Below are 57,310 nucleotides of genomic sequence, written 5' to 3'. Positions count from 1 at the left end.
CAGCCCGACCAGCCCTGGTTCAGCATGCAGCCGAGCACGACGATGAGCACAACGATGGACACCATGCGGGCGCTTTTGCGGACCTTGGCCCGGTCGGCCTCGACGTCGCGGGCGTCAGCGGCCTGCTGGTGGATGGTGACAGCCAGGGCTTCGAGCGCGTCAGCGAGACCGGGACCCTTGTAGACGGCGTGGGACTGGAAGAGCAGCACCACGTGGTCGAAGACGCCGTCGGCCATCTCGTCGGCGAACAAGTCGAAGGCATCGTGTGTCTCCATGCCGGCGCGCAGCCGCTCGGACAGGCCGCGGACGTTCGCCGCGATCGGCGCGGGGGCGTTCTTCACCGAGGCACGGATCGTGGCCGGCAGGCCGATGCCCGCGGTGTGCACACCGGCGAGATGGTTGAGCCACTGCGCGAGGGCCTCGAGGCGTTCGATGCGCGCCTGCGCGGAGACTCCCGGGTTGAGGACGAACGGCAGGCCGAGGACGGCGGCCCCGGCGAGCAGACCGTGAACAGGCCAGCCCGTGTAGGCCCACACCCCGAAGGTGACGACGCCGGCGAGGGTGACCAAATAGCGCCAGCGGGCCTGCCACTTCTCCGGCAGCTCGGCCCGTGCGCGCCGGATACGGGCGGCGACCTGGCGGCGCGGCTTGAGCGGATTGGGCGTGCGGCCGCGGATCTCGCGCACCAGGGCGATGACAGCAACGACGGCGAGCATGGCGAACAGGACGGCAAACAGGGAGAGTTCGCGTATGTTCACGGTGCCTCTCCCATGCGTACCCGAAGGGTCGGGACCAGTGGCGTCATAAGGAGGGGCCCTTTCGCTGCAGGGGCCCGCCCCACGCGCCGAGCGGATTGTCGGTCAGCCAGGCGCGGTGGAAGCAAGGGCTGCCCTCGAGGTCGGGGAACCGGGACTTGTTCTCCAGCTCGTTGATGAAGGAGGGCATGTTCTTGAAGATGGCGCGTGGCTCCTGCCGGCCGGCGGGTCCGAAGATCTCGGTGGTGCTGGGGCGGCCACCTTCGCCGACGACGTCGTGGACCTCGTAGACGTGGCTGATGTAGCGGTGCTTGCGGCCGCCGTACTTCACGTCGTCCCAGTCGTAGGCGATGTAGACGACGACGTCGATGGATGCGGCGATGAGGTGGTGGGCTGCCTCGGTGGCCATGCCGGCCTCCGTGCACAGCTGCACCAGGCGGCTGATGATCGCGTGCGGGCGGCGCACGTGCATCGTGCACATCGATCCGGAGCCACCGGCCGACATGGCCTGCAGCATCGGCACGATCTCGGTGGAACGGACCTCACCAACGACAACCCGGGTGGCGTTGTACCTCAACGCGGTGGCGAACATGTCGGAGATCGTGATCTCGCCGGCCATCTTGTCGCCGAGGATCTCGCCGTTGCTCTGCCTCGCCTCGAACGCATAGGTGACGGGGCCGGGCCGGCCGGAGGCGGCCGGTTCGTCCAGGTACAGCTCGCGGTCGGACTCCAGGGTGACCAGGCGCTCATCCGCGGGGACTTCCCGGCCGAGCGCACGCAGCAGGGATGTCTTGCCTGCACCCATGTCACCGACCACGAGCAGGTTCATCCGGGCCTGGACGCAGGCCCGCAGGAAGTAGGTCAGGATCGGGTTGAGGGTGCCCCACTGGCGCAGCTCGTCCAGGCCGGTGTCGCGCAGGCGGTGCTTGCGGATGACGACGGAAGGGCGGCTGGTGAGCATGGAGGCGGTCACGCGGGAGCCGTCGGGCATGCGAAAGCCCACCATCGGGGTGGACTGGGTCAGGCCGCGTTCGCCGTGACCGGACAGGCGGGCCATCCGGTTGACCCACGCGATGAGCTCCTCATGGGAGTCGGCGACCCGCTCGATGGTGCGGCGCGGCCGGTCGAGGTACTCGACGTGCGCACGCAAGCCGTCGACCATGACGTCCTCCACGCCCTCCTCGTCCAGCAGGCTCTGCAGTCGGCCGCCGCGGTACATGGAGTTGAAGACCGCGGTGCCGATGGCTTGTTCCTGTGCCTCGGTGAGGGGCACGTTGGCCTGCGCATACTTGGCGGACCAGTCCGCGACCGCGGTGGTGGCCAGGGAGCGGGCGAGCGCCCGCCGGTCGGCTTCCTCCATAAGCCGCTGGGGATCCCGTGCGGTCAGCTGCTTGGAGACCTCGGCCTGCAGCGTCTCGATGACCTCCCAGTCCACCGGCAGCTCGCCGGGCAGTCCGGCCAGGCGGGGCACCGCGGCGGGGTCGGTCCGGGCCAGCGGGACGACAGGCGGCGTCACCGGCGACGCGGTGGGCACGGGCCGCGCCTCGAGAGCAGCGCGCTGGGTGAGATGTCCGGCCAGGAGGCCGGCGATGTCGTCGCGGCCCATGGCCAGCTGATGGCCGTTGACGCCCGGACGCTGATGGCTGTCAGCCATGCTTCACTCCCCCTTCGGGGTGCTGCCGATTCAGCCGCTGCAGGATCCCGGCCAGTTGGGAAGCGGCAGGGGAGTACTGCTGCTGGAGGTGGCGGCGCGACGCCGCGGCCTCGATCTGCTCGGTGGCGGTGCGGGCGTGGCGCAGCAGCGGGCTGCGGCCGTAGCCGCGAGGCGGGTGGCCGCCGACGGTGAGGTAGTGGGCGACGTCCGGGGCGTAGGGCAGGGCGGCGATCACCGGCGTCTGCAAGGATTCGCCGACCTGATGGGCCCGGAAGGGACCTTCTTCGATCAGCAGCAGGCCGAGCGCGTCGGCACCGGAACCTTGTTCGTGCAGTGCGGTGCGCAGCGGGGGGATGACGTGGCGGGCCAGGGCGAGGGACTGCTCGGTGCCCCGTACGACGAGCAGGACCAGGTCGGCCCGGTACAGCAGCGGGGCCGGGGTCAGGGTCGGGTGGAGATGTCCGGCCTCCAGCGCGAGCCGGCCTGCGTCGATGAAGACATCGTGGCCTGCTTGCTGTGCCATGACGTGCAGGACGTCAGCGAGAGCGGGCCAGGTGCGGGCGAGGGCCGCGGCCTGGGCAGGGTCGGTCAGCCCGGGCAGCAGCTTGCGGTGTCCGGGCTGGTCGAGGTGCCACAGGTGGGAGGCGAAGGCGTTGGCGAGGGCCTCGGGCCCGGTGCGCTCCGCGCGAGCAAGGTGGTAGAGGCCGAAGCCGGCGCTCACCTGGCCTCCGAGTAGCCCGGCCCGGATGGTGCCGCCGGCCGGGTCGCACTCGGCGAGCAGCGAGGCTCGTTTGGAAGCAAGGGTGAGAGTGAGCGCGGCGGCGGTGACGCCGCAGGACTTCGCGGAAACGAGTGCGGTGACGGGCATGGGCTAGTGGCTCCGAGGTTCCCGTACGAGCGCGATACGGCCCTGGGAGGCGAGGCTGGCCAGCGCGGCGCCGTCGTTCGTACCGACGGCAAGATTGACGACAACCGCGCCGGAGGCGTCCGGGCGGGACACCGACACCACCACCGCCGCGATCGACGAGGCACTGGGATCGTCCTTCGCCGTCGTGCTGCCCTGGGCAGGCGTGGTGACCGCGAGGACCTTGTCGCCGGGAAACAGGGTGCCAGCCGGTGCCTGACCACGCTTGACCAGGACGCCGACCTGCTGCATTTCGTCACCCAAGCCAGTGCCGGCAGTCAGCTGCGAGGCAAGCAGCAGCCCGCCCTGGCGCAGGTCGACGGCCGTCCGCTTCCCCACCACCGACGCCTTGTCGGACGCCGGCATCGGAGTCAGTGCCGCGTCGGCGGAGACCTCCGCGACGGTGACGTCCGCTGCTGTCAGGACCTGCCCGGCCGGGACATCGCGCGCGACGGCGAGCACCTTCGTACGTGAACTGGCGGAGTTGACGGCCCATGCCGCGCCCAGGGCACAGACCACCGCCAGCACGATGCACAACGCCGCCACCGACCAGCGGCGTTCCCGCTTGACGGGCGCCGTAGTGGTGATCGGCAGCTCAGCGCGGCCCGGACCATTCGGGCGCGGCACGGTCAGTGCAGCAGAATCCATGACGGACAGTGACCTTTCGGGTTTTCTCTCGTGTGCAGTGCGCTAGTTCAGTTCAGGACCTGCACTTCACGGACATCGACCGTGAAAGCGGACTGACGGGTCTGGGTGAACTCCCCGGTCTCGCCAGGGCCCGCGGTGACCGTCCAGTCGACGGTCCAGGTAGCCGTCGCCGTGCCGTGAAATTTGCCGCCCGCCTCGCTGGTCGAAGCCTTGTCGTACACGTGGCCGCAGTCTGGTGAAGGCGCCTTGCCCAGGGAGGCCTGGTACTTCGTGCCCGGCCCGTTGCACACCACGGCGTCAGTGCCGTCGCCCATATCCCAGCTGATTGAGGAAACCTTCGCGGTAGCGATCACGGTCACCCCGGCGAGTGAAGCCGATGCTGAGTTCGGGCCGTAGGTCGTGGGGCTCTGGTTGACCCACATCCACATCGGCATGCCAACGACGTAATGCGCTGCGGCCCGCGGGCTGGCGATACTGGGCCCCGTCAGTAGCATTTTGTCGACGGCCTCTCGCGCCAGTTGCTCCGGGTCGACGTTTGATTCCGGCTCACTAGCTGCCCAGAAGACTTGTGGCACGACCGGCGCGCCAGCAAGTCCACCGGCGACGTCGCTGATACACACCCGCATGTAGATCGCTCCATCACCGGGTTTGTGCCCTTGCCACACGGGAGCGCCAGCGGGTGGCTGCGGATCCAGGCGCTGCGCAACGCACTGCGGCGGTGCCGGTTTACTGCCTCCGTTGTCGGATCCCTTTGCAGGGGAGCTGCCTTGCTGATGAGAGCCGCCCGGCAAGCCTGGCTGCTGCCGGCACACGGTGACGTACCTACTTTCCGCATGGCACCGCCCACCGATGACAGGTGCGTCATCTGCCGACGCAGGCATGGTCGTTACCGCCCAGACCGCGACGTTGCCCAAGAAGACCGCCGGGAGAGATCGCCTTAGCATGTGCGGTCTCCCTCAGGTGTCACTTCCGTGATCATCCACCGCTTCCCCCACTTCTCCGCCTTGGACGTTGTGATGTAACGCAGAGGCTGATTCGAGGGGAACGGCTGCACCTGCCCGGACTTCCTGTTGACCGTCTTCCAAGTTGAGATGTCCAGACAGTCCTGCACGACTGCCTTAGGGATGGCGCCGGTGAGAGTCATCTGGGTGACCTGCGCCTGGTGCTTTGGAGCCCCGGTGGTCGCATTTCCGCCCTTCTTCATGACCAGAACATCGCCCATAGCCTCGCCAAGAGCCTTCTCTGTGGCGTACTTCTTCAGGTCCGTGCCCTGGACGTCTCCCCGCGCATACGCCTTGACCTGCTCGGCCCAAAAGGCGTCGTAGGTCTTGAGCACAGCCGCCTTCTCCGGCGCATCCGGGGCTGCCGAGGAGGTCGGGGCTGTGGGCGACGATGCCGACGCCGGGGTGTGCTCGGAGGCCTTGTTGCCGCCGTGGGAGGAACTGCAAGCAGTCAAGGCGAGCATGCTCAGCGAGACGGACACTGCAACGAGATTTCGGAAGCGAACAGTTGAATGAGGGATCCGGTGTGCGCGGCGGTTCACGTTGCCTCCACGTTCGGCGCGCCGTGGACGGGCGGCCGACGCGGGTGTGCCCGCTCAAAGACCCGCCCCTGAAACTGGTCGAGCTGCGCTGATGCGCTATGTGTAGTCATCAGGTTACGCATATGCCAGTCAACTTCCCAGCGTGATACTTGAGTTCACTCGTTCATCATGGGTCGTATCCGGTCACTTTCGGAACCGGATGTTGATTTGCAGGTCTGTGTCTTCGCTCGTCGCGCCAGCACATCTCGCGAGGTGTACGCCGGGTTGGGTGAGCGTCCTGTGGGCGGGCGGGAAATCTCTGCTTGTCGGGTTTTCGCCGATTGCGTGGTTCGAAGGCAACCGGCGTGCCGCCTTCGTCGGTGCGGCTGGGCGGCCAGGGCACGCTGTCGGGCCGGGGTGTGGAGCTGGCGAGGGTGTGGTGGTGGCCGAGGCAAGCGACGTGAACTGACTGGGGTAAAGGCGATCTTCTTGTCTTGTCTGGCCGTAGAGCCAAAGTGCGTCGCTGTCGAGGGCGGCGTGCCAGTGGGAGTGCACCGTGTTCGGGTCGGCGATGTTCGAAGTCGCCGCTGCCACAGGGCATGCGGGTGTCCGTGGAGTGCGAGAGACTTGGGCCCGGGTGGGTTGTTGGCCACGGGGGGACTGCTTCGGAAGTGCGAATTGCGTCGGCAGTTGGCGGCACGCTTCGTCCCTAATGGCCGGTTGTCGCAACGAAGTTGCAGGCCGAGGCTCCGCTGTGCAGAAGTAAGCCGTGTGTTCGCTTGAGTAAATTTCAAGAGGTTTGGGTGTAGTTGTAAGGCTGCGGCATCCGGCCACAGGGGCCGGGACGTCACAGTTCGGTCCAGGGACGGGGCTTGCCGCCGGCCAGCGGCTCCCACATGTCGTCGGTGGTGCCGTGTTCTTCGATGTCTTCGAGGACGGCCGCGCCCAGCGGTACTTCGCGGGCCAGGTCAGCCACGAGCGGATGGTGAGCGACCATGGCTTTGAGGTCGCTGATCCGGTTGTCCATCGCCTGCCGGCCAGCGCCAGTCAGCACGAAGAGGATCCGCGGGAATACCGGGTACCACCGCAGCCATCCGGGGCTGCCCGCCTGTCGGCGCCGCCCGACGGGCTGTGGCTCGTACGTCCACAGCCTGGCGTACTCGATCAGTTTCGCGGCCAGCCGCTCGGCCCCCATCGTGGCCCGGTCGACCTCGATGAACGCCCTCAGTTTCCGCCGCTGCTGGCCGTCGATGAGGGTGTAGTGCATGACCGCGTCGGCCACGACCCTCTCTCCGTCACCGATCGCGTGGAACACCTCCGGGGTCCAGTCCAGGTGACCATGCTCGTCGCCGCGCCGGCGGGCATCGGCGACGAACGCCAGGTGCGTCCGCAGGACGGTCAGGGTATGTGGGGTCTTCAGAGAGGCGGCCGTCACCGTGGTGATCGGATACGGCGGGCGGCCCCGCAGCGCGGGCCAGTCCCGCGTGAGTCGGGCGCCCTTCGGCGTGAGATACCAGACTCGGGTGCGGTGGGACTGGGGAAGCACGGCGAAGTCGACCAGGCGCTCGTCGAGCAGATCGTTCAGCCGCTCCGAGACCGACTGGCGGGAGCGGTCGGGCCGCAGCAGGACATGCAGCTGGCCGGTTGAGGCCATGCGGTGCTGAGCGAGCGTGGCCAGGAGCTGATGCGCGAGTGGTTCCACGGGGCTGGGCGTGAAGCCTGCCGTCGTGCGGTCCGTCGGCTGGGCAGTGGTCAGGTCCATTCGCTTTCCTTCGAGAGGTTGACAGCAGCGCCGGCAGGGGAGTGCGCGGCGAGGAAGGCGGCGACGCGGCCGAGCTGCTTTGCGGCGCGGTCGGTGAGCTGATCCAGCGGGACCGCCTGGGCGTTCGCCTGGGCGGCCCACTCCAGCGCGGGGACCTCCCGTGGGCGGGCCTGGGCGGCGAAGACGGTGTCGAGATGGGGCCCGCGCAGTAGGACGGGTCCGATGCGACGGCCGTGCACGTTCATGGAGACGTAGTGCTCGAAGCGGTCCATGGTGGCGACCCGGTCGGGGCTGGGGTCATCGCCCCATTCGGCCGTGATCGGAGCGATCGCGGACTTCGCCCCGGCGGTGGTGGCCAGCGTGGACGCGTTTTGCACCAGGGACAGCCGCACGGGCGTGGGAAGGCGGGACAGCAGCTGAGTCATGCCGTGGATGTGGCACCGGTACTTGCGTAGATCCTCGAACATCGACGCGATGGTCTCCGGTGCCGCACCGGTCAGGGTGATCAGCTCGTCGAAGTACGGGCGGAACGGCACCCGTATCTCTTCAGGGGTGTCGCGCCGGGAGCGGGCGGCCCGCAGCAGATCCCGGGCGAGCAGCGCGGTCAGGAGGCGGTCGGTGGGCCCGTTGCCGCCCGGGCACACCCACACGATCATGCGTGAGTCCATCGCCGCGCGGATGTTGTAGACGCCTTCCGGCTGGCCGAGAAAGGCACGGGTGACCGGATTGGCGGCTAGGCGGGCGATCGGGTTGAGGACGACGGCGAACGCGTCGGGCGGCAGGGTCGGAAACACCGACTGCCACCATGCGCGGGTCTCCTCGTCCAGCTGGCCCGCCACCGTGGCTAGTGCTGCCTTGCGGAAGCCGGCGTCGCTGATCAGAGCCCGGATGTGGAAGATGGTGGCTTGGTCCTCGGGCTGTCCGGCCTGGCAGGCTGCCTCGTTGACCGCGACCAGTACGGTGAGCGTGGCGGTGAGGATGGTCAGCGCACGCGGTGCGGTCGCGTCGTCCCAGGCCAGTGCGGAGGCGCAGGCGTCGGCGATCGCCTCGACGACCTCGTGCGCCGCCTGCCCGTGATGCATCCCGAGCGGATTCCACGAACTGATCCGCGGGTTGGGACCGAGCCCGTTGAGGTCGACCAGCGCGATCCTCGGCATCAGGTGGTCGTGGGCCAGGAACGGCAGCGCGCGCGGCCAGGAGTCGCGGTGCGGGTCGACGAAGATCAGCCCGCCCCCCGCATGTGCCCAGCCGATTGCCTGCGCCAGGGCGCGCTCCGTCTTGCCGCCGCCGGCCTTGCCGACGCCGACCTCGAACAGGGTCTCTTCGGTGTAAGTGGCGACCAGCCGCTCGCGGCCGTCCGGGCTCCGATAGATGCCCTGCAGCAGCAGCTCGGGATCGCCGAAGACGAAGGTTGGCAGGTCGCGGGCGAGTACCGGCAGACGGCAGTGCACGGTCGGGGGTTTGAGCAGGCCCGTCAGCTCCTCCAGCCTGAGCCAGTTCGCGCGGGGCGGCTGGCAGTGCCCCAGATTCCAGCGGCGCTCGAAACCGCGTCGGGTGGGCCAGTGGTCGGCGCCGATCCGCCACGGTCCCAGGCGCCAGCCACGCATGGCCCACCTTGAGCGGCCACCGAATACGTCCAGGGCGGCCTGCAGTTGGGCGAGTCGGGCTTGGGCACGGCCTGCGGTGTTCGATGCGCACATCACCAGCAATTGCACGCGTACCAGGTGGTCGTCTTCGGCGAGCTTGCCCAGCGCTTCGGCCGGCTCCACCCGCCGGGGCACCGGCGGCATCACCAGCCGCCGCCCGGCGCCGGATGCGGGCTTGTCCGTGAGTATCTGCTGCAGCTGCCAGGCGAGGGAGTCCTCGATGCCGGAGGCGTCCTGCCGCAGCCAGCGCGCGGCCCGCTGGGCTTCCCGGCGTTCCGACCGGCGTGCGGCGCCCATCAACTGCAGGCGGCGTGCCCGCAGTACCCATTTCGGGGCCCGCTGGATGTCGAGTCGGATCTCGGCGAGGTCGCCGAGCTCGGCGCGCAGGTCGGCTACGGCATCGACGAGCGGCTGCAGCGGGTCGGGGATGAGGGGCACCTCGCGCAGCGGAGAGATGAGCTTGCCGCGCAGGATGAACTCGGCGCGCACGGCGTGCGTCCGTGGCGCGTCGGCGATCGGCCGGCCCCGGTTGACCGTGACGTCCGGCCCGAACGGCGTGATGGACAGTAGCCGTTCACCGCCCGCTGGGCCCTCGATGCGGTAGCGCAGCGGCGCACTGCCGTCGGCGCGCAGCCGGATCTGCACCGTCTTCGCCCGGCGGGGTGCCCACCAGGGCATGGCGGTGGACGCGCGGGCGAGCTGGACGCCGCGCCGGAAGATCTCCTCCATGCTCGGGTCGAAGTGCCGGGTGGAGACGAGCTCCAGGGCCATCCGCTCGGCCGAAGCCCTGGCCGCGAGCCGGCGTACCACCCACTCGCCCATGCCCCAGCACACGGCGATGGCCAGTGCGGGCAGGTACCAGTGGGCGTAGAGCCAGTCGGCGGCGTCGACCAGGCCGGTGACCAGGCCGAGTACCTGCCCAGTAGCCGGGTGATCGGCCCGGTGAGTCAGGTACGGGGCTGCCAAGTCCACGTCACTGCTCCCTTCTTCGAGGTTGTTCGGGTGAAGTGCCAGTCGGTGATGCGGAGGTCGGTGAAGGTGCCACCGCGGTCCGTGCCGGCCCACACCAGATGGACCACCGCCGTGTCTTGGCGGCCGTCCCGGCGGGCGAGGGCGGCCTGGATCCGGAAGCGTGCGGTGGCGAACGCCGGCGCCACCGCCTGGTCCGAGGCGGGGAACACTTGGGGCCACTTCGCGCGGCCGATGCCGGTGGCGTCGGCGCGGAGCAGCGCGCGGCCGGCGGTGAGTAACTCCCGCTGGTCGGTTGCGGGAAGGTCGGCGGGCCACGCTGCCTCCAGGTTCCGCTGGATGGCCTGGTCGCCAGCCACGCCCTCGCCGTGCGGTGGCAGAGCGGGCTCAGGGACCGACGGCGTCGATGCGCCGGATGCGGCGGATTGCGGGGAGGGCGGAGTGGGGACGGTCGGCTGGCTGGCAGGAGTCGCCGCAGCCGCTGGCAGATTGGCTGCGTGTGCGGTTGACGCCGTCGCCGGGGCCGGCAGCTCGTGGCCGTGCGGCACGCCCAGCAGGGCGACGCCACCGACGACGGCGAGCAGGACGGTGATCAGCATCAGCAGGCGCGGTGAGCGTGGGGTTGTTGTCACAGCAGCCGTGCTCCCCCCGCATAGCCGGACATGGCGTTGACCGAGTCCATGCGCACGACGGTGCCCGGGCGGGCCGCGTTGATCATTTGGCCGCCGCCGGTGTAGATGCCGACGTGATAGATCGTGGAGTCGCGTTCGGGGGCGTAGGCGTAGAAGACGAGGTCGCCCGGCTTGAGGGCACCCGTGCCGAGGCTGGCGGGGATCCGCCGGCCATATCCGGCTTGCACGGCCGCGGTGCGAGGCAGGCTGATGCCAGCCTTGGCGTACGCGTAGGTGGTCAGCCCCGAGCAGTCGAAGCCCTTGATGCTGGCTCCGCTCTTGCCGCTGGGCGAGCAGCAGATCCCGTACGACGGGCCGTTCGCGGTGCCGCCGCCCCACGAGTAGGGCACGCCCCGCTGAGAGAGCGCGGCATCGATGACGGTGCGGACCTTACCGGAGACGTTCTTCAGCTCTGGGCCGTTGGCGGCCGCTGTGTACTGGTCGATCCACCCCAGCACGTTGGACAGGTACTCGTCGGAGTGGTTGTACTGCAGGATCGCGGCCTTCAGCTGCGATCGTTTCGTCAGGGCACGGCCGTTGCCGCAGAGATAGATCGCGGCGCCGAGGGCGGCGTCGTCGGCGTTGTGCGGGTCGGCGACATGATCGCCGTTGCCGTCCTTGCCGACGCTCTCCCAAGTTGAGGGCAGGAACTGGAAAGGGCCTACGGCCCGTTCACCGGTGGCGGTGCCGTCCCATTTGCCGCCGTCGGTGTCCGGGACGGCGGTGGTGTTGCCTCCGGCGCCGGAGCCGTTGAGGAGCACCCCGTAGATCTTCGGGCGGATGTCACCGTTGTCGGCGACGTTGTGGCCGATGGCGTGGTTGGACTCGACCTTGGCGATCCCGGCGAGGATCGGCCAGCGCATGCCCTGGCACTTCGGTACATACCTCCCGACCTGCTGAACAGCCTTCTTGTAGGCGGTCAGCATCCGGGCAGGGATGTCCGCGGCGCTGCCGCCCTCGGCGATTCCGCCATCGTCCTGTGCACCCGTCTTGAGCGCGACATACGCGCTGATCGCATTTCCTACCGGTGCGGCACAGCACACGGCGGCGAACATCAGCAGCGCGACCATGCATGCCCACCGCCTGATGCGGCGTCCCGGCGGCTTCACTCGTCCTCACCGTCCTCGTCCCGCCGCCGGGCCCGGTCCTGGCGCCGGCGTTCCGCGTCGGGCGCGGTCCGCCGCATCAACTCCTGCATCCGGGCCCGCGCCTCCTCACGCGCCTGGTTACGCGCGCTCCCACCCCCGGGCAGAACGGGCCCGCCGAGATCGCGCGCAGGCAGTGGCACAGGGTCGTCCCGCCGCGGGATCGGTTCCGGGGGCAGAGTGACCCCGTGATCGCCCGCCGACGGAGCGGGCCGCGCGGGAGCAGGGGCCGGACGCCCCGCAGGACGGCCAGAGGGCGCAGGCCGCGCCGGACGGGGGGACGGGGCTGCCGTGGGTGCGGCTGGCAGGCGACGGCTGGCGAACGGACCGGGCCCGCCGCTGTCGTCGGCATGCTCGCGCACGACACGGGCCACGTGGCGTCCCGTGTCCGACCAGGCCCGGGCGTCCTCTCGCCACGTGTTGCCCCACACCCGCACCTGCTGGCGCGCGTCCTGGGCATAGCGCGAGGCCCCCGCACGAGCCCGCCGTACGTTGGCCGGCAAGGCGGCGGTGGCCCCGTACGTGACTCGGCCGCCGCGGTGGAGGATGCGGTATCCGCGGAAGCGGACCAGCCGGTTGTGGGCGCGGGTGGACAGCAGGGTGCGGTCGGTGTTCTGGTCGTGCAGCACCTGGCCGGTGTTGCGGTCGACGACCTGCCCCTGCTCGTTGCGGTATCGGTCGGGAGGGCCCCCGGGCCGGCGCGGCCCCCCGCCCGGTGTCCCCGGCCCGCCGCCGGGTGCTCCGCCCTCGTGCGGGCCACCATCGGCGGTGAGCCTGCGCCACCTGGCCAGCTGCTCAGCGTCCGGGCGCCTGCCGATCAGCAGCCAGCCGGCCCCCCTCACACCCAGCCGCCCACCCAGCGCGCCCACGGCTGCCGCCGCAGTCACAGGTGCCAGACCCCGGCCAGCTTCGGCGGCCGCGTCGGTGAGCATCCGGCCCGTGTCGACCGGCATGCCCGCGCCGTCGACGAGCGAGGTGAGCGCACCGATCAGCCGCTGCCGTGTACCGAGCATCCCGAACCTGTTGCCGCCTGCGCCGGTGAAGGCGCGCAACCCCGCGCCATATCCGCCCAGGGCGGCGGGTGAGTTCATGGCGAGTGCGGCGCCGAGCTCGGAGGTGTCACCTAGCAGGTGGGTGCCGCCGACCTTGGCGTAGCGCATGCGCATGGCCATCCGCCGGCCGAAGGAGGAGATGGAGGTCAGCAGGCGACGGTGCCCGGCCGTGCCAGCGATGGCGAGGACATCGATCAGGAGGATCCGCTCCACCATCAGGTCGGGCCCGTTGGTGACCGTGGCGTCGATGGCGATCCCGAAGAACGGGATGAACGCGCAGATCCCGACCACGGCGAGCATGGCCACCCCCCACAGGGACAGCCACTTCCACACGCTCTGGCGTGCAGGGCCGGGCAGCATCCCGGCGACGAAGGTGACGCCGCCCGCGGCCGCGGCCGCCACGCACACACCCTGGGTGCCGAGCAGCACGATCGCACTGGAGAGCAGCATGCCGCAGATGAACAGCGCCGCGATGAGCAGCAAGGCGGCGCCGCCGACCCGCCACCAGGTCGGCTTCTGCGCGTACGCGGCACAGGACTTCCCGACCGGGCCGGCTTGCTTCATATCGTCGAGAAAGGCCGCGAACGCCTGGTCCTCGTCAGTGACGATCGCGTTCGACGAGTCCAGCAGGTCCCCGCCCGAGGTCAGGGACGGCAGCGTGGCCTTACGGGGAATGCCCTGGTCGGCTTCGCAGAACTCCTTAGCCGCGCCCTTGATCAAGCTGCAGGCATCCTTGGCCTTGTCATTCAACTGCTCGCAATGAGCCCGTGCCGGCGGCGCGAGCGAGTCACAGTCGCCCTTCGCAGCGCCACGCTGAGCGCTGTACCAGCCGGTGATCCATTTCAGGTGGACTGCGTAGGCCTTGGCATCGGACGGCTTGGACGGGTCGAGGATGCGCCCGTATTCCAGCAGCATGTACGGCTTGACGATCAGCGCGTTGGTGATCGAGTCCTGCAGAGGGCGAGCCACGTCCTCGGCGGTGACCGGTGCTTCGCTCTCCCGCTGTTCGCACTTGATCTCGGCGTTGCCGGCCATGCCGTCACAGGGGCTCTTGCTGCCGACCTTCCCGCCCCAGTGGTACGAGTTGACGGACTGCTGGGCCACCTCGGCGGCCACCTGCTGGCTCTGGCCGAGCGGACCGTCCTTGGCGAGCAGGTAGTCGGGACGGACGAACGCGGACGCCGCGAACGCCGCGATGAGCAGCGTCAGAAAGATCTCACCCAGACCACGGCCGACACGACCGCGCACAATCATGAAACAGGCGAAGAAGAACGCCCAGGCCAGCAGCAGACCCTTCAACCCCAGAGTGCCGACGACTATGTGGTTGTAGGCGTCGGCGACCTGCTGGGCCGGACGGGTCAGGATCTTCAGCAGCGGGAACCGCAAGGCCATCTCGATAGCCCACCCGGCCAGCCCGACCAGCAACCGGATCACCGTGAACAGCCCCGACAGCGCGAACGCAAGAGCCTGGGACTTGAAGGCGACGATGGACCCGCCCTCCGCGTCCAGCTCGTAGGAGTTGATCGGCACCCCCTCGGAGGAGGTGATGTTCAGCGGAGCGAGCAGGTCCCCCGTCTCGCTGTTGCTGCTCGCCGCGTACACCACCTGGGTGTTGACCAACAGGAACACCCCGCAGAACAGCACCACGAATCCGGCCGAGCGCAGGGTGCCGCGGTCTGGACGAAACATCGTCAGCCCCGCCTCCACCCAGCCACGCACCGGCGCCGCCACACCACGAGCGCGGCAACGCCAGCTGCAGCCGGCACCAGCCGCCAGGCAGCCCCCGCATGGTGGTGTCCTGAGACGGAGGCAGCCAAGCCGCGCTCGCAGTACGCCTTGGCCCGGCCCACGATGGGCGCGCATCGGTCGCGGTGATGGGCATGGGAGTCGGCGGCGAAGGCCTGCCCGGTGTGCGGCCACCATGCGTCGGGCACGCCGACCGACAAGGCCAGCACCAGCACGCCAGCGGCCACGGTGATCACGGCCAGGACGCTTGAAGCTGCGGCGATGCGCCGGGAGCGGTCCCAGGAGAAGGTCATCGGCTGTATTCCTTTGGACGGGCATCGACGGCCTCACCGGCGATGCGCGCAGACGTGGCATGCGAGCCTGCGCTCGTGCGTCCTTTCGGTGTCGTGGTGATGGACGAGGCGATACGCGCAAGACGGGGGACGACGGCCTTGACGCGGCCGGTGTTCTGCCGCGGGCAGGTCAGCAGGAACTCGCCCTCCCGGCCTTTCTGACCGACGGGGGACAGGCCGGTGGTCACCAGTCGCAGCAGTTCAGGGTCGTTCGGGTCGAGCCCGACGAACTCCAGACCGCGGCGGGCTTGCTCACGGTCAGCGGTGCGGGCGAGCGCGCGGTAGGCCATCAGGGCGCGGTCCGGGCCGAGTTCCAGGGCGTCGTGGGATGCGCCCAGCAGGCCGGCGCCGTGCTTGCGGCCGTCATGGAGGATTTCGTGGACCAGGGCGGTGCCTTCGGCGGAGGAGGTGAGCCAGTACAGCTCGTCCAGCACCATCGCGGTGAACCGCTCGGGATCCTCGAACGCGGTCTGCCGGGCGATCGCGGCAATCAGGTAGAGCACCGCCCGGCCGATCAGCGCTTCCAGGGGCTGCTGGTGCAGGACCTCGGGCTTGTCGAACGCGGCCTTCGGCGGCAGTTTCAAACCGGTCGTGGTGATCACGATCATGTCGGAGGTACTGGAGGCGTCCAGCCTGACCGGCGGCAGCGTCGGGTCGAAGACCATCGCCGCCAGGGAGTTGGTGGCGACGACGCGGATGAGGCCGGCGAGGGTGGCGGCCGCGTCCTGCCGCTTGCCCGCCTCGCTCTTGGATATCTCCCGGAGGACCTCAAGGACACGGTGCATGGACGGGGCGTCGCTGAGGGCGGCCTGCTCGACGGCGTGATGCAGGACCTCACCGCTGGTACTCATCGGGCCGATGCCGAGTTGCAGGGTGAGGTAGGACAGGGCGTAGTGGCGGCCTTCGGGACCGTCGAACATGCGCAGCGGGTCGATGGACACCTCGGCCTGGGCGGCGTCGATGATCTGAACGCGGCCCTTGGCCGCGGTGCGAGCGAAGGTGGCCCACTCCCGTACCGGCGTGCGGTCGATGCAGATCGCGCAGCCGCCGCGCGCCCACACCGCCTCGGCGATCAGCTTCTGCAGCACGCTCTTGCCCGCACCGAGATCCCCGACGATCCCCATCGAGGCAGACGCGTCGACCTTCGGTGCGTCCGCCACGTTGATCATGACGGGGCGGGTGGTGCCGCAGTCCAGGTCGATGCCGAGGAACATCCCGTTCGGGTCGCCGACCTCACAGGCGGTGAAGGCCCCGGACAGCGCCCAGTCCTCGCTGACCTGGTGCTGGGTGAACTCCCGCACCACGCCCGGGCGCACGGTACCGGGCAACCCCAGGGTGAACAGCGCCTCCTGCAGTCCGGCCGGGCGCACGGCGCGGTAGTCGGCACCTGCGAGCAGCGCGGCCAGGGCGCGAGCCCGCGCGTCGCAGACAGCGGCGGTCGGTCCCCACACCGTCAGCACGGTCACCGACTGCACCTCGACCTCCACGCTGGTGCGGGACAGACGGGCATCCAGCTCGCCCAGGTCGCGGGCGGCCTCAGTGAGGGAGGCAGGCATGCCGGTGGGGCGGGCGTCGTACTGGTCGGCCTGGTCGATGAGTTCGTTCTTCTTGCGGCGCACCTGGTCGCGGGCCTTCTCCGCAGGCACAAGGGTGAGGTCGACGGTGTAGTCGACGGGGAAGTCGAGCGTCTCCAGCTGGGCGAACAGGTCGGCGGCGTCCTGGCTGAGCGCGGGCGGGCACTCGGCCAGCGCCAGCTGCGCCTGGTAGCCCACCCCTGCGTCGCATTCGACCTGAAGCCAGCGCCGCGCGAGCGGTGAGCCGGTGTTCAGCCGCCACCAGGCCTTGCGTCCCGACCGCGTGATCTGGCCCGCACTCTTGAGTTCGTCGACGTCGTCGAGGCCGGGGCCGATGCCGCCTTCCTGCAGGCGGACCTGTCCGAGGTCGGCGTAGCTGGGGGAGCGCAGCACGCCGTCCCGGATGTGCCCGCCGTACAGGTCACTGGTCTCCGCCTCGGTCAGCAGCGGCTCGGCCAAGCCGCGGTGGAGGGCGTGCTGGATCATCCACACGATCTCCGCCGGGCGGGCCGGGCGGAAGGCGATCCCGCCGGCGAGTGCGGCCTCCACCCGGGAGGCCTGCTCGCGGTAGGCGCTCACCTCACGCCGTGCCACCGGTGTCGGGCGCATGCCCAGCATCGGCGCGATCTCGGCCCACGCCGCACCGAGTGAGACCGACACCTGCAGGCCGCCTGTGTCGGTCTGCAAAGGCACGGCCAGCCACAGGGTGCGGCGGTGCATCTCCTGGTCGTCCAGCAGCTCCAGGGTGGCCTCGACGTTCTCCACCCACGGGTGGCGGCCCACACCGGGTGCCTGCTCGGCCGGCTCGATGCCCTCGATCATTTTGAGGGCGATCTCACCCGGGTCGACCTGCGCGCACAGACCGAACAACCTCGGTGCCCCGGAAAGCGACCGCACCAGATGTGTGATCTTGGCGAGCTGTTCGTCGCGGACCGCGGCGGGCACGTAGGTGCCCTGGACGGTCTCCTCGCGCCGGCCTTGCGCGTCCGGGCCGGGATGAAGGCGGTAAACGGCCCACACGCTGCCCTGCGTCGACCACACCAGGTGCCCGGCGATGTGACGGATCGGAACCCTCACCGCGCACCTGCTTGCTGGGCGAGCGCGAGCAGCTGCTGCACACCCGACACCGGCCCCGCTGCCACCACGGGAGCAACCGGCTGTGTGCGGCGGGGTGCGGACGAGCGGTGTGTGGCCGGGCTCGGGTGCGGCGCCCGGGCGGGATGCCGCTGAACCTCAGGGGAGGGTGCTGCCTGCGCAGTGAGGCCGGGCGCGGGCGTGTCCTCGATGGTGAAGCCGCCGAGCAGCGGGCGGGGAGCGCGGTCGCGGGCGGCCCGCCCGCCGATCCGCCCTCCACGGGGCTGCCAGCCCAGCAGCACCCAGCCCAAAGCGGCCTGCAACGGCGCACGGCCACGGATCTTCGGCCGGCGCACCGCCCAGATGGCCAGCACCCACGCAACGATGGGCAGCGGGAACATCCACGACCACCAGCTGATGGTCTTGACCAGAAGGAAGCCGCCGCCGACGGCGAGGGCGATCTGCGCGGGGGTGTAGGGGCCCAGGGGGATCTTCCAGTCGGCGACCTTGCCCAGCACCCAGGGATGGCGGCGGGCGGCGGTGTAGAAGCGGCCCACCCGGCCGGCGGCTGCCGCGCTCACAGCCAGCCTCCGACGCCCCGGGAATGATCACGGGAGGCGGAGAGTTCGGACTGGACGATGCCGGGGACCGCGGGCGCGCCCTTGGCCGGGTTCTTCACCTCGTCCTCGAACATGTTCGCGAGGCTGTCGCGGGAGTTGTACAGCCCAAGCGCGATGATCATCAGCAGCAAGGCCCCGATCCCGGCCTTGAGGCTGAACTTCTGAACCATGATCACGACGACGAGGCAGATCAGACCCGCCTGCAGACCCTTGGTCGCCCAGTTCTTGAACATGTTGATCCACGAGTTGCCAAGGTCGTCCAGCTGCCCGGCGAGCATGAAGCTGTGCACCGTATTCACCGCGCACCACCTTCCCGGGAAGTCCCGGACTCCAGCGCCGCGACTTCCCACCGCCCCGAACGGGCCCTGAGCGTGAGCTCATACGCCAGCGGCCAGCGGCCTTCGGCGTCCCGGGCTTCCACCGAGGCGAGGACACGCACCTTCGTGCCGTCGGCCGGTACCTTCGCGGCGGCCGCGGCCTCCTCGACCGCTGACACCCGCTGGACGGTGACCGCCGTGTACGGGGCAGGGGAGACCCGCGCCAACGTCACACCGGGCGCGAGGTAGCGGTCGACCTCTCCGGCATCAGTCAGGTAGGCAGCGAGGAACTCCCCGACAGCGGAGGACAGATCCCCTTCCGGGACGCTCACGCCGTACGGCGACTTCGGCACCGAGACGCGGGCCGGACCCGCCACCACGCCGGGCGCACCGGTCACCGTGAACGAGGCGCCCGCGCCGTCGACGACCACCGGCACGGCGTAGTACCGCACCGCGCCGTCGGCGTACTGCGCAGCCACCGTCACCGACCACACACCGCCGTCGCGCTGCGCAGTGCGCACCGCCGTCACAGACTGCGGCGCCGGGTGCGCACCCAAAGCCGGGTCGGGCAGGTCGACGTCCGGCGCCATCGACTGCGCAAGCCGTGCCTGCGCACTCGTCTCGTCGCCGGCGCTGCTGCGCAACCAGGCGCTGAGGAACAGCTGCGCATAGCCGCCCGGCTCGGCAGCGGCCGCCGCAGTGCGCACGGCGGTGGGCTTGTTGGGGGTGGCCGCCTGGACCGTGGTCGGGGCGGAGGAAACGGCGATGCACAGGGCGACGGGGCCAGCCGCGATAGCGGTCAACACCGCTACACGCGACAGACGTACGCGGCGCCGCATCGCCTCCAGACGGGCGCCTGCCGCCATCGGAGCAGCAGCCTCGCTCGCCGAGTCCTGCTTGCCAGAGGACATGGTCAAACTCCCAGGTCAGAACCGAACGTTGCTGACCTTGAGAAAACCCGCCGACCCCGACCCGACCACCGACCACCAGACCCCGACCAAGGTCACGATGGAGACACGAAGTCCATGGTCGGGGCCATGGTCGGCCCGACCACCGACCCGACCATGGCCCCGGCCGCGCACCGCTGGGGGGCCATCTGCGTCCGCCGACGGCCCGGGCCAACGACCACCGGGCGACCGCGGTCCGCGCGGCCACCGACGCGCACGCCGAGGCGCAGACGGACGCCGCCCGGGAGATGGCCAGTGGCTGCGCACTGCCCCACCGCGGCCTGCGCAACGAGAAGCTCCGAAGGGCCGTGCCGAATCTGCGCAACGGCAACAACACAATCCGACTGCGCAGGATCCTCGACCGGTTGCTAGCCGCATTGCGCAAGGCCCGCCCACGGCTGCGCAGGCGGCGCACCCGCAAGCGCCGCACCGGATGCGCGTGGTCGTCCCGGCCATGACCCCGACCACGGCCGCTAGATGGCACCCGTTGCCGGATCGGGACCGATGGTCGGGGCTTGTGGCCGTCAGCCTGGTCGGGGCCGGCGGATGAGCTGACGGCATGGAACACACGCACGCCCGCGCACTCAGAACCGACGGCCGCCTCACGCCGGCTACCCCGGTGCGCTGCCACGGCCACCCCAAGCGGCCTGCCGCAGGGGCACGGCCGGTGAGCCGCTTCGGGGCGGGAGTCCGCCGCGGGGTGATGGCGGCGGATCAGTTCACCCAGATCGCCAACGGCCTGTTCCGGGACAGCCGGCTCTCCTACCGGGCCAAGGGGATCTTCGGGTACGTCAGCACGCACCGGGACGGCTGGCAGGTCACCGTCGCCCACCTCGTCTCCGTCGGCCCCGACCGTCGAGAGACGGTCCGTGCCGGCCTCAAGGAGCTGGAACGGTACGGCTACCTCATCCGCGAACGGCTGCGCCGCCCGAACGGGACACTCGGCGAAATCGTCTACTCGATCACCGACCACCCCGCCACCCTCGACGTCGCCCTCCTCGAAGCCACCTCCACCCCCACCATCGACGACGAACACGACGCCGGATTCGGGGCGGGGATCCGGCGCGGGGTGATGGCGGCGGATCAGTTCACCCAGATCGCCAACGGCCTGTTCCGGGACACTCGGCTCTCCTACCGGGCTAAAGGGATCTTCGGGTACGTCAGCACGCACCGGGACGGCTGGCAGGTCACCGTCGCCGAACTGGTCCGCCGAGGCCGCGAAGGCATCGACGCCGTCACCACAGGGCTCAAGCAGCTGGAGCGGCACGGCTTCCTCTACCGCACCCGCGAGCGGAACCCCAACGGCACGCTCGGCCCGGCGCTGTACTTCATCACCGACCTACCCACCCCGCAAAGCCCCAGGTCACAACCAAAGTCGGGTTTTCCAAGATTGGCTGAGCCTACGTTGGCTGATCCCGGCACTAAGAACACCAAGAGAAAGAAGACCAACAAGCAGAACACCAGACCCCTCCGTCCATGCCGCCGCGACACGACGCGCGCACCTGGACGGACGGACCAGCCGGACACGCCGACGTCCCCGCCGGCCGCGCCCGCGGCGGATGAAATGCACCCGGGGATCCGGCTGCTGCTCGAACTCGGGGCGGCTCGCCCCGAACTACTGCTGACCGGGCAGGCACTGACCGATCAAGGCCGCGTCGTGACCGTGATGCTGGAGGCCGGCTGGAGCCGTGAGCAACTGCGGCACGTCATCGCCGCCCGGCCCCTGCCCAATCCCGTGCGGACAACGGTCGGCGCGATCATCGCCGCCCGCCTACGCGCCGCCCAGGCCTACCCGCCGCCCGCCATCGCGGCCGACCACCACGACGCACCCGCGGTGTGGGACGCTGCGCCGCCGCAGCCGATGACCGGCTCCGCCGCCGCGCGCACGGTGAGCGAAGCCCTGACCCACCGCGCCCTCGCCGAATGCGCCGGCTGCGGCGTTCCCGGCACCGCCCCCGGCGAGGACCTGTGCCCGGCCTGCCTCGGCTGGCCGCAGTGCCGCACCTGTCCCGGCCCCACTCCCCGCCGTGCCCACCCCGACGGCGACGGCCGCTGCACGACGTGCGCCTCCGCCCTGACCGATCAACCGGAAGGAAACAGCCTGTGACCGACACGCGCCACACACCGCCACCGGCCGCGGCCGCGCACCATGAGGGCCCCTTCACCCGCGCCCCGGGGCGGTGGGAAAAGGAACGCTCCCGAGCCCAGCTCACCGGCCACGTCCGCGACCACACCTGCTCGGCGGCCTGCGAGCTGGGACTCCTCTACGAACGCACCCCATGGGGCTGGCTCGCCTGGACAGTCCCCGGCGACGGCAGCTCGCCCAAGACCCCCCACCAGATCGGGGTGCTCACCCCGGCCGCGACCCGCAAGCAGCGCCTGGCCCTGCGCTGGCTGACCCGGCACCCTGCCCGGCAGATCGCCCTGGGCACCGTTCCAGGATCCCTGCGGTTTTTCGCCGCTGCCGTCGCCCTCATCAGCCTGCTCATCGGGCTGTTCGCCGCTGGCCACGGGATCCCCGTCGACGTCGTGTTGCCAGCGATGCTCCTGGCCCCCCTGATCGCCGAGCACCTGCCCGACCGGCTGGACGCCCGGGCTCAGGAACACGTCCGCACCGTCGAAGGCGACGGTGCCTGCCGCTACCTGCAGCGCCTCGCAGCCCTGCACACCTCGCTCGTCCAGGCCGCTGCCGGCAGCGACCGCTACGAGCTGCGCCGCTCAGCCGAGATCGGCCAGCACCTGCTGTGGGATGCCGCCGACTTGCTTCAGACCCGCAACACCCGCGTCGCCTCCGCAGACCTCATCGCCCGCGAACAGCTCATGCTCCAACTCGCCCACCAGGCCGCCCAGATCCTCGAGTGCTCCGCCGCCGAGGACGGCACAGCCGAAGCGGACCAGCCCCGCGCCACCGGGCGACCGACGCGCCCGTACCCGCCGAACGTTCAGCCGACGGCGACCGCGGCACCGTACCCCACCCCCAGCACGTCACTCTCGAAAGGAAGCCTCCCTATGACTGAACCCGAGTCCAGCCCAGTTGTCCGCACCCCGGATGTCTATCTGCTCTTTGCACACGAGCCGTACTACCCCGGCCCCGGAGCCCAGGAGATCAACACCACCGTCGTCTCCGTCGACTCCCTGCTCCACCCGCAGGTGCGTCAGCCGGACGGCGCCCGGATCCACGACCGCCTCACCCAAGGACGGCAGCCGGGCGAGATCATTCCGCTGGCCACCCTCACCCACGAACTGCGCGGAGGCGCCGACTGGCCGGCCGTCGGCGACTGGGAGCGTGTCACCATCGACCTGGTGCGGCTCGTCCGCTCCGGAAACTGTGATGCCCTCAGCCTCGGGCTGCCCGAGATCGCGCGTGCCCTCGTCTGCACCGGCCCCCACAGCCACGTTCGCGCCTACGACGCTGCATCCGATGACCTCATTGACTACGGGCCCACCGAACGCGCCGCCGTGCTGGCCGAGATCGACGCGTTCCTCGGAGGCCTCGTGGCCGAACGGGATCTTTGGCCCGGCGACGGCCTGCTCACCCCACTCGCCCGAACCGGACAGGAGCCCAGGTGATGAAGAACATCGGGCCAAGCCGCCACGCCGAGAAGGGGAGTTCACATGCTGATCGGATTCGAAGGGCGGGCGGTGTGGGCCGATCTCCGGCGCCTCTTCCGCTCACTCGCACAGAGAACGCGTTGTCACAGGCGGTGGCTCCGCTGACCGCTGCCGCTCCTGGGGACCAGCACACCGTGATGGCCCGGCGACCGGCCTGATGGTCGGACTAGGTAACCGTTTCTGTCCGGTGACGACCCTCGCGCCGTCGCAGACAGGGTCTTGCGCCGTGCCTGGCACGCCCGGCCGGCCCAACTGGGCGGCGGAAAGGTCCTTTTGCCCTCCGGACACTGGGACAAGCTTGGACGCTGGCAGGCCGCTTCTGCGTGGACTGACCTGCAGCGTACGGTTCGGATCGCACTGCGCCGGGCCACCGAGTACGAGCTGGTCGGGCTGTTGTCCAGCAGCGTGGCTGGGGTGGACGAACCAACGACGGCCAGGACCAGTACACCCTGCCATTGTCACCGTCGAGGGCGTGTGCAGTATCTGCACACGAGGTGAGCCGCGTTGTACGACGCATTCCCTGCTGGGTAAGAGATGACCGAGGCCCGCGCGGTGAGTGCGGGCGGGGCCTCGGTCATGCGGTGGGGCAGGTCAGGCGATGGAGGCAATGAACGCCTTCCATGCCTCGGGCCGGACGGCAAGGGCGGGGCCGTTGGTCTGCTTGGAGTCGCACACGCCGACGGCGCTGGTCAGGTCGGCGACCTTGACGCAGTTGCCGCCGTTGTTGCTGTAGGACGACGTGAACCAGGCGCTCTCGGGGGCGAGGTCCAGGGCGCGCTTGTTGAGGGCCATGTCTCAGATCTCTCGTGATAGTTGGTGCAGGAACTTCGGCGTCTCCCCGACGGGGATCGCGCCATCCCGCAAGGCGTCGAACCTGCGGGCAAACCTCCAGACCTCAGTGTCCTTGTCCGTGAGGTTGGAAGCGCCATCGGCCATGTCCATCTGGACGACCGTGGGAACGGGATCTTCGAAATCCATCAACGTGAAGTTGAAGTGAGCCCGGTAGGCGGAGGTGTTCATGGGCAGAACCTGGAGCGTTACGTTGTCCAGGGCGGCCAGGGCGATCAGGCGCTCGATCTGCTTGAGCATGATCTCGCGGCTGCCGACGACCCGGCGAAGGGCGGCTTCGTCGAGGATGGCCCGGATCTCGACGGGGTTCTCCCGGGTGAGGATCTCCTGGCGTTCCATCCGGAGCGCGACGCCACGTTTCACGAACTCGGTGGTCTGCTCCTCCACGAGCTTGCCGGCTTCGAACAGCGCGCGAGCGTAGTCTTCGGTCTGGAACAGACCGAAGACAACGCCGGGCTCCCACGCCCTTATGGATTTGGCGCCATCCTCCAGGCCGATGTACATGGCCAGGCCCGACGGCATCGTGCGCGAGTAGGTGGACCACCAGCCGCGATTCAGACTGTCGCGGTGGATCTCAACCAGGAAGTCCACGTCTTCCTGGTCGGTGATCCCGTAGCGAGTCAGTAGGGCGACGAGATCGGCAGCGCGCCGAAACGCAGACGTCCCTCTCTCCACCCGGTACAGCTGCGACTCGGAGATGTCGGTGCCCTTGACCGCCTCCTTCAGAGACTTGAAGCCGGCCTTCTCGCGCAGGCGCTCCAGCTCCTTTCCGAGCTGCACGCGCCTGACTGTCGGTCCTGTAGGAGCCGCCACGTGCCCTCCTGCGTCCAGTCGACCCGATTCTGCCCCGAGCCCAAGACGCTCAGCCGAGAGTCCCCCGAACTCAACCGAGAGTTCGGCGGTTTGACGTGAGAGCCCGGCGCATCGGGGTGCGAGCCCCGAGTGTGTCACCTTCAGTCCTCCTTGCAAAGAGGAGAGCAGAGACGGTCGCATATGCCAGATCGAGTGAAAACTTCACTTCATCTTGCAGGCCAACTGTCGCATGCGTCAGCCTTGTTGAGACACGGAAACGGCTGATCCGACTGCAGGCCGTGACCGGGCCTGGGCGTGTCCTCTTGGTTCCGACGAGGCCGCCTGGTGTGCACCACTCCCCTGAGAGCGGGCCGCCGTCGTGCTGAATCCCTGAGACGGCGGCCCGCGTGCGCTCCCCTGACAGACCGGACGGAGACACCCCCATGTCACCGAGTACGGCACAGACCTCCTGGATGGACCACGACAACGAGGTAGAGGCGTGGATGCGCGGCCGCACAATGCGACCGGTCGCAAATCGAGGCCTGTACCTGAGGCGGAAACGCGAACGGAACAACGCTGTCGCCCTGGAGACCCCCGTCAAGCGGAAGCGACGCATCATCGCCTACGCGCGCACCGAGGCAGGCGGTCAGGTTGATCACACCATGGCCTTGGTGCAGCGCCTCATCGCGGAGCAGGGCTACGACGTCGTGCACGAGCTGACCGACGTCCACGCCCCGCGCACACCGCTCACGCGCCCCGGCTGGACGGAGGCCCGGCGACTCATCAGCACTGGATTCGCCGACGGTGTCGCGGTCTTGAACCGCGAGGCGGTCAGCGTCCGCGACGACGAGTACGAGGAGGAACTGGGCTGGCTCGGTGACCGCCCGGCGCTTCTGCTGCTCGTGATCCACGAGGCCGCTCCTTGAAGGAAGTTAGGCCGCTGGCTCGATGAGCGACAGATCGGATGGCGGCAGATCCTCGCGCAGGTTCTGTTCGTCGTCTCGGTCTCCGCCGCCGTCGTCTCCGCCCTGCTGTACGCCGAACCCCGTTGAGAGAGGAAGCACGATGACCGAGCTGCCCGACCGCAAACCGGGAGCGGTGTTGCGCGCCCTACAAGAGGCCCAGCCCGCTCCGTCCGGTGGCGTGAATTTGTTCGGCGTCCCGGCCGGTGAGGTGATGGCCTCCGACCCGTTCCGGCTTGCCTACCGCCGCCCGGTGGGCGGCGGTGCGAATGACCCGGAGCCGGCGGCATGAAGGCGCTGAATGTGGTGCACGAGCGGCAGACGCCGGAGTACTGGAACCAGCTCTACAAGGCCGGGTATCGGGTGAAGGAACCCGTGGCGTTCGAGCGGGAGATGTTCCGGAACTACGCGATGGTGAAGTCCGGGATGCTGGCGGTGGACGTCGGCTGCGGCCGGGGCCAGATGTCCGCGCACATGGCCAAGTGGGGGCTGATGGTCCTGGCCTACGACTTCAGCGACGTGGCGATCGAGGACGCACGCGCCAGCCACGAGGACTTCGGCGACCAGCTGTCCTTCGTCCGGCACGACTTCGACGCTGATGCGACCCCGCCCGAGCTGGTCCCCGGCACGGTGGACATCATCTCGTGCCGGCACAGCTTCGAGTTCCTGGACCGATCCCGGTTCATCACGGACGCGCGGCGCTGGCTCACGCGCTCGGGCGTACTGCAGATCACGACGCATCGGGCGAGGCAGATGCCGCCGTCGGCCGCGCACCAGGGCCTGCGCGACGACGAAATCGAGGGTCTGCACAAGGGCTGGCGGTACATGACGTCGTACGGCCTGGACGGGGAGGACAGCCTCATCGGGATCGTGCTGCGCGGACCGCGCTGAAGCTCGCTGCTTCGCCGCCGACTGAGCACTGTCGGCACCACCACACTGCATGCGTGCATGAAGGGACCACTCGTGGACTACTTAACCCGGCGCGGACGGCTGCTGACGTCGTCCAGGCCGATGCCGGACTGGGAGGTCGTGGGATCGAGCGGCGCCTGGCTGCATCTGGCTGATGGCCGCCGGATCTTCGACGGATCCAGCGGTCTGCTCTGTGCGAACGTGGGGCAGGCCAGCCCCAAGGTCTTCTCCCGCATCGCGGAACAGTTCTCCAGGTACACCTACGGTGGCGCCGCCGTCGTCCAGCCCCACCTCCAGATGGAGCTGATGGACCGTCTGTGCAAAGCCGTGGGCCGTCCGGAAGACTCCGTTGCGCTCACCACGTGCGGGACGCTCGGCGTAGAGGTCGCGGTGGGCCTGGCCCGGAACATCACCAGAGTTCGTGACGGTAAGCGCCGCGGGGACATCCTGACGTCCACCCTGAGCTACCACGGGATGAGCGCGCTCACCCTTGGCCTCGCCGGGAACCACGCCCGCCGGCCACGCCCGGAAGACGCACTCGGCCTTGGCCCGGCCTTTGCGCCGCCCTACCCGCCCACCCACCCGCACTCCACGGGCACCTGCGACGCGTCGTGCGCCGACGACGAGATCGCCCACGCGATCGACAGCATCGGTGCGCAGAACGTGGCAGCGGTGCTGATCGAGCCCGTCAACGGGAGCACCGGCGGCGCCTACGTGCCGCCCGCCGGGTACCTGCGGCGTGTGTCGGAGATCTGCCAGGAGCGCGACGTTCTGGTCATCCACGATGAGGTGCTGACCGGACTGTGGCGCACCGGAACCCCACTGGCCAGTGACCACTGGGCCGGTGCCGAGCCGGATATGTGCATCCTGTCCAAGGGCTTGGGAGCCGGGTACACGGGCGTGGGCGCGGTGCTTGTGTCACCCGAGATCGCACCGCTGATCCGGCACAAGGACGCGGACCCGCTGCCAGCGATGGGCACCATGGCCACCCACCCCCTCCAGGCGGCGGCCTGCCTCGGTGTCCTGGACGAGCTGGAAGCCATGGGTACCGGCACCCTCCGGGCACGTGGAGAGCGCCTTGGGAGGAGCCTGCAGGCCCTGACCGACCTGCCGGTCGTGCGAGACGTCCGGGGCCTCGGCTTTCTGTACGGCGTGGAACTGGCGCCTGGCCTGCTCTGGCCCCTGATGGAGGAGGCCGAGAACCGCAATGTCTTCTTCTACCCGTTCACCGGAGCTGGCCGGCCGAGGAGCGAAGGTCTCGTCGTCGCCCCTCCGCTGACCTCGACGGACACGGACATCGACTTCATGGTCACGGCGCTCGCCGACGCGGTGACCGCGCTGGCCATGAGCAGCTAGGCCACCTCGAAGCCGCCACCGCCGGCCTGCCGCTGCCTACCCGACGGCGGCCGTCAGGCGGCTTCCTCACTGCGCCGCGCGCGCAACGCGCGCAGGCCGCACGACATCAGGCCCGTCACGGGCCACCCCAAGGAGTCAAGGAGGACCCCTCGTGTACCTGCCCTACCCCGTCATAGAGCAGCTGTCCGAGTCGCAGGTGGCGACATGGAACCGGCACTTCGCTGGTGACGGCCACGAGCGCCCGCGCAGCGTGGAGGAAGGCATCTGGAGGCGCACCCAGGACCCGGCGAACGCCGAGCAGTCGGGGTGGACCGAGGACGCCTCGGGCCGTCGCCGGGTCGTGCACTACCGGTACGACTACGCGCTGGACTACACCTTCCCGGTGCCGCGGCTGGTGCTGTCCGAGCTGTACCTGTACGTGTCGCACACCGCTCCGGCCGAGGAGATCAGCACCTACGCCCAGGACATCCGCATGTGGCTCAGTAAGGGCCGGTGGAAGCCGCAGCAGCCGGGCACCTGGCAGCGCGGGGACCTCTCGGTGACCGTCAACGAGTTCGACGTACACCCGCAGGACGAGCGTGCTGACCGGGCCACGCCCGCAGGGTTCCGGTCGCTCGACGTGCGGTTCTCATCCGAGGGCTACAGCAGCCCGGCGCGCACCCTGCGGAATCTGCCCTGGGACGTTCTGGCCGGCGGTATCCGCGTCAAGGAGGAGCGGGGCACCCCGACCATCAGCAGCGACCTCAACGGGATCTTGGACTTCCTGCCGTTCCAGGTGGAGGTGGGCTGCGGTACATCCATCGAGGCGGGGATCCCGCCGCTGCACTACCTGCACGAGGTGTACCGAGTGACCGCGCGGAAGGACAACACGCTCACGCAGTCGCACGCCTTCACTCTTTCACCCCAGGCCGACACGCTGGTCCAGGAGCTTCTCCTGGACGCGCCGGCGAAGGCGCAGGACCTGACGCAGATGTTCGCCCAGTGCTTCATCGCCGAACCCACCCCGGCACACACGGCGCTCAAGGCGTTGCACGAGGCCGGACACATGGTCGGCCCCGTCATCACCCACAACTTCGACGTGCTCTCCGCCCGGGCAGGGCTGCCCGAGGTGTTCGTGCGCCGCTACGACCAGAAGATCCCGCCCGTGCCCCTGCTCGACGAAGCCCGATCCCTCCTGGTGATCGGCCTCCACGCCGACCGGCGTGCGGTGCAGGCAAGGGCCCGCGCCAAAGGGATGCGGATCTTCTACGTGGACCCGGAAGGACTGATGGAGAACGGCGTCTTCAAGGAGTACCCGATCGAGGGGGCCCGAGAGGGGGACACAGTGGTTCGGGCGGCTGCGATCCCGGCTCTCGGCCGCCTGTGCGAACTCCTCGGCGTGAAGGTGTGACGGGGCCCGCGCAAGGAGCAACTAGCCCAGTCGCAGGGCGATAGCGTCGTCGGGCCGCACGCTCGGTGCGGCCCCCGGCATCAACCGAGAAGGACAGCAAGATGCGAGTTTCCGTGATCGGCTGTGGTCACCTCGGCATCCCGCACGCGGCGGCGATGGCCGAGCTCGGCCACGAGGTCATCGGCGTGGACGTCGACCAGGCCAAAGTCGACCGGCTCAACGCCGGCGAGTGCCCCATCTACGAGGCCGGGCTTCCCGAGCTGATCGCCCGGCACACTGCAAGCCGACGCCTGCGGTTCACCACCGATATCCGCGAGGCCGCAGAGGTCGCCGAACTCCACTTCATCGGCGTCGGCACTCCCATCGACGCTGACGGCCGCTCGTACGACACCCGCCAGGTCTACGGCGCTATCCGCCAGCTCGCCCCCCACCTCGACCGGCCGAGCACGATCGTCGGCAAGAGCACGGTCACCGTCGGCACCACCCGTCAGGTCACCGCCCTCGTGCAGCGCCTCGCACCGGCTGGACAGGCCGTCGACGTCGTGTGGAACCCTGAGTTCCTTCGCGAGGGGCACGCGGTCGAGGACACCCTGCGCCCGGACCGCATCATCGCTGGTCTCACCACCGCCGAAGGCGAGAAAGCCATCCGTGCCGTCTACGCCCCGATCCTGGATGCCGGCGTCCCGATCTTCGTGACCGACCCGCAGACCGCCGAGCTCGCCAAGGGGGCGGCGAACACATTCCTCGGCCTGAAGATCAGCTACATCAACGCCGTGGCCGACATGTGCAAAGCCGCCGGAGGCGACGTCTCCCAAATCGTGGACATCCTCGGCATCGACCCCCGCATCGGTAGCGGCGGCATGCAGCCCGGCATCGGCTACGGCGGCGGATGCCTCCCCAAGGACGTCCGGGCCTTCACCGCGAGCGCCCGGCAGCTCGGCGCCGAGCAGGCCGCCGCCCTTCTGCTCGCCGCCGAGCAGATCAACGAGAGCCGCACCAACGTCGCCCTGGACCTCATCACCCGCGCCCTGGGCGACCGACCCCTCAAGGACGCCCGGATCACCGTGTGGGGCGCGGCGTTCAAGCCCGGCACCAACGACGTCAGGGAGAGCCCGGCCCTCGCACTGGCACAGGCGCTACAGCGAGCCGGCGCGCATGTCACCGTGCACGACCCGCAAGCCGTGCGGACTGCCATGCAGCGCAACCCCGAACTCGACTACACCGACGACCTGGCGCAGTCGGTCGATGGTGCTCATGCCCTGGTGCTGGGAACCGAGTGGCCCGAATACCAGCAGGTCGACCCCGAAGCCCTCGGTGGCAGCGTCGCCGACCCGCTGATGGTCGACTGCCGCACCACCCTCGACGCCGCTCGCTGGCGCACGGCCGGCTGGACCGTGCACCAGATCGGGCGGCCCGAGAAGTAGTCCCACACCGGAAGCACAGTACTGCGCAGTCGTGCCTCCCGATCGCGCTTCGTGAGGCACGCTGCTGCAGAGCTTGAGCGGGGGCCGTGTCCCGGAAGAGCCAGTGGCCGCCCTTACAGGGCGGTCCACGGCCGGCGCACGCCCCCGGCCAGAGGCACCCACACGAACCCGGCAGGACCGTGGTGCTCGATGTCTTCCAGTACGGCGGCTCCCAGCGGAACCTCGCGGGCGAGGACCGCGACGAGCGGGTGCTGGGCAACCATCGCCTGCAGATCGCTGATTCTGTCTCCCAGCCTGGCTCGGGAGGCGCCGGTGAGCACGAAGAGTACGCGGGGAAAGACCGGATACCAGCGGAGCCAGGCAGGGCCGGTGACGGCCTGCCTGCGGCGGCCGACGGGCTGGGCTTCGTACTGGAACAGCCGGGCGTAGTCGATCAATTTCACGGCCAGGCCGGCGGTACGCGTTCTCGCGCGCGGCGATCACATAACGGGCAGCAAGTCAGGCGCGTCGTCTACGCCGAGCAGCAGGACGTGGTGGCCGACGGCCTCGGTCACGCCGTCAGTGACCCGCTCGACGTCCAGGTGCAGCCGGATGCGGCCGGCGCCTTCGCCGTTGGCCGCAAGATCGTGTTCCAGTTCGTCGTCGAGGCGGTCCAGGGCCGCCTCGGCCGCGGCGTAGTCGGCCAGGTCGCGGGCGAGGAGCTGGCGGGTGGTGGTGTCGCGGAGCTGGTAGCTGGTCATCGGGACTCGTCCTTCGGTGTGGGGTGATCAGTGGTCGAGTCGGCGATCCTTCGTGCCGCCTTCACCGCGCGCGACCAGACGTCGGGGCTGCCGCCGTGCTCGCGGGCGAGGGAGGCAGCGAGTCCACGGATGTCACCGTGCTCGCGCAGGGCGGCCAGGGCGACGGCCGCCCGCCGGTCGGCTTCCGAGCGGGCCGGCGCGGCCGCGGGCCGGCGCTCGAGGGCGTTGCGTACGACGTACTCCCAGGACCTCTGCGGTCCCCCGTACTGCACGCTGAGTTCCGCGGCCAGCCCCGGGTGGTAGCCGTCGCGCTCGATCGCCTTGGCGGCGTACTGCTCGGCGAGCTGCGTGGCCCTGAGCGGCTCACTGCCGGCGTGGGCGCTCAGCTCGGCTGCGAGAGCTTCCTCGAGGGCGGAGGGCCGGCCGACGGGCGCCTCCGGCTGCGGCCCGGGGCGGCGGCCGGCCTTGCCGAGCTTGTCCCCGGTGCGCTTGCGGTCGAAGTCCTGCAGGTCGCCGACGCGGAAGCCGGGGATCATGCGGCCGGTGGGGCCCTGGACCGGCTCGTCGACGGGCTCTGGAAAGTAGCCGGGGTTCGCCTGCCGGTACTTGCGGATCACCGAAGGCCCGCTGAACTTGAGCAGTTCGGCGGCCTTGTTGATGGAGACGACGTCCTCGGGGTCGAGCTCATACAGCTCGGGATCGGCCTTGAGGACCTTGCTCGCCTTCTCCTGCTGGAACCAGGTGTAGAAGTCGCGGAACTGCTGCTCGTCGTAGAAGTCGGTCCCGTCGATGCGCTCCTTCTCCGGGTGGCGGTGCTCCTCGGGCTGCTCGAGGCGCAGCTTGTACCAGCGGGCCGCGGTGCCGGCGCTGGCGCCGGTGAACTCGCGGATCCAGTCACGGTTGACCACGGCGCGATCGCCGATGACGCGACGCTGCGGGTTCAGGGCCTTGGACATTGCATTCTCCGGTTCGGGCCGCGGCCCTATACTGAGGGCCTGCTCCTCTTGTTCTTCCGGCGCTCAGGTGCCGGGGGCGAGTCGAGTTGGTGATGGTGGTCGGCGGGACGTTCGGCCGGGGTTGCCGCTCTGGGCCGACACCCCCATGAGGGGGTGTCTTCCGCCGTCCACCGCTTTTGCCGCTTGTTTCGTGTAATCAATATGACGCTCTTGCTGGGTGGCTGTCAATCTCGCCGGCACCCAGACCGCGTCACGACCTGTCGCGGCGGTGCGCCGCCCACTCCCGTTCGAAGTGCGGCACCTGCTTGTCCCGGACATGGAACGGGGCGGTGACCATCAGTTCCTCCACGGTCGGAAGAGTCGGCCCGCGCCGCTGGACCCACGCCCGGACCCGCCCGTAGCGCTCGTCGACCTCGACGGGCACACCGTGCCGCTCCGAGACGCTCCGCAGCCTCTGGCCGAGAGCGGCTGCCCGGCCCACGTCGACCCGCTCCACCGAGCGCATGGCCCGCCCGCGCCGGGTCGGATCCGCCTTCGCGACGGGCAGGATCCGCCGCACGTGGTACAGGGCCCACGGGCAGTCAAGCTCCTCCTGGAACGCCGCGAGCACGGGCCAGTCAGCGACCCGGCCTGGGTCGAACTGCTCCAGCAGGCTGCGCCGGCCGAACAGCTTTGCCTGCGGGTTGAGGCTGACCGACGTGTACTCCAGGCGCAGCACCCGTCCGGCGATGTCCGGATGGGCACGCATCCGGTCCAGGTGCGCGTCCATAGCCCCCATCGAGACCGGGAAGCAGCAGAAGGTGCAGTAGCTCTTCTCCCACTTCACCCCGAACCGCTCGTACAGGAACGCTTCGCACTGCTCGCGCCCCCACCCCCATTCGATCAAGGGATACACGCCTTGGCGCAGGGGATTCTTGCTCGCGGCCTCGTCCCGGAGGCTGCGGCCGACCTCGTCGGCGTTGAACCCCATCACGTGCCGAAACGGCTGGTTGCCGATCTCCTGGGCGATCAGTGCGTCGCCGACCTCGCCCTTGGCGTGCAGGCTGCAGATCCGGATGCCGCCCTGCTGGGGAACGGTTCCATTGGTCTCGTACTCGTCCCACAGCTCCCACGGTCCGCGCTGGACGATCCGCTCCGGCCGGCGGGAGTCGTCCATCACCGCGATCGCCAAAGCGCGGCTGGACCGGGAGACCTGAACGAGCCGGACCTGGTGCTTACGAAGGAGCGGCAGCACGAACTGCTCGGCGTGGGCACGGGTGGTCGGCCACTCGCTCCCGGTGAGCTGGTGGATCACCATGGTGCGGGCCAGGTCCACTCCGTGGGCGGCCGGGTCGTCCAGCATCTTCACGAGGTACGCGGTCGAGTCGACGCCCAGGCCCCAGGAGATGACCAGATCGACCCCTTCGCGGCCAGGGCGGAGTGCGGTAGTCATGCGACCGCACCCCCTCGGTCGGCCTTCGGATACGGGTAGGAGGTGGCGGCAAACCGGCGGCCGGCGCGCGGCCCGATGTAGGCCGCATAGCGATGGTTGCCTCCGTGGGAGACGACCCGCGCCCCTACGGCCTGCAGGCCTCCTCCAGCCACCCCCGGCCCGGCTCACCCTCGCTGCGGGGGCGGGCGCCGAGAGCGACCAGACGCCGCTCGACTCCGCCGCGGCCGCACTCGTCGTTGCGGACCTTGGACATCGCGCGGTCGTGGAGGACTGAGCCGTCAGGCAGCATGGTCAGGCGCCGCGGTCGCGTCTTGCCCAGGTAATCCATCCCTTTGGCCTGGTAGATCGTCCCGTGATGGCCAGGAAAGATCACCTCGGGTCCGTGGGCGGTGAGGCGCGTCCTGGGCTCGGGGTCGCTGTGCGCGACGATCCCCCGGACGCCTCGGGCGGCCGCCAGTCGGAATACGCGCGCCTGCGCCCACGTCTCCGCGTTCGCCGGTACCTCGTCGAGCAGCACCAGCCGGTTCAGCTCCAGCGACTCCTCGTACGGGACCAGCCGGTCGAACACTGAGGTGAGTACGGCGACCTGTGTCGGGATACCCAGGGTGAGCACCCCCACCAGTCGGCCTGCCGGCGGAGCGGCGACGTCGATGAGGCCGTAGGCGAAGCGGACTGCCGGGATTATCTGCATCTGTCAAGTGCAACTGCTGGCCACATGCCCATAGCCTGTGCAGGCACATCAGGCACGTTCCTTGCCGCCGGACGCGGGAGAGTCGGCACGATAGGAGCCACGGACGAGGCACTTGAGCGGAGCGAGGACGAGATGAACGACCTCCTCAGCGACGACTGATGGCCATCCCTGAAAACGGCCGCGCTGTCGGTGCGGCCCCTACAGTTCCGTCATGTCCAACTATCAACGGCCGCAGCCGAAACGAAAGTTCATGCTGGTCGAGTTCCCCGCCGGCACCCACCTCGACCGTTCCCGTGCCTCCTCCGGCGGTATGCGGGGTACCGCCCGCGACGACCAGGACAACTCGCTCGTTGCCCAGGCCGAACTCTTCGACGCCGACGACCGGTACGACGAGGGCTACAGGGACGGCCTCAGGAACATCCTCGTCAACTGTGCCACCGACATTGCGGTGGAGGTCGCTCGAACCGTGACGGTCGCCGCCGTGGCGGTTGCCACCCCATACCTCAAGGACGGGGCGCGCCGTTTCAAGGAGAAGGTGCGACGCAAGCCCAAGGACACTCCGGCCGCCGAGGTGGTGCAGGAAGCTGCCCCCGAGCGGCCGACTGCGTCTGGTCTCCGGCCGGTTGCCGCTGCCGCAATCGGCCGCGACCAAGTGGACCTCGTCCTGCGTGCCGACCAGAGTGACGCCAGCGGGCAGGCCGCTCTGGCGCGGATCAACACGCGGGCAGCCGAGACATACAGCATCGCCGCCCACTACTCCGCCGGCCTGCCCGCGGCAGACGTCGTCGGCGAGGCCGTGCGCCAGGCCCTGGCATCAGCCGCGCCCGGCTACATCGCCGCCGCCCTCGAACGCCTCGCATTCGATGACGAGCTCGGCCTGACCCCCGCGCAGCAGATGCGCCTGCGGGAGCGCGCCGCGGAGCTCGACCCGGGCGTGGTCGAAGACCTCACCGGCGCCAACGCCCCGCTCGCGTAGGCCGGACGTTCCGAAGGACGACGCTGATGGACTTCCGCCCTGTCACGCGGGCACGCGGAGCGTTCCAGCAATCCGTGACCCCGGAAGAGATCGAGACGATCTGCCGCCGCGCTTTCGGGACGAACACCAAGGTCACTTCGGCGACCGAACTCGGCACCGGGATGTACAAAACGACGCACCGGGTCACCGTCGCAGGCCAGGAGCGCTGGGTGATTCTTCGGATCGCTTCAGAGCCGGAACGCCAGTTCACCTCGGAACGGGCCTTGATGACGGCGATCACTCTGATGACCCGCCGTCTGGCCCAGCAAGCACCAGACCGAACGGTCCCGCCAAGCACACGAGAACAGGGCCGTCCGGTCTCTTCCGCTCGACGGCTGCTTGCTTTGGACGGGCGGCGGCGGTGGCTGTCATGCGCCGAGCGCACCGCTTTTGCGGGAGTCGGTGTACGGGGCCGACCGGCATAAGCGGCACGCTGCTCCGGCACAATGGCAGGGAAGCGGGGGCCTCAGCTGCTGGGGGTCGGTGTCGGTGTCGGTGTCGGCACCAGCGCAATCCAGCTCGGTGCGGCGTGCAGATCGGCACGCGACACCTGCTCGGGCACGCGCGCGATCATTTCCCGCCTCCCGAACTTGCGGATCTTGACGGTTGCGCTGGCCCGGACCTCGGCGATGACGGGGTGCCCGATGGGAGCACGCACCAGCATCTCGACGCGCTGGTCGCCGCCAAGGCTCTGTACCGGGCGTGTGTAGAAGTCCCAGCGGGGCCGTTGCGTTGAGGTGCCATTGGCCTGGACAGTCGCCGAGTCCACCTGCCGCTCGCCAGCGTTCTTCTTCGCCTCCAGCTTGGCCCCGAACCTGGAGAAGGAATATGTGGTCGCCCACGGCGTATATGTGACGGGCTTCGTAGTGGTCGCGGGTGTGAGCTCCCAGGCTGTGGGTTGGAAGGGTGCGCCGGGGCTGGTGAGGTTGAAGAAGATCTTCAGTGTTTCGAAGGGTTCTTCGTCCTTCTCCTCGGATGGAATCAGTGAGCATCCGACACGCACAACGAAGAATTCCGCACCGCGAGCTGCCGTGTCGCCGAGGTACCGCAGATCATCGGCTTCAAGCGCGGGGCGCAGGTCGGCCGGCCGGTCAGCGTGGATCTCGCTGAGTCGCAGCCGATCGGCGAGCCTCGGCAGTTCGGGCGTGCCAAGTGTCGGTTCGGCGACGAGTTCGACGGAATGGAGAGGAAGGCCGTCGGGGAGGATGGGTGCGTTCACGTGAGCTCCTTTGCTTCGTTTACCAGGCACCGATATAGGTGAAGGCGCCCCAGTGGCGGTATTCGGGGTAGCACTGGCGGGTGTTGTGCTGCGCCGTCCTGAACGCCTCGATCTTCGGGGATCCACCCTGCAATGCGTAGTGGAGTTCGCGGAAGAAGAAGGTGGCGGGATCGCGGTGGACCTCCCACAGGCAGCCGACCACAGCAGCGGCCCCAGCCATCAGGAAGGCGGGTGCCAGCCCCCTTTGGTTGTCGAGAAGATCGAAGCGGAAGGAGGATGTTTCGCAGGCACTGAGTGTCACCATCTCGACGCCCCGCAGGTCGAGTTCGAGGATGTCGTGCGCGAAGATGCGCCCATCGCTTTGATCACTTGGCGTCATGTAGAGGCACTGGCGCCATCCGGCGATGTCGTTGCGTGAGCCGTGGGCAGCGATGTGGATGAATCGGGCGCCGGGCATCCTCTCCATCAGGGCTTCCCTAGTTGCTCGCGACCCGATGAGCGGTGTGGCTCCGATTCCCTCCGCCACCTCGTAAGCGTGGGCTTCGAGGCGTGGTTCGTCATGCATGCGGAAGGCGACACCACCGCAAGCGGAGGCTGCGATGAGGTGACCGCCGTCGGGAGGAGGGGCGGATGAGAGACGTTCCAGAGAGTGGAGCCCCTGGACCGTGGTAACGACAAATTCGTCAGCCAGCGGTCGTCCGTCGACGTGGAGGAGATGAAAGGGGATCCGGTGAAGGGGACCGTGCGGCCAAACGCACAGGTGGGTCCTGCCAGCCTCGCGCCATGAAGCGACGGCGTCGGTCAGATCACCGAAATAGGTGGTGGCGTCGAGAAACTCGAGTGCCTCGGGAGTGACCTGATCCCAGCCGGAGTATCGGACCAGTTCGCCGATCATCTGGGTAACGTGCGTGGCAAACGGGTGCAGGGTGAGCGAATCGTGATGGTCGTCGGCTCCCATGAGAGCTAGCTGACTGTCGAGGTCGCTGAAGGTTCGCACTGGCGCCAGCAGATCGCCACGGGCGACTCGCATGGTATGCAGCGCCACGTGCCGGTTGCGGTCGCCGCCTCGCACTGCTGTCCCTGCCAGCAGAGACAGCAGGACCGTGTTCTCGGGCAGTTGCCGTTCGAGGTCCGCCTGAACGGCGCGCCGCGTGAACCGGAGGAAGCGGTTGGCCGGATCGTCGTTCTGAGCCACCAGAGTGTTGTTGAACTTCCGGTCGAAGGCCCGCCAGAGGTTTGCGGCTTCCTCTTCGGCCGTCAGGCCCTCACCTCGTTCGGCTTCCGAGAGATAAGACAGCGAGCGAAGCAGGTCGAAGTCGTTGCCGTTACCAGCCGCCTGCCCGAGCTTCTCTTGAGCTGTGGCAGCCTTCTCAAGTTGCTCTCGTGCGGTGTCGGTGAGCGCCCGTGGGGAAGGGCTCTCGGCGATGACGTCGCTCTCCATGCCCTTGGCGACGCGGTGCAGGGTGACCATGTCCGTGAAGCCCATGGCGCGCCGCTTCTTCGCCGCTCTTGTGCCGAGGCGCACGCGGGACAACTCCTGGTACGCCTGGTAGAGGGCAAACTCCACGCTCTTGCGGTCCTGGGCACGAGACAGCCACGCAGCGATAGCGCCCACCGAGTGTGCGGCCACGCCCAATACGCCCGGTCGCTTTGCCGCACGCTGATAGGTCCCTACGATACGGGCGACGCAGTCGACGGCCTGGTCATCCAGCCCATGGAACAGATACCGCCACCCGGCGCCGGCATAGTGCTGCATCGCCTCAACATTCCTGCCAGCAGCTCGGTGTTGATCACCTGCCAGGTCGCCAGCCCACGCCTTGAGCCGGAAGGCAGCGGCTCGTACGTCACTGGGTAGGTTCGAATGGTCCTGCGGTCGGTCGAGAAGCTCCATGGCACGGATCCCGTCACCTTGATCGCATGCATGCACGGCCATGTGGAGCAGAGACGCCGCGGGACGCTGCCGTGACTTGCCCGATCGGAGGGCCCGGTCGGCGTCGAAACAGGTGAGGGTGTCGCCCGGCAGGACGTGCAGTTCCGCCCGTGACCGGCTTGGGGCAAGGTTCTTTGCGATCCGTTGCGGCCCGGCCGAGCGTACGGCGTCCATAGCTTGCTTGAGCTCGCGCACCAGTTGTTGCGCGCCGGCGCGCATGCAGATCGAGAGGGCTGCGTTTCCCACCCGTAGGGCGAAGGCAATACCAAACCTCCGTTCGATCTCGCCGAGTGGCACTGGGAGCAGCTCGGCCATCGACCCAGGTGCCTGCCGCAGACCGTTGAGCCACAAGGCCGTAGTCACGTGCAAGTGGGTCATTGCGTCCTGCTCCGGATCGAGCAGGGGGAGCGCGGCCAGCACGCATTCTGTCTGGACCCGGAGAAGAGAGTCTTTGTCCGGCGCGCCAAAGTCGACCAACAGTTTGCAGGCGAATGCCCTGGCCCGCAGAGCGGCCGCCTTCCGGTATCCGGAGCTGGACCCGACGGCTTCATCCAGGTAGGGCAGCGCCTGCTGGATGGCCTGCAGCGGTGATTCCACAGGGCGCCGCCGCCGCGCGTCGAGGAGGGTACCCGTGCCCTCAGCACGACGTTCACGCTCCAGCCATCTGCGGTGTTGATCGACGGCATCTGACACCACACCGTCATGCACGTAGGGCGTCATCCGTAGCCAACCCGCCATGGTGAGGACGTCAACGAGGTCCTCCGTGGCACCCTCCCGTCGCAACTCCGCGATCTGAAGATCCACCACCTCGCACGCGGCCGACTGCAGTGTGATGTCAGGCTCCTGCTCCAGCAGGTCAAGGACAGCGTCGACGTAAACGCCCGCCGCCACCCACCAGGGACTGGACCGAGTCCTGCCCCAGCGGCTCTCACCGGCCGCCATTGCCAGGCCAGCCATAGTGCTCGCATGGCGGAAGGCTCCGCGCTTGGAGAACTCCATCGCGTTGATGCTGAGGGCCACGACCGCTTCGCAAGGAAGTGGTGACGTGTCCTCTCTGAGGTGGTCCGCCGCTGCGTCCTCGCGCACGGTTCCATCCAGCACATCCGTCACCAGCGTAAACAGACGAACAAAGGGCTCACCCTGGTCGTTGATGAGCTCACCATCTCGATCATGCATGAGGGATGCAAAGACGTCCCTTGCCCTGGCGACTACTTGATCGGCAGACGACGAGGAGGCTGCACTGCGTTGCACGGTCATGTGCTATCCCTTCACAACGCCACGATGGGGTGTGATACCCATGAACTGGGTGAAGAGTATTAACCACATGACATGACGTCACCGCAACTCGGTGCTCCGTCAACTACACGACTGAGTGGCTGACTTGTTTCGTTCAAGCCATTGAGAGGTTCGTATGCGACCCTCCGCTACGGGAGATGCCGGGCGACCCGCGTCACGTCGCGAGCGCCTACGCGCAGAGTTGGAGCACGACGCACTGGCAGCGGCGCGCCAGCTCATCGCTGAGCAGGGCGTTGAGGCCCTCAGCCTGTCGGCGGTGGCGCGGGAGGTAGGGGTCACTCCGCCAGCGTTGTATCGCTACTTCGAGGGAAAGGCCGGCCTTACGCTTGCCCTCTACGAAGCGATCACACGTGACTTCGTGTCTGTCGTTGCTGAGGCTACTGGCGCGATGGATGCAGAAGACTTCGTTGGTCAGCTCTACGCGGCCACGCGCGCCGTCTTGGACTGGTCGGTGGCGAATCCCGGTGAGTTCGATCTCCTCATGGGGGCTGGCTACGCGCGGCTGGTCGCCTCCGGCCGCCCTGTTGACCAGGTGCTCATCCGGGAACTGGGCGGTCTGTTCGGGCAGACTTTCAGGCAGTTGTGGCGTCGCGGCATCCTGTCGTACCCCTCAGAGGAAGATGTGGAACCGCGTCTGTGGTCGCAGGTGACGGCCTACGGTCAGCTGATGCAGCACGACTACCCGCCGGGTGTCGCCATGGTGATGATCACGTGCTGGCGGCAGATCTACGGACTGCTCTGCATGGCGGTCTACGGGCACCTGGCCTCCTCGTTCGACGACTATCTGCCCTTGTTCGAGCACATGATGGATGATCTCCTCGGCCTGTGCGGCGTACCGCGCAAGCGGTGAGTACGTGCGCGCATGTTCGCCGACGTCGCGTCAGCACATCCGGGAAAGGATGTCCGCCATGGAGTCGTAGCTCGCGCGCACACCCTCACGATTGCCAAGGCGATGGCGGTCGAGGCGGACGGCGCCGAGGTGCCGGGTCTCGTAGATCCGTGCCCGCAGCACGTCGGTGGGACCATCATCCCTCGGGTCGTAGGTTTCCCAGAATGCGGTCCTCTCGTCATGCTTCGCGGTCGCCGCCGCCGGCCTCGCCCAGGAGCACTTGGACGAGCGGCCTGGCGAGCCCGCGATGTGGGAGCGGCTCTACCAGCTGTGGATCGCTTACGCCGACCAGTTGCGGCGCGAGCTGGGCGAGGCACCGGCCGAGAACTTGCTCCGCGAGGCGCACCAGGTTCTCCCCACCCTGCGCGGTCGGCGGGCCGCTCGCGAGGAGGCGGGCCCGGGGGGTCCGAAGCGTTGTTCGGCGAGGTGGAGGCTGAGTGGGGTGGGTGAAGCCGAATCCGTGCTGCCCGCTGCCCAGATCGTGATCACCCTCGCCCTCGTGGCGTGGATGATCACCGGCTTCACACGTCCCCGACTCCGCCCTGGCGAGGTGGCGCGGTGCGAGCTCCCTCCGCGCCCCGCGGCCAGGAGCTCAGGGAGCGTTCTCGGCGCGGATCATGCGGCGCAGACTGATCCGGGCGCTGGCCAGATCGTCCTGGATCTCGCTGAGCTGCTCGGTCAGGGTCTTGACGCGGGCCAAGGCATCGTCGCGCTCAGCCTGCAGGCGCTGGTTCTCCGTGGTGAGCTCATCGACGCGGGTGCCGAGGTCGGCGGCACCGAACTGGTCGAGCTGCTGGCCGAGGGAGCGACGGACCGCAGCCTTGAGTCGTTCGACTTCTTCGCGCAGGCGGCGGTTGTCCTCCTGGAGTAGCTGCTTCTCCAGCTTCCATCCGGTCGGCTCTTTGGCGCCGGCGCGGACGTCGCTGGCTGCGGCGCGTCCCTGACGGTGCCGCGCGGCCTCGATGTGCTCGCGCACGCCCTCGGCGTAGACGAGCCAGTGAGACACATTCGCGGCGCGGGCGACTGCGGTGAAGGTGACCGGCTCGTTCTCCGCGACCAGCTGGTCGACAACGGACAGGACGCGGGCGCGCTTGTCGCGCGAGTCTTTCTGTCGCGCATCGCGTAGGACCTGAGCCGGGGTGCGGGACTCACTCATCGGTACTTCTCCGGGCGGGTACGGTGGGGACGGGCAGGACTGGCAGGGCGGGCGGGGCTGCCGCTGCGCGGACCTTGCGCAGGACGGCGGATGCCTCTTCGAGGTGGCGCCGGTCTTCCTCCGGCATCACCTCGATCTGGCGGCGAAGGCTGGTGACGACGTTCTGGAAGGAGTCGATCTGGTCGCTGAAGTTGCGGACGACGAACTCAGCGGTCCCCAGGGCCTGGGCCATCTCGCGGTCGGCCTTGAGCGCACGGATGTGATCCTCGACCGCGGGGAGGAAGGAGGGATCGGGGCGGTAGAAGGCGCACCCGGAGCACTGGAAACGAATCGGGCAACTGCCGCCGCCGGCCTTTACGTTAGAGGGCTCCTTGCAGTTGCCGAACGGCACGGCGACCGAGCGGGCCTCGTACGCGGTCGCGGACGGCGTCGGCGCCGGATTGCCGTACCGGTCGACGACGTGCTGGCTCATCGTCTCGACGGCCTTGCGACGCTTCTCCATCGACACTTTGAAGTACCCCATGGTGGTATCTGCCGACTTGTGATCCATGAGGTCGCGCAGGGTGTTCAGCTCGGTGCCGGCGTCCGCGTGGCGCTGGGCGTAGGTGTGCCGGAAGGCGTAGGCGAAGATGCGGCTGCGGTCGAACGGCAGGAGGTTGCCGTCCTTGTCCACGGTGTCGGTGAGCAGCTCCGGCAGGCCGTCGACCCAGCGCCGGAGCATCTTGGCCACGGTGTCCGCGTCGATGCACGCGTCGTAGCCGTGGCGCGCGGTCGGGAACAGGAAGGTTCTCGAGCGGGCGGGGACCTTCAGGTTCCGGCGGATCGCGAGCCACTCCTGGATGGCAAAGGCGGTCTCCCTGCCGATCTCTAGGCGGCGCCGGTTGCGGCGGGCCTTGTGGTTGTCCCAGATCAGGATGTACTCGCTGTCCTGGGCTTCGAGGCAGTCCATCCGGAGCCAGCGCACCTCCCACGGGCGACGGCCGGTATCGCGCAGCAGGATGTAGACGGTGCGCAGCATGGCCTTCACCGCGTCGGGTGCCATGTCCCCGTAGGCGAAGTCGTCGCCGATCAGGTGGATGTGGGCATCGAGCTGGGCGAGTACGCACTCCGGGATGGCCCTGCCGGCCATGTCCTCGGCGGAGTCCTCATACGGGATCTTGTGGTGCGGATGGCGGGCGAAGACGGAAGCGACATGGTCGAGGATCTGAAGGCGCCGACCGAAGTCGAGCAGCTGGCAGAAGTGCGCGAGGAGCTCGGCGCGCGATCCGTAGGAGAGCGTGGCGGTGCCGTCCTGGCGCATACGGTCGCGGATCGCGGCGACGACCGCGTCCATGTCCGTGACCTTCAGGGCACCGGGGTCGTGCCCGCCGCCGGGCCGCGCGGACAGGGCCCGAGACGCCGACAAACAGCCCTCGAAGGTACGTCGGAAGTCGTTGTTGTCGGGGGTGGTCTCCCTCACCCAGTCCGCCAGCAGGCGGCGCAGCCACTCCTGTCGGATCTGCGTGACGTCCAGCCGGCGCGACGACACGCGGACACCGGATTGCGTGCGTGAGCGCAGGCCGAGATCGCCGAGCTCCCAGACCGGCCGGTCCAGCGGGTCGACGCCCCGGAAGCGGTCGAAAGCACCGCGCACGAGACGCACGACATCGTTCCAGTGCGCCTCGCAGTTGCGGTCGAGGTATCCGAGGTCGCCGAGCTTCTTGTCCGTGAGCTCGGCGATCGACGACACGTCCGCGAGTCCCCGGACCATCAACCGCATCGCGACGGGGCTGAGGGTAGGGCGCTGCTTGTCGCGTTCCGCCAGCGCGTAGCGGAGCTCGTGGCGGAGCAGTTCGGGCAGGGTGACGAGTGAGAACTGGAAGCCGGTCAGCCACGGTGGCTGTACGGCGGCCCACTCCTCCATGCCCTCATGGATCGTGCCCTTCATGCCGGCCTCTTTCCGGTGGCGGCGCCAGCGATCGCGGTGGTACGCGCACAGCGGCACCCGGCCAGGGGCGCTGCCGGCGCAGGCCCCGACCAGGCACGGGGTGCCCGGCGGGAGCGGCTCGGCCTCGGCCTGGAGCCACTCATCCAGCGTCAGCGCCGTCCTTCCGGCCTTCAGGTGATAGCGCCATTTCACGTAGTGCGGACTGCAGGCGCCCCGCGACTGGGCCTCCAAGGCGCAGCGCACGCCGTCACGCTCGACCGAGCACAACGGCCGTTCCCCCGGCAGGGAGCGAATCATCGCTCGGCGGCCGACCTCGGCGAACTCCTCGCGGCTCAGACCGCTTTCCAGGAACTGCTCGTAGCAGGACCGGCACAGGTGCCGTGTCGCGCGGACCGCGACGTGACAGCCGGCGCTGTTGCACCGCCATATCGCGGTCTCGTCCTTGTCGGGATCGCCGGTGAAGAGCGAGTTCGCCGCATCCCATTCGCCCCGACGCCAGTCCGGTTCGGTGTTCTCGATCAGCCACGCCATCCACCCCGCTCGGTCGACGGGCAGCGTGACGACGCGGGACTCAACCCTGGCGGCTGTCAGCTCGACGGTCATCGCGCCATCTCCCGGCGTCGGGCGTCCGCGCGCTCGACCGCGGCCCGACGACTCCCTTCGTCGACGTGGACGTACGGGGCCATGGACGACTCGGACATGTGCCCTAGGAGGTTGGAGACCACCGACCGGTCGGTGCCCTGACGGATCCACTCGGTGGCGGCGCTGTGACGGATCATGTGCGGCCGGGCGATCAGGTCAGCCCGCCGGGCGAGCCGGTCGAACAGCCCCTTGACCCCGGAGTACGTCATCGCCTGCCCGAGCGGCTCCCGGAAGAGGTTGACCAAGACCTGCTCGGTGAAGTCTGCCTGAGGGACCTCGGAACGCTCGTGGAGGTAGTCGGCGTAGCAGATGCCGAGGTCGGCGGTCACCGGGATGGCGCGCGGCCTCCGCGACTTCGCCCACGCGCCGTTGCTGTTCAAGCGGCGCTGTACGTGCACGTGCGGGCCCTTGACCTGGCATCCGAATGCCTGCGAGTCGGTCAGGAGGTGCATGTCCTCGCGCCGCAGTCCGAGCGCCTCGCCGATCCTCATGCCGGTGCACCACAGCAGGAGCACCAGGAAGCGGTCCCGCGCGTGCCGGGTCACGTCGATCAGGCGGGCGATCTGCTCGACCGTCAGCCACTCGATCCCCGAGTCGACGCCCCGGAGCTTGAGCAGCCGCGAGCGGACCGTCTGGTGCTGGCCGTTCTCACCGGGGTTAAAGCCCTTGGGCAGATACCGCAGGTAGCGGGGCTCGGTGAGCTGCCCGGCGAGTTCGGGATCCACCCAGTTCATGCGTATGCCGAAGTTCAGGAACTCGCAGACCGTGCCCACGATCGCGTTGGCGGTGTTCTCGTCGCGGAATCGTTCCGGCCCGCCTCCGCTGCGGGCACGCGACGGCAGTGGCTCCTCCACCAGCCAGTGCATGAAGCGAGCGAGCTGCCACACGGTGATCTGCGCCCAGTCCAGGCGGTGGAAGGTGCAGTACGACAGGTACAGCGCCGCCCGCCCGGCGTACGTCCTCTCCGTGTTGTAGGCCCGGCCGGCGTCTCGCAGGCCTGAGAGGAACAGCGAGCCTTCACGGTGGAGGGCGTAGTCGTCGGTTCCGACGATCACCCACCCTGTCTTGTCCTTGGTCAGCGTCGCCCGCTCTGCGCGGAACGACGTGACAAACGTGCCTGTGATGCCGAACACCCCTTGGATACCGATGATCCGGCCAGTTCAGCATGCATGTGGCTGACGTGGCTGTTGGAAAGATCACGGTGAAGATAACGGGCCACGAGCCGCTGTAGTGGTGGGCGCGGACGAAGGCCTTCGCCTGGTGGACCAGCTCGTTCGGCATCTCGCGGACGCGGTAGCGGGTGGGATCGAAACCGCCTTCACTGGCCGGCCTCCAGCTGTGCCGGCGGTTCTTCCACCGCTGGCAGACGGAGCCGAGATCGAGCGGCGGTTGTTCGTACACAGACATCACAAGGGTCCTCTCGAGTCGGTGAGTCGGTGAACTGCGCCGGGCCGGGGTTGCCGCCCCGGACCGGCACGGTCGGCGATGGGTCAGGTCATGACGGGGAACATCAGCTGACGGGGGGCGTGCAGGACGTCCAGGACCCGTTCACGCCAGCGCATCGCCCAGTGCACGCAGTTGGAGCAGCTCTTGTGCTTGCCCTCGCACTGGGGCAGCGGCGCGGACCAGCGGGCGTCGCGCGACCAGGCGAGAGAGTCGGCGGAGGCCAGGTATTCGGCGCAGGATTCGAGGGCCTGGGTCTTCAGACCGAAGCCGTGCAGGCGCAGCCCGGCGGCGGCCACGGTGGCGAGAACGGCTTCGACGTCCTTGACCGACTTGCGGCGGCAGACGGAGCCGACCCCTACCAGCGGATAGTCCGCCAGCCGCACGCCGCGCTTGTCGTACAGGGCCAGGCAGGCTTCGTAGTCGGCCGGCCGCCAGCCCTGCACGGTCGGAAGGATGTCGACGCCGGGCTCCTCGGCCATCAGGTCGACGAAGTTGCCCACGGTGCGGTCGATGTGCTCGCGCACCGACAGCCCCGTCTTGGCGATCATGTCGGGCTCGCACATCCAGTCCTGCGGCCCGGCCCAGACGAGCAGGCCGATCTCGTCGCGATACCGGCGTAGTTCCCGGACGTAGGCGCGCGGACTGACTGTCCAGCCGCCGTGGTCGCCGAGTTCGGAGAAGGCACCCGAGTCGCACACCCAGGCCTCTGCGGCGCGCGGCAGCGTCGCATGGCCGGTCAGCGTGGAGCGGGAGATGCACATCGGCACGCCCCATGTGGAGAGCCACTTGGCGTAGTGCCCGCCGATCCAGAACGTTGGCCCTTCGGCCGGGGAGTCGCTCGGGTGGAAGCCGAGACCGTACTCGCAGCGGCAGATGCAGCTGCCCATGGTGCAAAATCCGCAGTCCAGGCACTGGTCGTGGTAGCAGTGGCCGCAGGCGTAGCGGGTTGCGGGCGTGCACGTGCACGTTTCGCCGTCTACCGGCGGCGTCAGCATGCGGGAGGCTGAGGCAGTCAGTACAGCGTTCACGGGAGGGTCCTTCGAGTTGGTGAGCGGAAGCCGGGCTCGGGGTTGCCGCCCCGAGCCCGGTAGGGCGGATCAGTGGGAGAGGGGCTCGCCGGTCTGGCCGTGGCACGTCACGGTGAAGGCGGGGTCGGCGCATCGGGCCGCGAGCTGTGAGCCGTTCCAGTCCTCGGCCTTGACGGACTGCACCAGGTGTCCGACGGGACACAGGACCAGGACCCGGCCATAGGTGGTGCTGCGTACGACCGGAGGACCGCAGTGGGGCAGAGGACTGGGGCGCCCGGACAGCTGACCGAGCACCTCGGCGGCCCGCTCCTCGCAGACCTCGAACAGGCCGAACTCGTCCTCGGCTGCGTCCACGCGGCGGTGAGCGTCGGCAGCTGCGGTTCGCGCCCGGTACACCTCGGCCAGGGCGTACGCGGCCTGCCGCTCACGGGCGACGGCGAACAGCGGTTCCATCTGTGCGCGCTGCTCCTGCAGCACCTTGACGGCGGCCTCCGCGATCTTCGGTCGTACGGCTCGGACGGAGGCGAGGTAATCGTCCTGGCGGCACAGGACACGGACCAGCTCCCACCGCTCGACGGCGGTCTGTTTGAAGGTGGCGGTGAAGGTCAGCGGGATACGGAAGTGGGTGTCGACGCGCACGGCGACTCCCAGCAGCGGACCGGGGTCGATGGAGTCGGCGAACTTGGGACAGAGCGTGAAGAGGGCGGGCCGCCGGCCGACCTCGCCGGAGACCCGGAGTTCGGGGGGACCAGCGCTGTGGTCGTAGGCGGCGAAGGGGTGCGCGGTCGGATCGGTGGAGTGCACGGGGAGTCTCCTTGGTGGCTGCAGTCGGGTTGGTGGGTGGCCGATCCGGGGTTGCCGCCTCGGACCGGACGCGGGGCGAAACGGGCAGCGCCGCGGGTGTCATCACGTGGCTGGCGCCTGCGTTAGGTGTCCGCGTTGGGTGGGGCGCCGCGCTGCCATGGGCCGAGGACGGCCCGCGGCTCGCTCACCCCTCGTCGGCGTTCGCGGCGCGCGGCCATCAGCAGATCGAGGATCCGCCGGCCCTTGACCTCCGCCTGGTGGCGCAGGGCTGCGGGCAACTGGGCAGGGAGCATCACCCGCTTCGCCCGCAGGTCGATCTCCAGCGTGAGGGTGCGCACCAGGGTGCAGGCATTCTCCCGGCCGGCGTACAGATGCAGCCGCGCCTCGACCCGGTGGTCGACGGGGGTGAGCTGTACGTACTCGTTGCCCCACGCGCGGTCCTCGACGCCGGGAGAGATCCGCACCCGGGCGGGCACCGTGCGGCCGGTGGGCACTTCGCGGTCGTTGAGCGGGGCGGTGGGGTCCTTCTCCCGGCGCGTCACGTGCTCGTGGAAGGGGTACCAGCCGGGCCCGTAGACGACGGCTTGGGCGTCCAGAACATACGCCCAGTTGCCGAGTTCCAGTTTCACGCCGTACGAGTAGCGCTCGTTCTTCGGGGCGACGTGGAGGTCCAGGGACGGCCCTTCGCCGGACGGCTGGGCCGGGTCGCCGCAGGGGAGGGCGGACACATCGGCGGGGGTGAACGTCGTGCGGGTGTTGCCCAACTCGTCTGGGCCGTGCGCCCCGTCGCTGACCACCGCGCGGACCAGACGCGGGACGGCGCGGTCACGCGGGGTGACGCGCAGCGCGACAGCCGAGCCCTCGACGGCGATCAGCTCCTGGAAGTCCCAGTCCGGGCGGGCAGCGCGCAGATGGTGTTGGACCTCGCGCAGCGCTCGGGAGATGCGGCGGCCGAGCGGGTCTTTCAAGTCCGGGCGGTGGGTTGCGGGCAGGATCAGGGCGGCGTCTGGGTGCCACTGGTCGGACAGGACCTGCCACGCCCCGGGCTCCAGCAGGGAGGCGACCTCACCGGCGAGCTGCCCTGCCCCCGTCAGCTCGTGCAGGACGGCGGCGGTGAGGCGGGCGGTGGACGGAGCGTCCCACGGGCCGCCCAGGACCAGGCTGAGCCCGCTGCCCGGGCTGCCCAGAGTGACGCTGAGCCGCCTGCCCTCCAGCCAGGCCTCCGCATGCCCGAATCGGACGAACAGCCCCGGCTCGCCGGGCCGCTGGAAGGCAGCTCCCGTGGTGAGCAGGCGGGCAACGGCCTGAAGGGGCGGATGGGCGTCGCGGGCGTCGGGCAGGGCCGGGGCGTAGCGGGCGGCCGTGTCGAGGATGCGGGACATGACGGCGGGCGGGGTGTACGCGCTGATGCGCGCGGTGCAGATCCGGGCGGGGCCGGTGGGCGACGGCGCGAACAGGGCGGCCTCAAGCTGGCCGTGCAGCTCGCGCGTGCGCAGAGTCAGCCGGTAGCCGCCGGGCAGGTCGGCGCGGGTGCGGTCCCGGCCGCGCAGCTGGTGTTCGACGATGGTGTCGGAGATGGCGTAGGTCGGCGAGGCGGGCTCGAACTCGTACATGGCGCAGGCCTCCAACGGCGGCGGTCGGAGCAGGATGAGCGGGGCGGTCAGCGGGTGATGCGGGCCCGGGCGCGGTCGGCCTGGACGTGGACGGCATCGGCGTGCGCGGCGGCGCGCACCTGGTCGGCCCACTCGGCGGCACGCTGCGCCAGTCCGGCGAGGCGCACGAGGGCGGCGTCCTGGTGGCGGCGGGCGCGGTCCATCAGCGCCGCGTGCTCGGCGGTCAGCCCCTCGGCGGCGTACGCGGCGATCGCTTCGGCCCCGTGGCGGCGGGTGACACGCCCGAAGGGGCAGGAGCCTTCCTCCTGCTCGATGACTGCGAGGTCGGCGGCGGGCCAGCCGGTTGCCTCGTCGCGCGGGCCGAGCTGGATGTCGAGCACGCACACCGCGTCCGGATCGTGCAGGCCGTCAGCCTGGTAGCGGATGTGCGGCCGGGGCACCGGGCCGGTCTGGCGCTCGGTGTGGGAGCGCCACAGTTCGGGGGAGGGGTCCTGCTCGTCCTGGTGGAGGCGGTGAAGGTAGGAGAGCAGGGCGGGCAGCTGCCATGGGGGGGTGCCGAACGGCGCGGCCGGCATGGCGAGCCCGGTGCGGGCGATCAGGCCTGTGTGGTTGCTGACGGCGGCCTGGGCGACGAACAGAGGGGCGTGGAGGCGGAGTTCGGAGCGGAGCATGGCGAGGCCTTCCGGGCGGGCAGCGCGCAGAGAGGGAAGGGGGGATGGAGGGAGGGGGACCCGGGCCGGACCCGGTCAGGTCCGGCCCGGGCAGCAGGTCAGGACGCGTCCTTGGAGTCCTCGGCGCTCACGGCGTCCGGGGTGTCCTCGGAGTCCTCGGCGGCCTGGCCGTCGGTGTCGCAGGCCTCCGGCTCGCTCTCCTGGTAGGGCTCGTCGTCGACGATGGCCTGTTCGACGCTGGAGAGCGGGTAGCCGATCTCGGCGAGGAACGACAGCCAGGTGCGGGCGTCCTCGCGGATCTCCCGCAGCTCGTACACCGACGAGCGGGCGGCGCTGTCGGTGCGCCAGGTCCGCACCTCGCCCATCCGCTTCTCGAACGTCGCGGCCAGCACCGCGAAGTTCAGCAGCGTGAGCTTGGCCGGGGTCGCCGACGTGGCGCGCTCGGCGGGGTTGTCGTAGCCGGTCAGCTCCTTGACCAGGTCCCGGCGGCCCGCGTCGCCCACCCACTGAGCCACCGGCTTGGGGCAGGAAAGGAGCTGCTCGGTGATGAATGCGGCGAGCGGCTTGGGCGCGGTCTTGCGGCCGATGAGGTCCTTGAGCCATGCCTGCCGGGCCTTCTCGGCGGCGCGGTAGGCCTTGTTGCCTGCCTTCACGTACTCGCGGGACGGCTCCGAGGGCTTGGTCTCACGCGCCGCCTGCGGCTGCTCCTGGACCTGGCCGCCGTCCGGCTCGGGGGCGTCCTCCTGGGGCGGGCGGTGGCCGAAGCGGTCCGGGTCGGTGCAGAAGTACTCGAACTCGCCCGGCTCGCGGGGGTTCTCGGCCCAGGTCGCCACGTGGCCGGGGCAGGCGGCGTGTGCCTCGCTGCTCAGGGGCTCGCCGTCCGGGCCGGCCAGCTCGCTGAGCGGTTCGGCGGTCTGCGGAAGGTCGCCGTCCTCGGCCAGCCGCACCCCCGCCTCTTCCAGCTGGGGGCGGATCTGCTCGCGGGCGAGCCGCTCGGCGCGGTCGTCGCGCTCCCACTGCGCCTGGAACTCGAAGCGGTTCTTGGCGTAGGCCTCCAGCAGCCGCTCTACGGCGTCCGGGTCGTCGTCGAACTCGCCCAGAACAGCGAGTACTTCGAGGTCGAGATCGTATGCACCGGCATCTGCGAGCAGGGAACGGGTCCGCTTGCCGACTGCCTTGGCGGTCCTGACGGCGCGGGAGACCTCGGTGCGGGAGCGGCCGGTGAGCTGGGCGACCCGCGCCTGCTTCATGCCCGCGTCGACCGCGCCGAACAGGGCGTCGGCCTGCTCCAGCTCCGTCAGGCCTCGGCGGTAGTCGTCGTCGTTCTCGATGAGCTGGTCGATGAAGTCCTCGCCCGCCTCGCGCAGGGAGGGATCGAGCACGTACGCGGGGACCTCGATCGCGTCCCGCTCTTCCTCGGTCTGCTTGGTGGCCCGGGCGGCGTGGTAACGCCGGTGACCCATCTTCAGCTCGTAGGTGTCCTCGTCGAGCGGCAGGACCACGACGGGGACCTTGACGCCGTTGGCTGCGACGGACTTGAGGAACTTCTCGTCCAGGTTGAGGTCCTGGCGGACGTTGTTCTCGTTGACGCGGATCTGGCCGAGACGCAGGGTGACCCGCTGCATCGGTGCGGCTGTTGTGGTTGCGGTGTCGCTCACGGATTGCTCCTCGTGCGGTCGGGTTGGTGTCGAGCAAGTTGCCGCTTGCTGTCAAAAATCAATTATACACCCTTCCCGTGCGGGGGCAAGGGCCTTTACTCCTGGTCGGCGGCGGTGTGGTGCTGCCGGATCGCTGCCGCGATGGCCGCGGCGAGCGCCTCGATCCCCTCGGACGTGTCCACCCTGCGGAACGAAGCGATCTCGCCGGTGGGGTCGAGGTTCGCCGACAGGCACAGCTCGTCGTGGTCGTCGACGTAGAGCGTGTACGTGTCGCTGTCGGGGGCGTCCAGGCGGCCGTAGGTTTCCCAGGATCCGGCGCCGGCTGTCCAGTCGCCGCCGAGGATCTCGGCGACCCGAGCGGCCACGCTTGCGGGTGTGGTGGACATCGGGCGTGGGTCCCTTCGGGTAGGGGGGCCCGGGGGCGTTGCGCCCCCGGGCCTGGCGGCGTTGAGCGGGCAGGTCAGCGCAGGTCGCGGCTTCGTCGAACACGGGAGACGCGGGCGCTTCGTACGCGGGATCGCTGAAGCGGGAGTCCGCAGGCGATGCACTCCCGGGCGGTGCTGTCGTTGTTGGTGTCACAGTCGCGGCGCTTGCGGGTCGTCGCGGTCATGGTGGCCCTTCTGGTGCTTGATCGGGGCGCCTGAGACGCCGTTGAAGTAGCCCTTCGTTGGTCACGGGCAGGACACCGGACGGGGCCGACCATGACGGCGACCAGGAACCCCGACCGCGGATCACTTTTCCGTTACACCGTGGCCCGAGGGGCGGGCAGTGCCAGTGCCCCTCGGGCGGCGGGGCTCAGTCCTCGTCGGGCTGCATGATGGTGATCACGGGCTCGCCCTGGTCGCCGGGCCCGATCACGCAGACGAGCTGGACCGGCCGGGCCTGCGTGGTGCGGCCGTCGCGCGGAACCCGCAGCAGGTCGACGGTGACCCGGTCGCCGTCCCCTCCGCTGCGCCGGATCGCGTGGTGGGTCATGGTCAGCACGTCCCACAGGCGGCCACGCTCGTCCTGCGGGGTCTGTCGCTCGCTGTCGCCGTCGTTCCAGGCCACGCAGCCCTCCCATACGGCGCTCGTGAGGGCGACCGGAACGCGGAAGCTGGCCTCCCGGGTCAAGTCGGCGTCAGCGGCCACCAGGACGCCGTCCGCCAGGGCCTGAGCGCGCGTGTAGGCGTGGATGATCTCGCCCGGGTCGGCCAGGGGGACGGACCGCATGGCGTCGTCGCTGACGGTGAGGTCGCCGGTCACGGCGGCGTCGTGCAGCACCGAGTCGATGCGCGACAGCACGTCATCCTCGTGCGCCGCGCGCCCGAATGCGGGCTGCTGTGGCGGGGAGCTGGGGCCGGTGGGCGAGGTGGCGGCGGCCTCCTCGGCCATCACGGCGTGCACCGCGAGCATCGTCGCCAGGCCGTTCGCCCTCTCCGTGTCCCCGGCGGCCTGGGCCTGGGTGCGCGCCTGCTCGAATTCGTCCCGGATTTGCTCGTGGCTGTAGCCCTGGGCGAGCTTGACGCGCACGGTCTTGCCCGCGAGATCGACTGCCAGGCCGGGCAGATGGCCCGGCAAGCTGCCGCGCTCCTCGGCTGCCCGCCTCCGGCGCGTGACGGTGCGGGCCGCGCGATGGTCCGGCGCTGCGGCCGGGCTGGACTGGCCGGCGGGGGCCGGGCGCGCCTCGGACGTCTCGGGCGCCTGGGCGGTCAGGGTGTAGAACTCGTTCGAGTGGACGTGAACGGTCCACTTCTGCCCGGGGGTGTCCTCGGTGAGCCGGGCCTGCGGCTTGGCCTCCCATGCCTCGAAGGCGCGTGCCGGGTCGACCGGCACCATGTTGCCGGTCGAGGCGTCGTAGGCGCGGCAGGACTGGGCAGCTGCGCGGATCTGTGCAACCCGGTTGGTCCAGTTCCGGCGGATCGTGGTCATCGTGCGTCCTCCTGTAGGAGTTGGTGACGCTAGCGAGTTGCCGCTCACTGGCAAAATCAATAATACGCTGTCACGCGTGAGGGGTCAATGCCTCGGCCGTATCAGTCGGCCCCGAAGACGCAGTCACCGTTGACCGTGATCCGGACCGGGATCGTTCCATCCGGGCTGATCAGGTCGCCGGGTACCTCGCCGGTGTCCAGATGGACGGATACCACCAGGCCTTCACCGCGCTTCCAGTAGGCGTAGACCTGGGTCCCGCCGTTCTCCAGGCACGGCAACGTTGACCGGTCCTTGCGTCGCTGGTGCAGAAACCGCGCACGCCGGTTCAGCGTGTCCGCGCGTCGCTGGCTCATCCGCATAGCTGTTCCTCCTCCAAGGGGGGCCGGTCCGGGCATCCGGACCCGGACCGGCCCGGGCGGCTGGGTGTGTCAGGACGGGGAGTTGGCGGCCTTCGCCCGCTTGGCCTGCCAGGCTTCGCGCTCGGCGCGCCGGTAGGCCCGTACACCGACATGGACAGGTCCGGGGCGGTCGGCTGCGTGCGGGCGGTGGGCGCCTCGGCGGCCACCAGGTCTCCCACGGCGCGCCAGGCGATGTCTTTGGCGGCGGCCTGGCCGTAGCGGGTCAGCGTGGCGCTGTCCCAGCGGTAGCCCCGGGCGGTGAGCCGCCACACGCAGCGCAGGACGGTTTCCCCGGCCTCCTGGCGGGCGGTGAGCCGCAGGGCGCAGTGTCCGGGCTGCGTCTCGACGGTGGCGGCCCATCCCGCCGCCTCTGCCTGGGCGGTGAGGCGGACCAGGTTGCGGGGCAGGTCGGCGGTGGGGGCGGTGGGCGCCGGCGCTTCGGCGGGGGTCGGGGCCGGCTCCTGGGCAGCGGGGCGCGGGCTGCTGGCGGGGTGCGTGGTCGTGGCCATGTCGGGGCTCCTGGTCGGGTTGGTGCCGGGTGAGTTGCCGCTCACGCCGGAGGCAGGGCAGGGGGAGGCAGGGGGGCTCCCGCCCGGGCCGGTCGGGCGACCGGCCCGGGCGGGGGTGGTGCTCAGTTGCGGCGGTTCGGGGGCCGGTTGTCCCGGGGCGCGGTGCGGCCGGTGCTCCCGCTGCCGGGCTGGGCCTCGGCCTGGGGGCGGGGCACCTGCTCGGCCTGCCGGTACGTGACGCCCGGTTCCGGGGTCAGCGGCGCGCCGGTGACGGGTTCGACGCTGTACGCCTGACGGATGTCGTTCGCGGTGAGCGGCCGAAGCCAGAAGTTACGGACGGCCCAGCCGCGTACCGATTCCGAGCCGTCCGGCGCAAAGGTCCGCACGACCAGTCCGCCCGTGGCGCACCCGACCATGCCTGCTGCGAGCACGGCGCAGACCCGCATGGCTTCGGCCTCGTCGATGATGACGGCCTCACCCACCACGGTGAGCCGCTGGCCTTCGATGAGCTCGCCGTGCGGGGTGCTGGCGCTGGCCACCATGTGGTGTGTCCCGTCGCCGAGAACGGAGTTCAGGAGCGACAGGTACGCGTCGGCGGCGCGGTCGAGCAACGCGTGCGCGGTCTCGGCGGCGGTGCTCATCTCCTCGTCCGTCACGTTGTCGCTGACGGGCGCGGGCGTCCACCGCATCGCGTCCATGCCGAGATCCTCGCTCGGGTCCTCGTACTGCCCCTCAAGGGTCTGCCGGATGTGGTTCTGGTACTCGCTCATGTCCCCTGCCTTGGGTGGTTGAGTTGGCGGCGGGTGAGTTGCCGCTCACCCGCAGAATCAATAATACTCCCTTCCGGTGGGTGATCGTCAAGCCCCAATCACCCCCCGGACGGGACGACTTACGGCGACTCGACCGGCCGCACTGTCGTACGGAAGAACATATTCCGGGCCAGACTGAACGTGACCCGCTGAGTCCTGCCGGTGCTCTCGTGCTTGCCGTAGATCTCGACGGCGGTCAACTCGTCGTCCTCGTAGGTCACGTGCAACACCATGCCTTCCCACACCTCCGGCCACGGTGCGGGCTGGTTCGCCGTCCTCGGGCGTGCGAGTGCGGCCAGACTCCGCGTGGGGCGGCGCTCGATCCTCACTCGCTGCCCCCGGCTGATCGGTCCTGTGGCGGCCATGCTGTCCCCTCCTCTACTGGCTGTCGCTTGGGAGGGTGGGGGGCGACCGGTGGCCGCCCCCCACCCTGGGGCCGTCACCGCGTCCGGCCTGCCCGCTGCTCCTCGGCGGCCGTCAACAGTTCGTTGACCCCGTGGCGGGCGTGGTCGGCGCGTACACGCTCGGCCACCTCGTCGGCGGGCGGCAGTCCGAACCCTCCGTCAAGGGCCAGCACTTCGTACGCCTCGTGCCACCCGCGCACCTGGCACTCGACGGCGGCGCGGGATGCACACGCGATGGTGAGCCCTCCCACGGTCACAGACAGTGCGCCGATTCCGTCCGGGCTGACTGCCGCACTGCGGGCCCGGACCTTGGCGCGCCGGGGCGCGTCGTCCAGGATCACAAAAGAATTGATGGTGAGTTCGGGTTCGCGCAATTCGCCTGCGTCGACCTGCTCGGGGAAAATCCTGTCGAGCATGGCGGCTGCCTCACACCAGCCTTCCCACCAAACGCGCGCGGCGGTCGGGTGCCGGAATTCGATGATTGCCGTGGGGATCTTGAGAAGGGGAATGAGCGTCAGACCGATATGTGCGTCGGTCTCGTGCTCTCCAGCAAGGTGAATCGTGAGGCGGCTTACCGCGTCAACGGTTTCCGTGTCCAAGGGAGCTCCTCTGTTGGTGATTGAGTCTGAGTCAGGTTGCCGCCTGATCTCAGAATCAATAATACACTCTTCGGGTTGCGGCAGGAACCCGAGACACGCCGAAACCTGCAACATCTCCTGCACCTTCACCTGCGGCTACTCCTGCACCTTCTCTTGCGACATCTCTTGCACAAGCCCCTCGGAGAGGGGCCACGTATCCGCAGGTCAACCAAGGTTTCTTGGCGTGGTCAGGGGTCTGACATCCCCTCTGCTGCCACTTTTCCCGCGCCCGTTGAAGGAGAGTGAGGAATGGGGGTTGGGGTGTGCGGGCGGGTGGCGGCATCGGGGATGGGATGCCCTTGTGGGTTGGTTGCGCGTCGGCCGGGGGCCGCCGCGCCGTGCTGTGTGGGGTGTGTGGGTGGGTGTGGTGGGTGGGGGAGGGTCAGCCGGCTTGTATCGGCCTCCAGCTCTCTCCAACGCTCGTTCTCCCGCCCCTGCACCCCCGGCCACCTCACCCCCGCACCCGGACCTCTCCATCCTCTGAGCCCCCGGGTCCTGCCTCGCCTGCCGGAGGCAGGCCAACCCCCCAACCCTCAACCCCTGACCCCTGACCCCTCAAGGGTGGAGTCCGGGCCCCGGAGGGGCCCCGAATCCACCCACCCCGGTATTCCGTGGTGTACTCTAATTTTACGGAACACCAATCAAATTCCCCCACACATAAGGGAATCGGAGATTCCCCAAAAAACCACCCCCACAACCCATCTGAATATCCCTCAACTAAAACCCCAACCACCCACCCACACAACAAAACCAGCCCCAGCGTGCCGGAGGCACGCCCGGTTATGGAAATGGCCGGAGGCCAATTTCCATAACCCCCCGCCGGAGGCGGGCAATTCGCGCGGGGACGCGCGAAGCGAGCGTAGCGAGCATTCGGCTGCCGGAGGCAGAGCGAAGCG

Annotated in this window: 49 protein-coding genes and 2 pseudogenes (1 of these 51 cut by a window edge); 11 read left to right on the top strand and 40 right to left on the bottom strand. The window is 69.4% G+C overall.

The features are described 5' to 3' along the window. From ABT171_RS32765 to ABT171_RS32690, 16 genes are all read right to left on the bottom strand, one after another. Positions 1–758: the 5' portion of a type II secretion system F family protein gene (locus tag ABT171_RS32765; protein ID WP_351250031.1), read on the bottom strand. 235 nt of this gene lie to the left of the window's left edge; the window shows 758 of its 993 coding nt (coding positions 1–758); its start codon is at positions 756–758; the stop codon falls past the left edge of the window. Positions 759–801: 43 nt separating this feature from the next. Next, a complete protein-coding gene (locus ABT171_RS32760) occupies positions 802–2,409 on the bottom strand; it encodes a TadA family conjugal transfer-associated ATPase (RefSeq protein WP_351250030.1) in 1,608 nt (535 codons plus the stop codon). Further along, positions 2,402–3,277 carry a hypothetical protein gene (locus ABT171_RS32755; RefSeq protein WP_351250029.1) on the bottom strand — a complete coding sequence of 292 codons (876 nt, stop codon included), beginning with the start codon at positions 3,275–3,277 and terminating at the stop codon, positions 2,402–2,404. The genes ABT171_RS32760 and ABT171_RS32755 overlap by 8 nt, the downstream gene beginning before the upstream one ends. Before the next feature lie 3 nt (positions 3,278–3,280). Further along, on the bottom strand, positions 3,281–3,961 hold the full coding sequence (locus ABT171_RS32750) for an SAF domain-containing protein (RefSeq protein ID WP_351250028.1): 681 nt from the start codon (positions 3,959–3,961) through the stop codon (positions 3,281–3,283). A 47-nt stretch (positions 3,962–4,008) separates the two neighbouring features. Further along, positions 4,009–4,587: an ATP/GTP-binding protein gene (locus ABT171_RS32745; protein WP_351250027.1), complete on the bottom strand. Its 579-nt coding sequence runs from the start codon at positions 4,585–4,587 to the stop codon at positions 4,009–4,011. A 311-nt stretch (positions 4,588–4,898) separates the two neighbouring features. Next, positions 4,899–5,444, bottom strand: coding sequence for a hypothetical protein (locus ABT171_RS32740; RefSeq protein WP_351250026.1), 546 nt, complete (start codon positions 5,442–5,444; stop codon positions 4,899–4,901). A gap of 886 nt (positions 5,445–6,330) precedes the next feature. After that, positions 6,331–7,245: a replication-relaxation family protein gene (locus ABT171_RS32735; protein WP_351250025.1), complete on the bottom strand. Its 915-nt coding sequence runs from the start codon at positions 7,243–7,245 to the stop codon at positions 6,331–6,333. Continuing rightward, complete coding sequence (locus ABT171_RS32730; RefSeq protein ID WP_351250024.1) at positions 7,236–9,863, bottom strand: ATP/GTP-binding protein; 2,628 nt, start codon at positions 9,861–9,863, stop codon at positions 7,236–7,238. The genes ABT171_RS32735 and ABT171_RS32730 overlap by 10 nt, the downstream gene beginning before the upstream one ends. Beyond that, the gene (locus ABT171_RS32725) at positions 9,839–10,492 is read right to left on the bottom strand and encodes a hypothetical protein (protein ID WP_351250023.1); all 654 of its coding nucleotides are present in this window, start codon (positions 10,490–10,492) and stop codon (positions 9,839–9,841) included. Before ABT171_RS32725 ends, ABT171_RS32730 begins: the two co-directional genes overlap by 25 nt. Continuing rightward, on the bottom strand, positions 10,489–11,601 hold the full coding sequence (locus ABT171_RS32720; RefSeq protein ID WP_351250022.1) for a C40 family peptidase: 1,113 nt from the start codon (positions 11,599–11,601) through the stop codon (positions 10,489–10,491). The genes ABT171_RS32725 and ABT171_RS32720 overlap by 4 nt, the downstream gene beginning before the upstream one ends. 35 nt (positions 11,602–11,636) lie before the next feature. Beyond that, positions 11,637–14,417: a hypothetical protein gene (locus ABT171_RS32715; protein ID WP_351250021.1), complete on the bottom strand. Its 2,781-nt coding sequence runs from the start codon at positions 14,415–14,417 to the stop codon at positions 11,637–11,639. A 2-nt stretch (positions 14,418–14,419) separates the two neighbouring features. After that, positions 14,420–14,767: a hypothetical protein gene (locus tag ABT171_RS32710; protein ID WP_351250020.1), complete on the bottom strand. Its 348-nt coding sequence runs from the start codon at positions 14,765–14,767 to the stop codon at positions 14,420–14,422. After that, positions 14,764–17,457 carry an ATP-binding protein gene (locus ABT171_RS32705; protein WP_351250019.1) on the bottom strand — a complete coding sequence of 898 codons (2,694 nt, stop codon included), beginning with the start codon at positions 17,455–17,457 and terminating at the stop codon, positions 14,764–14,766. The genes ABT171_RS32710 and ABT171_RS32705 overlap by 4 nt, the downstream gene beginning before the upstream one ends. Next, positions 17,454–18,035 carry a hypothetical protein gene (locus ABT171_RS32700; protein WP_351250018.1) on the bottom strand — a complete coding sequence of 194 codons (582 nt, stop codon included), beginning with the start codon at positions 18,033–18,035 and terminating at the stop codon, positions 17,454–17,456. Before ABT171_RS32700 ends, ABT171_RS32705 begins: the two co-directional genes overlap by 4 nt. Beyond that, entirely contained in the window at positions 18,032–18,373 is a 342-nt protein-coding gene (locus ABT171_RS32695) for a hypothetical protein (protein ID WP_351250017.1), read from the bottom strand. Before ABT171_RS32695 ends, ABT171_RS32700 begins: the two co-directional genes overlap by 4 nt. Next, positions 18,370–19,302 carry a conjugal transfer protein gene (locus ABT171_RS32690; RefSeq protein ID WP_351250016.1) on the bottom strand — a complete coding sequence of 311 codons (933 nt, stop codon included), beginning with the start codon at positions 19,300–19,302 and terminating at the stop codon, positions 18,370–18,372. The genes ABT171_RS32695 and ABT171_RS32690 overlap by 4 nt, the downstream gene beginning before the upstream one ends. Before the next feature lie 703 nt (positions 19,303–20,005). Here ABT171_RS32690 and ABT171_RS32685 point away from each other — a divergent pair. Both ABT171_RS32685 and ABT171_RS32680 read left to right on the top strand, forming a co-directional pair. Next, on the top strand, positions 20,006–21,445 hold the full coding sequence (locus tag ABT171_RS32685) for a hypothetical protein (RefSeq protein WP_351250015.1): 1,440 nt from the start codon (positions 20,006–20,008) through the stop codon (positions 21,443–21,445). Further along, positions 21,442–22,908 (top strand): hypothetical protein, encoded by a 1,467-nt coding sequence (locus tag ABT171_RS32680; protein ID WP_351250014.1) that lies wholly within the window; start codon positions 21,442–21,444, stop codon positions 22,906–22,908. The genes ABT171_RS32685 and ABT171_RS32680 overlap by 4 nt, the downstream gene beginning before the upstream one ends. A gap of 633 nt (positions 22,909–23,541) precedes the next feature. Here the strand turns inward: ABT171_RS32680 and ABT171_RS32675 are convergent. Together ABT171_RS32675 and ABT171_RS32670 are read right to left on the bottom strand one after the other, a co-directional pair. Further along, the gene (locus ABT171_RS32675; RefSeq protein ID WP_351250013.1) at positions 23,542–23,742 is read right to left on the bottom strand and encodes a DUF397 domain-containing protein; all 201 of its coding nucleotides are present in this window, start codon (positions 23,740–23,742) and stop codon (positions 23,542–23,544) included. Positions 23,743–23,745: 3 nt separating this feature from the next. After that, a complete protein-coding gene (locus ABT171_RS32670) occupies positions 23,746–24,579 on the bottom strand; it encodes a helix-turn-helix domain-containing protein (RefSeq protein WP_351250012.1) in 834 nt (277 codons plus the stop codon). A gap of 455 nt (positions 24,580–25,034) precedes the next feature. On the opposite strand from ABT171_RS32670, the gene ABT171_RS32665 reads away from it, so the two are divergent. The 6 genes from ABT171_RS32665 (at position 25,035) to ABT171_RS32640 (ending at position 30,632) form a co-directional block, all read left to right on the top strand. Continuing rightward, positions 25,035–25,517 carry a hypothetical protein gene (locus ABT171_RS32665; protein WP_351250011.1) on the top strand — a complete coding sequence of 161 codons (483 nt, stop codon included), beginning with the start codon at positions 25,035–25,037 and terminating at the stop codon, positions 25,515–25,517. Between the two features lie 139 nt (positions 25,518–25,656). Continuing rightward, positions 25,657–25,845: a hypothetical protein gene (locus ABT171_RS32660; RefSeq protein ID WP_351250010.1), complete on the top strand. Its 189-nt coding sequence runs from the start codon at positions 25,657–25,659 to the stop codon at positions 25,843–25,845. Continuing rightward, complete coding sequence (locus ABT171_RS32655) at positions 25,842–26,444, top strand: class I SAM-dependent methyltransferase (protein ID WP_351250009.1); 603 nt, start codon at positions 25,842–25,844, stop codon at positions 26,442–26,444. Before ABT171_RS32660 ends, ABT171_RS32655 begins: the two co-directional genes overlap by 4 nt. Before the next feature lie 57 nt (positions 26,445–26,501). Then, positions 26,502–27,818 carry a class-III pyridoxal-phosphate-dependent aminotransferase gene (locus ABT171_RS32650; protein WP_351250008.1) on the top strand — a complete coding sequence of 439 codons (1,317 nt, stop codon included), beginning with the start codon at positions 26,502–26,504 and terminating at the stop codon, positions 27,816–27,818. Between the two features lie 151 nt (positions 27,819–27,969). Next, positions 27,970–29,208, top strand: a complete 1,239-nt coding sequence (locus ABT171_RS32645; RefSeq protein WP_351250007.1) for an SIR2 family protein — start codon at positions 27,970–27,972, stop codon at positions 29,206–29,208. Between the two features lie 101 nt (positions 29,209–29,309). Next, positions 29,310–30,632, top strand: coding sequence for a UDP-glucose dehydrogenase family protein (locus tag ABT171_RS32640; RefSeq protein WP_351250006.1), 1,323 nt, complete (start codon positions 29,310–29,312; stop codon positions 30,630–30,632). A 113-nt stretch (positions 30,633–30,745) separates the two neighbouring features. Here the strand turns inward: ABT171_RS32640 and ABT171_RS32635 are convergent. The 5 genes and pseudogenes from ABT171_RS32635 to ABT171_RS32615 form a co-directional block, all read right to left on the bottom strand. Continuing rightward, positions 30,746–31,081, bottom strand: a pseudogene (locus ABT171_RS32635) (replication-relaxation family protein); the annotation flags it as partial. 30 nt (positions 31,082–31,111) lie between these two features. After that, positions 31,112–31,372, bottom strand: a complete 261-nt coding sequence (locus ABT171_RS32630) for a hypothetical protein (RefSeq protein ID WP_351250005.1) — start codon at positions 31,370–31,372, stop codon at positions 31,112–31,114. Then, positions 31,369–32,328 (bottom strand): hypothetical protein, encoded by a 960-nt coding sequence (locus ABT171_RS32625; protein WP_351250004.1) that lies wholly within the window; start codon positions 32,326–32,328, stop codon positions 31,369–31,371. Before ABT171_RS32625 ends, ABT171_RS32630 begins: the two co-directional genes overlap by 4 nt. 250 nt (positions 32,329–32,578) lie before the next feature. Next, positions 32,579–33,760 (bottom strand): hypothetical protein, encoded by a 1,182-nt coding sequence (locus tag ABT171_RS32620; protein ID WP_351250003.1) that lies wholly within the window; start codon positions 33,758–33,760, stop codon positions 32,579–32,581. A gap of 124 nt (positions 33,761–33,884) precedes the next feature. Beyond that, on the bottom strand, positions 33,885–34,451 hold the full coding sequence (locus ABT171_RS32615; RefSeq protein WP_351250002.1) for a Mom family adenine methylcarbamoylation protein: 567 nt from the start codon (positions 34,449–34,451) through the stop codon (positions 33,885–33,887). Between the two features lie 211 nt (positions 34,452–34,662). Between ABT171_RS32615 and ABT171_RS32610 the strand changes: the two genes are divergently transcribed. Beyond that, positions 34,663–35,427, top strand: a complete 765-nt coding sequence (locus ABT171_RS32610) for a hypothetical protein (RefSeq protein ID WP_351250001.1) — start codon at positions 34,663–34,665, stop codon at positions 35,425–35,427. 26 nt (positions 35,428–35,453) lie between these two features. Further along, the gene (locus ABT171_RS32605) at positions 35,454–35,891 is read left to right on the top strand and encodes a hypothetical protein (RefSeq protein ID WP_351250000.1); all 438 of its coding nucleotides are present in this window, start codon (positions 35,454–35,456) and stop codon (positions 35,889–35,891) included. A gap of 41 nt (positions 35,892–35,932) precedes the next feature. Here ABT171_RS32605 and ABT171_RS32600 read toward each other — a convergent pair whose 3' ends face one another. Together ABT171_RS32600 and ABT171_RS32595 are read right to left on the bottom strand one after the other, a co-directional pair. After that, the gene (locus ABT171_RS32600; RefSeq protein WP_351249999.1) at positions 35,933–36,685 is read right to left on the bottom strand and encodes a hypothetical protein; all 753 of its coding nucleotides are present in this window, start codon (positions 36,683–36,685) and stop codon (positions 35,933–35,935) included. Between the two features lie 19 nt (positions 36,686–36,704). Continuing rightward, positions 36,705–39,872: a CHAT domain-containing protein gene (locus tag ABT171_RS32595; protein WP_351249998.1), complete on the bottom strand. Its 3,168-nt coding sequence runs from the start codon at positions 39,870–39,872 to the stop codon at positions 36,705–36,707. A gap of 220 nt (positions 39,873–40,092) precedes the next feature. On the opposite strand from ABT171_RS32595, the gene ABT171_RS32590 reads away from it, so the two are divergent. After that, positions 40,093–40,761: a TetR/AcrR family transcriptional regulator gene (locus ABT171_RS32590; RefSeq protein ID WP_351249997.1), complete on the top strand. Its 669-nt coding sequence runs from the start codon at positions 40,093–40,095 to the stop codon at positions 40,759–40,761. A gap of 631 nt (positions 40,762–41,392) precedes the next feature. Here the strand turns inward: ABT171_RS32590 and ABT171_RS32585 are convergent. The 15 genes and pseudogenes from ABT171_RS32585 to ABT171_RS32515 all read right to left on the bottom strand — a co-directional run bounded on the left by ABT171_RS32585 (position 41,393) and on the right by ABT171_RS32515 (position 56,375). Beyond that, positions 41,393–41,956, bottom strand: coding sequence for a DUF6262 family protein (locus ABT171_RS32585; protein WP_351249996.1), 564 nt, complete (start codon positions 41,954–41,956; stop codon positions 41,393–41,395). Then, positions 41,949–44,486 (bottom strand): tyrosine-type recombinase/integrase, encoded by a 2,538-nt coding sequence (locus ABT171_RS32580; protein WP_351249995.1) that lies wholly within the window; start codon positions 44,484–44,486, stop codon positions 41,949–41,951. The genes ABT171_RS32585 and ABT171_RS32580 overlap by 8 nt, the downstream gene beginning before the upstream one ends. Then, positions 44,483–45,580, bottom strand: coding sequence for a tyrosine-type recombinase/integrase (locus ABT171_RS32575; RefSeq protein WP_351249994.1), 1,098 nt, complete (start codon positions 45,578–45,580; stop codon positions 44,483–44,485). The genes ABT171_RS32580 and ABT171_RS32575 overlap by 4 nt, the downstream gene beginning before the upstream one ends. Positions 45,581–46,015: 435 nt before the next feature. Next, positions 46,016–46,858, bottom strand: a complete 843-nt coding sequence (locus ABT171_RS32570) for a deazapurine DNA modification protein DpdA family protein (RefSeq protein ID WP_351249993.1) — start codon at positions 46,856–46,858, stop codon at positions 46,016–46,018. A gap of 210 nt (positions 46,859–47,068) precedes the next feature. Beyond that, a complete protein-coding gene (locus ABT171_RS32565) occupies positions 47,069–47,803 on the bottom strand; it encodes a hypothetical protein (RefSeq protein WP_351249992.1) in 735 nt (244 codons plus the stop codon). Positions 47,804–47,925: 122 nt separating this feature from the next. Continuing rightward, the gene (locus ABT171_RS32560) at positions 47,926–49,416 is read right to left on the bottom strand and encodes a hypothetical protein (protein WP_351249991.1); all 1,491 of its coding nucleotides are present in this window, start codon (positions 49,414–49,416) and stop codon (positions 47,926–47,928) included. 47 nt (positions 49,417–49,463) lie between these two features. Continuing rightward, positions 49,464–50,087 (bottom strand): hypothetical protein, encoded by a 624-nt coding sequence (locus ABT171_RS32555; RefSeq protein ID WP_351249990.1) that lies wholly within the window; start codon positions 50,085–50,087, stop codon positions 49,464–49,466. A gap of 1,478 nt (positions 50,088–51,565) precedes the next feature. Continuing rightward, a pseudogene (locus tag ABT171_RS41990) lies at positions 51,566–51,712 on the bottom strand (hypothetical protein); the annotation flags it as partial. Between the two features lie 128 nt (positions 51,713–51,840). After that, positions 51,841–52,131: a hypothetical protein gene (locus tag ABT171_RS32545; protein WP_351249988.1), complete on the bottom strand. Its 291-nt coding sequence runs from the start codon at positions 52,129–52,131 to the stop codon at positions 51,841–51,843. A 409-nt stretch (positions 52,132–52,540) separates the two neighbouring features. Continuing rightward, on the bottom strand, positions 52,541–53,656 hold the full coding sequence (locus tag ABT171_RS32540) for a DUF6573 family protein (protein WP_351249987.1): 1,116 nt from the start codon (positions 53,654–53,656) through the stop codon (positions 52,541–52,543). Between the two features lie 101 nt (positions 53,657–53,757). After that, on the bottom strand, positions 53,758–54,009 hold the full coding sequence (locus tag ABT171_RS32535) for a hypothetical protein (protein ID WP_351249986.1): 252 nt from the start codon (positions 54,007–54,009) through the stop codon (positions 53,758–53,760). Continuing rightward, positions 54,006–54,563 carry a hypothetical protein gene (locus ABT171_RS32530; RefSeq protein ID WP_351249985.1) on the bottom strand — a complete coding sequence of 186 codons (558 nt, stop codon included), beginning with the start codon at positions 54,561–54,563 and terminating at the stop codon, positions 54,006–54,008. The genes ABT171_RS32535 and ABT171_RS32530 overlap by 4 nt, the downstream gene beginning before the upstream one ends. A 122-nt stretch (positions 54,564–54,685) precedes the next feature. Beyond that, positions 54,686–55,333, bottom strand: coding sequence for a hypothetical protein (locus ABT171_RS32525; protein WP_351249984.1), 648 nt, complete (start codon positions 55,331–55,333; stop codon positions 54,686–54,688). A 119-nt stretch (positions 55,334–55,452) separates the two neighbouring features. Beyond that, positions 55,453–55,737, bottom strand: coding sequence for a hypothetical protein (locus ABT171_RS32520; RefSeq protein WP_351249983.1), 285 nt, complete (start codon positions 55,735–55,737; stop codon positions 55,453–55,455). Positions 55,738–55,811: 74 nt separating this feature from the next. Continuing rightward, entirely contained in the window at positions 55,812–56,375 is a 564-nt protein-coding gene (locus ABT171_RS32515; protein WP_351249982.1) for a hypothetical protein, read from the bottom strand. Positions 56,376–57,310: the final 935 nt, after the last annotated feature.

The organism is Streptomyces sp. NPDC001851 (assembly GCF_040297165.1).
Taxonomy (GTDB): Bacteria; Actinomycetota; Actinomycetes; order Streptomycetales; family Streptomycetaceae; genus Streptomyces.
This window is presented reverse-complemented; position numbering and strand designations above follow the sequence as displayed.

What these genes read in the sequence shown, in the direction of transcription:
- ABT171_RS32665 (WP_351250011.1), top strand. Translation starts at nt 25,035, where the DNA reads ATGTCACCGAGTACGGCACAGACCTCCTGGATGGACCACGACAACGAG.
- ABT171_RS32570 (WP_351249993.1), bottom strand. Translation starts at nt 46,858, where the DNA reads ATGGGCAGCTGCATCTGCCGCTGCGAGTACGGTCTCGGCTTCCACCCG.
- ABT171_RS32595 (WP_351249998.1), bottom strand. Translation starts at nt 39,872, where the DNA reads ATGACCGTGCAACGCAGTGCAGCCTCCTCGTCGTCTGCCGATCAAGTA.
- ABT171_RS32720 (WP_351250022.1), bottom strand. Translation starts at nt 11,601, where the DNA reads ATGGTCGCGCTGCTGATGTTCGCCGCCGTGTGCTGTGCCGCACCGGTA.
- ABT171_RS32545 (WP_351249988.1), bottom strand. Translation starts at nt 52,131, where the DNA reads ATGTCCACCACACCCGCAAGCGTGGCCGCTCGGGTCGCCGAGATCCTC.
- ABT171_RS32610 (WP_351250001.1), top strand. Translation starts at nt 34,663, where the DNA reads ATGTCCAACTATCAACGGCCGCAGCCGAAACGAAAGTTCATGCTGGTC.
- ABT171_RS32655 (WP_351250009.1), top strand. Translation starts at nt 25,842, where the DNA reads ATGAAGGCGCTGAATGTGGTGCACGAGCGGCAGACGCCGGAGTACTGG.
- ABT171_RS32755 (WP_351250029.1), bottom strand. Translation starts at nt 3,277, where the DNA reads ATGCCCGTCACCGCACTCGTTTCCGCGAAGTCCTGCGGCGTCACCGCC.
- ABT171_RS32710 (WP_351250020.1), bottom strand. Translation starts at nt 14,767, where the DNA reads ATGACCTTCTCCTGGGACCGCTCCCGGCGCATCGCCGCAGCTTCAAGC.
- ABT171_RS32745 (WP_351250027.1), bottom strand. Translation starts at nt 4,587, where the DNA reads ATGCGGGTGTGTATCAGCGACGTCGCCGGTGGACTTGCTGGCGCGCCG.
- ABT171_RS32520 (WP_351249983.1), bottom strand. Translation starts at nt 55,737, where the DNA reads ATGGCCGCCACAGGACCGATCAGCCGGGGGCAGCGAGTGAGGATCGAG.
- ABT171_RS32580 (WP_351249995.1), bottom strand. Translation starts at nt 44,486, where the DNA reads ATGACCGTCGAGCTGACAGCCGCCAGGGTTGAGTCCCGCGTCGTCACG.
- ABT171_RS32690 (WP_351250016.1), bottom strand. Translation starts at nt 19,302, where the DNA reads ATGTCCTCTGGCAAGCAGGACTCGGCGAGCGAGGCTGCTGCTCCGATG.
- ABT171_RS32640 (WP_351250006.1), top strand. Translation starts at nt 29,310, where the DNA reads ATGCGAGTTTCCGTGATCGGCTGTGGTCACCTCGGCATCCCGCACGCG.
- ABT171_RS32625 (WP_351250004.1), bottom strand. Translation starts at nt 32,328, where the DNA reads ATGTCCAAGGCCCTGAACCCGCAGCGTCGCGTCATCGGCGATCGCGCC.
- ABT171_RS32735 (WP_351250025.1), bottom strand. Translation starts at nt 7,245, where the DNA reads ATGGACCTGACCACTGCCCAGCCGACGGACCGCACGACGGCAGGCTTC.
- ABT171_RS32540 (WP_351249987.1), bottom strand. Translation starts at nt 53,656, where the DNA reads ATGACCACGATCCGCCGGAACTGGACCAACCGGGTTGCACAGATCCGC.
- ABT171_RS32660 (WP_351250010.1), top strand. Translation starts at nt 25,657, where the DNA reads ATGACCGAGCTGCCCGACCGCAAACCGGGAGCGGTGTTGCGCGCCCTA.
- ABT171_RS32530 (WP_351249985.1), bottom strand. Translation starts at nt 54,563, where the DNA reads ATGGCCACGACCACGCACCCCGCCAGCAGCCCGCGCCCCGCTGCCCAG.
- ABT171_RS32760 (WP_351250030.1), bottom strand. Translation starts at nt 2,409, where the DNA reads ATGGCTGACAGCCATCAGCGTCCGGGCGTCAACGGCCATCAGCTGGCC.
- ABT171_RS32585 (WP_351249996.1), bottom strand. Translation starts at nt 41,956, where the DNA reads ATGAGTGAGTCCCGCACCCCGGCTCAGGTCCTACGCGATGCGCGACAG.
- ABT171_RS32525 (WP_351249984.1), bottom strand. Translation starts at nt 55,333, where the DNA reads ATGAGCGAGTACCAGAACCACATCCGGCAGACCCTTGAGGGGCAGTAC.
- ABT171_RS32560 (WP_351249991.1), bottom strand. Translation starts at nt 49,416, where the DNA reads ATGTACGAGTTCGAGCCCGCCTCGCCGACCTACGCCATCTCCGACACC.
- ABT171_RS32715 (WP_351250021.1), bottom strand. Translation starts at nt 14,417, where the DNA reads ATGTTTCGTCCAGACCGCGGCACCCTGCGCTCGGCCGGATTCGTGGTG.
- ABT171_RS32675 (WP_351250013.1), bottom strand. Translation starts at nt 23,742, where the DNA reads ATGGCCCTCAACAAGCGCGCCCTGGACCTCGCCCCCGAGAGCGCCTGG.
- ABT171_RS32535 (WP_351249986.1), bottom strand. Translation starts at nt 54,009, where the DNA reads ATGAGCCAGCGACGCGCGGACACGCTGAACCGGCGTGCGCGGTTTCTG.
- ABT171_RS32750 (WP_351250028.1), bottom strand. Translation starts at nt 3,961, where the DNA reads ATGGATTCTGCTGCACTGACCGTGCCGCGCCCGAATGGTCCGGGCCGC.
- ABT171_RS32605 (WP_351250000.1), top strand. Translation starts at nt 35,454, where the DNA reads ATGGACTTCCGCCCTGTCACGCGGGCACGCGGAGCGTTCCAGCAATCC.
- ABT171_RS32650 (WP_351250008.1), top strand. Translation starts at nt 26,502, where the DNA reads ATGAAGGGACCACTCGTGGACTACTTAACCCGGCGCGGACGGCTGCTG.
- ABT171_RS32630 (WP_351250005.1), bottom strand. Translation starts at nt 31,372, where the DNA reads ATGACCAGCTACCAGCTCCGCGACACCACCACCCGCCAGCTCCTCGCC.
- ABT171_RS32620 (WP_351250003.1), bottom strand. Translation starts at nt 33,760, where the DNA reads ATGACTACCGCACTCCGCCCTGGCCGCGAAGGGGTCGATCTGGTCATC.
- ABT171_RS32555 (WP_351249990.1), bottom strand. Translation starts at nt 50,087, where the DNA reads ATGCTCCGCTCCGAACTCCGCCTCCACGCCCCTCTGTTCGTCGCCCAG.
- ABT171_RS32615 (WP_351250002.1), bottom strand. Translation starts at nt 34,451, where the DNA reads ATGCAGATAATCCCGGCAGTCCGCTTCGCCTACGGCCTCATCGACGTC.